The sequence below is a fragment of the Nonomuraea sp. MTCD27 genome (assembly GCF_041950495.1).
GTDB lineage: Bacteria > Actinomycetota > Actinomycetes > Streptosporangiales > Streptosporangiaceae > Nonomuraea.
Genome location: NZ_JBGNUW010000024.1, coordinates 1 through 55,899, shown reverse-complemented (window position 1 = coordinate 55,899; position 55,899 = coordinate 1). Strand labels below are relative to the sequence as shown.

At 72.1% G+C, this 55,899-nt stretch carries 52 protein-coding genes and 1 riboswitch (1 of these 53 only partly in view); of the genes, 31 read left to right on the top strand and 21 right to left on the bottom strand.

From position 1 onward, the window contains the following. On the bottom strand, positions 1-555 hold the 5' portion of the coding sequence (locus tag ACBJ59_RS49265; protein WP_375116949.1) for a DUF2993 domain-containing protein. Its footprint begins 111 nt before the window's first position; only the first 555 of its 666 coding nucleotides appear in the window; it begins with the start codon at positions 553-555; its stop codon lies off the left edge, out of view. 96 nt (positions 556-651) lie between these two features. Next, positions 652-903 (bottom strand): MoaD/ThiS family protein, encoded by a 252-nt coding sequence (locus tag ACBJ59_RS49260; protein ID WP_375116948.1) that lies wholly within the window; start codon positions 901-903, stop codon positions 652-654. A gap of 175 nt (positions 904-1,078) precedes the next feature. Here ACBJ59_RS49260 and ACBJ59_RS49255 point away from each other — a divergent pair, with 175 nt between their 5' ends. The 3 genes from ACBJ59_RS49255 (at position 1,079) to ACBJ59_RS49245 (ending at position 5,794) form a co-directional block, all read left to right on the top strand. Next, positions 1,079-1,771 (top strand): response regulator transcription factor, encoded by a 693-nt coding sequence (locus ACBJ59_RS49255; protein ID WP_357891132.1) that lies wholly within the window; start codon positions 1,079-1,081, stop codon positions 1,769-1,771. 108 nt (positions 1,772-1,879) lie between these two features. Continuing rightward, positions 1,880-5,326: a tetratricopeptide repeat protein gene (locus tag ACBJ59_RS49250; RefSeq protein WP_375116947.1), complete on the top strand. Its 3,447-nt coding sequence runs from the start codon at positions 1,880-1,882 to the stop codon at positions 5,324-5,326. Between the two features lie 192 nt (positions 5,327-5,518). Next, positions 5,519-5,794, top strand: a complete 276-nt coding sequence (locus ACBJ59_RS49245) for a hypothetical protein (protein ID WP_375116946.1) — start codon at positions 5,519-5,521, stop codon at positions 5,792-5,794. 95 nt (positions 5,795-5,889) lie between these two features. On the opposite strand, the gene ACBJ59_RS49240 is transcribed toward ACBJ59_RS49245, so the two are convergent. Both ACBJ59_RS49240 and ACBJ59_RS49235 read right to left on the bottom strand, forming a co-directional pair. Further along, positions 5,890-6,555, bottom strand: coding sequence for a hypothetical protein (locus ACBJ59_RS49240; RefSeq protein WP_375116945.1), 666 nt, complete (start codon positions 6,553-6,555; stop codon positions 5,890-5,892). Between the two features lie 61 nt (positions 6,556-6,616). Beyond that, positions 6,617-7,171, bottom strand: a complete 555-nt coding sequence (locus ACBJ59_RS49235; protein WP_375116944.1) for a TetR/AcrR family transcriptional regulator — start codon at positions 7,169-7,171, stop codon at positions 6,617-6,619. 106 nt (positions 7,172-7,277) lie between these two features. Between ACBJ59_RS49235 and ACBJ59_RS49230 the strand changes: the two genes are divergently transcribed. Then, positions 7,278-8,276 (top strand): aldo/keto reductase, encoded by a 999-nt coding sequence (locus ACBJ59_RS49230; protein WP_375116943.1) that lies wholly within the window; start codon positions 7,278-7,280, stop codon positions 8,274-8,276. Between the two features lie 24 nt (positions 8,277-8,300). On the opposite strand, the gene ACBJ59_RS49225 is transcribed toward ACBJ59_RS49230, so the two are convergent. Together ACBJ59_RS49225 and ACBJ59_RS49220 are read right to left on the bottom strand one after the other, a co-directional pair. Beyond that, entirely contained in the window at positions 8,301-8,816 is a 516-nt protein-coding gene (locus tag ACBJ59_RS49225) for an SET domain-containing protein (RefSeq protein WP_375116942.1), read from the bottom strand. A gap of 18 nt (positions 8,817-8,834) precedes the next feature. Next, the gene (locus ACBJ59_RS49220; RefSeq protein WP_375116941.1) at positions 8,835-10,028 is read right to left on the bottom strand and encodes an aromatic acid exporter family protein; all 1,194 of its coding nucleotides are present in this window, start codon (positions 10,026-10,028) and stop codon (positions 8,835-8,837) included. An 83-nt stretch (positions 10,029-10,111) separates the two neighbouring features. Between ACBJ59_RS49220 and ACBJ59_RS49215 the strand changes: the two genes are divergently transcribed. Next, positions 10,112-10,720, top strand: a complete 609-nt coding sequence (locus tag ACBJ59_RS49215; RefSeq protein ID WP_375116940.1) for a dienelactone hydrolase family protein — start codon at positions 10,112-10,114, stop codon at positions 10,718-10,720. After that, complete coding sequence (locus ACBJ59_RS49210; RefSeq protein WP_375116939.1) at positions 10,717-11,085, top strand: VOC family protein; 369 nt, start codon at positions 10,717-10,719, stop codon at positions 11,083-11,085. Before ACBJ59_RS49215 ends, ACBJ59_RS49210 begins: the two co-directional genes overlap by 4 nt. Before the next feature lie 5 nt (positions 11,086-11,090). On the opposite strand, the gene ACBJ59_RS49205 is transcribed toward ACBJ59_RS49210, so the two are convergent. From ACBJ59_RS49205 to ACBJ59_RS49195, 3 genes are read right to left on the bottom strand one after another with little or no spacing between them, the layout of a single operon-like run. Then, positions 11,091-11,945 (bottom strand): PHP domain-containing protein, encoded by an 855-nt coding sequence (locus ACBJ59_RS49205; RefSeq protein ID WP_375116938.1) that lies wholly within the window; start codon positions 11,943-11,945, stop codon positions 11,091-11,093. Positions 11,946-11,955: 10 nt separating this feature from the next. Next, on the bottom strand, positions 11,956-12,651 hold the full coding sequence (locus ACBJ59_RS49200; protein ID WP_364119898.1) for a zf-HC2 domain-containing protein: 696 nt from the start codon (positions 12,649-12,651) through the stop codon (positions 11,956-11,958). Positions 12,652-12,685: 34 nt separating this feature from the next. After that, entirely contained in the window at positions 12,686-13,210 is a 525-nt protein-coding gene (locus tag ACBJ59_RS49195) for a sigma-70 family RNA polymerase sigma factor (protein WP_375116937.1), read from the bottom strand. Between the two features lie 173 nt (positions 13,211-13,383). Between ACBJ59_RS49195 and ACBJ59_RS49190 the strand changes: the two genes are divergently transcribed. The 3 genes from ACBJ59_RS49190 to ACBJ59_RS49180 all read left to right on the top strand — a co-directional run bounded on the left by ACBJ59_RS49190 (position 13,384) and on the right by ACBJ59_RS49180 (position 18,864). Then, positions 13,384-17,571: an FtsK/SpoIIIE domain-containing protein gene (locus ACBJ59_RS49190; RefSeq protein ID WP_375116936.1), complete on the top strand. Its 4,188-nt coding sequence runs from the start codon at positions 13,384-13,386 to the stop codon at positions 17,569-17,571. A gap of 40 nt (positions 17,572-17,611) precedes the next feature. Further along, positions 17,612-18,673: a ThiF family adenylyltransferase gene (locus tag ACBJ59_RS49185; RefSeq protein ID WP_375116935.1), complete on the top strand. Its 1,062-nt coding sequence runs from the start codon at positions 17,612-17,614 to the stop codon at positions 18,671-18,673. Between the two features lie 65 nt (positions 18,674-18,738). Beyond that, positions 18,739-18,864 carry a hypothetical protein gene (locus ACBJ59_RS49180; protein WP_375116934.1) on the top strand — a complete coding sequence of 42 codons (126 nt, stop codon included), beginning with the start codon at positions 18,739-18,741 and terminating at the stop codon, positions 18,862-18,864. On the opposite strand, the gene ACBJ59_RS49175 is transcribed toward ACBJ59_RS49180, so the two are convergent. Next, positions 18,856-19,467 (bottom strand): hypothetical protein, encoded by a 612-nt coding sequence (locus tag ACBJ59_RS49175; RefSeq protein ID WP_375116933.1) that lies wholly within the window; start codon positions 19,465-19,467, stop codon positions 18,856-18,858. The two genes, ACBJ59_RS49180 and ACBJ59_RS49175, sit on opposite strands and share 9 nt — an antisense overlap. A gap of 241 nt (positions 19,468-19,708) precedes the next feature. Between ACBJ59_RS49175 and ACBJ59_RS49170 the strand changes: the two genes are divergently transcribed. From ACBJ59_RS49170 to ACBJ59_RS49140, 7 genes are all read left to right on the top strand, one after another. Further along, positions 19,709-20,329 (top strand): dihydrofolate reductase family protein, encoded by a 621-nt coding sequence (locus tag ACBJ59_RS49170; protein WP_375116932.1) that lies wholly within the window; start codon positions 19,709-19,711, stop codon positions 20,327-20,329. Between the two features lie 237 nt (positions 20,330-20,566). Beyond that, positions 20,567-21,808 (top strand): hypothetical protein, encoded by a 1,242-nt coding sequence (locus ACBJ59_RS49165; RefSeq protein WP_375116931.1) that lies wholly within the window; start codon positions 20,567-20,569, stop codon positions 21,806-21,808. After that, complete coding sequence (locus ACBJ59_RS49160) at positions 21,801-22,097, top strand: hypothetical protein (RefSeq protein ID WP_375116930.1); 297 nt, start codon at positions 21,801-21,803, stop codon at positions 22,095-22,097. The genes ACBJ59_RS49165 and ACBJ59_RS49160 overlap by 8 nt, the downstream gene beginning before the upstream one ends. Further along, positions 22,094-22,234, top strand: coding sequence for a hypothetical protein (locus tag ACBJ59_RS49155; RefSeq protein ID WP_375116929.1), 141 nt, complete (start codon positions 22,094-22,096; stop codon positions 22,232-22,234). The genes ACBJ59_RS49160 and ACBJ59_RS49155 overlap by 4 nt, the downstream gene beginning before the upstream one ends. After that, positions 22,227-22,823 (top strand): hypothetical protein, encoded by a 597-nt coding sequence (locus ACBJ59_RS49150; protein ID WP_375116928.1) that lies wholly within the window; start codon positions 22,227-22,229, stop codon positions 22,821-22,823. Before ACBJ59_RS49155 ends, ACBJ59_RS49150 begins: the two co-directional genes overlap by 8 nt. 7 nt (positions 22,824-22,830) lie before the next feature. Further along, on the top strand, positions 22,831-23,133 hold the full coding sequence (locus ACBJ59_RS49145; protein ID WP_375116927.1) for a WXG100 family type VII secretion target: 303 nt from the start codon (positions 22,831-22,833) through the stop codon (positions 23,131-23,133). A gap of 67 nt (positions 23,134-23,200) precedes the next feature. After that, complete coding sequence (locus ACBJ59_RS49140; protein ID WP_375116926.1) at positions 23,201-26,332, top strand: RHS repeat-associated core domain-containing protein; 3,132 nt, start codon at positions 23,201-23,203, stop codon at positions 26,330-26,332. Between the two features lie 51 nt (positions 26,333-26,383). On the opposite strand, the gene ACBJ59_RS49135 is transcribed toward ACBJ59_RS49140, so the two are convergent. Next, a complete protein-coding gene (locus ACBJ59_RS49135) occupies positions 26,384-27,886 on the bottom strand; it encodes a M28 family metallopeptidase (RefSeq protein ID WP_375116925.1) in 1,503 nt (500 codons plus the stop codon). 119 nt (positions 27,887-28,005) lie between these two features. Then, on the bottom strand, positions 28,006-28,953 hold the full coding sequence (locus tag ACBJ59_RS49130; RefSeq protein WP_375116924.1) for a DNA polymerase domain-containing protein: 948 nt from the start codon (positions 28,951-28,953) through the stop codon (positions 28,006-28,008). Positions 28,954-29,013: 60 nt separating this feature from the next. On the opposite strand from ACBJ59_RS49130, the gene ACBJ59_RS49125 reads away from it, so the two are divergent. From ACBJ59_RS49125 to ACBJ59_RS49115, 3 genes are all read left to right on the top strand, one after another. After that, complete coding sequence (locus ACBJ59_RS49125) at positions 29,014-29,655, top strand: histidine phosphatase family protein (RefSeq protein WP_375116923.1); 642 nt, start codon at positions 29,014-29,016, stop codon at positions 29,653-29,655. 16 nt (positions 29,656-29,671) lie between these two features. Then, positions 29,672-29,767, top strand: a riboswitch (TPP riboswitch). Then, a complete protein-coding gene (thiD, locus tag ACBJ59_RS49120; RefSeq protein ID WP_375116922.1) occupies positions 29,761-30,564 on the top strand; it encodes a bifunctional hydroxymethylpyrimidine kinase/phosphomethylpyrimidine kinase in 804 nt (267 codons plus the stop codon). It overlaps the preceding riboswitch by 7 nt. 94 nt (positions 30,565-30,658) lie before the next feature. Next, positions 30,659-31,327: a TenA family protein gene (locus tag ACBJ59_RS49115; RefSeq protein ID WP_375116921.1), complete on the top strand. Its 669-nt coding sequence runs from the start codon at positions 30,659-30,661 to the stop codon at positions 31,325-31,327. A gap of 3 nt (positions 31,328-31,330) precedes the next feature. Here ACBJ59_RS49115 and ACBJ59_RS49110 read toward each other — a convergent pair whose 3' ends face one another. The 3 genes from ACBJ59_RS49110 to ACBJ59_RS49100 form a co-directional block, all read right to left on the bottom strand. Continuing rightward, positions 31,331-33,445, bottom strand: coding sequence for a carbon starvation CstA family protein (locus ACBJ59_RS49110; RefSeq protein ID WP_375116920.1), 2,115 nt, complete (start codon positions 33,443-33,445; stop codon positions 31,331-31,333). Positions 33,446-33,448: 3 nt separating this feature from the next. After that, positions 33,449-33,790 carry a hypothetical protein gene (locus ACBJ59_RS49105; RefSeq protein WP_364119947.1) on the bottom strand — a complete coding sequence of 114 codons (342 nt, stop codon included), beginning with the start codon at positions 33,788-33,790 and terminating at the stop codon, positions 33,449-33,451. Positions 33,791-33,914: 124 nt separating this feature from the next. Beyond that, on the bottom strand, positions 33,915-37,634 hold the full coding sequence (locus ACBJ59_RS49100) for a S8 family serine peptidase (RefSeq protein ID WP_375116919.1): 3,720 nt from the start codon (positions 37,632-37,634) through the stop codon (positions 33,915-33,917). Positions 37,635-37,867: 233 nt separating this feature from the next. On the opposite strand from ACBJ59_RS49100, the gene ACBJ59_RS49095 reads away from it, so the two are divergent. After that, positions 37,868-40,855, top strand: a complete 2,988-nt coding sequence (locus ACBJ59_RS49095) for an AAA family ATPase (protein WP_375116918.1) — start codon at positions 37,868-37,870, stop codon at positions 40,853-40,855. 10 nt (positions 40,856-40,865) lie between these two features. Here the strand turns inward: ACBJ59_RS49095 and ACBJ59_RS49090 are convergent, their stop codons facing one another. Together ACBJ59_RS49090 and ACBJ59_RS49085 are read right to left on the bottom strand one after the other, a co-directional pair. After that, complete coding sequence (locus ACBJ59_RS49090) at positions 40,866-41,510, bottom strand: response regulator (protein WP_375116917.1); 645 nt, start codon at positions 41,508-41,510, stop codon at positions 40,866-40,868. Then, positions 41,507-42,628, bottom strand: coding sequence for a sensor histidine kinase (locus ACBJ59_RS49085; RefSeq protein WP_375116916.1), 1,122 nt, complete (start codon positions 42,626-42,628; stop codon positions 41,507-41,509). Before ACBJ59_RS49085 ends, ACBJ59_RS49090 begins: the two co-directional genes overlap by 4 nt. Before the next feature lie 99 nt (positions 42,629-42,727). On the opposite strand from ACBJ59_RS49085, the gene ACBJ59_RS49080 reads away from it, so the two are divergent. The 4 genes from ACBJ59_RS49080 to ACBJ59_RS49065 all read left to right on the top strand — a co-directional run bounded on the left by ACBJ59_RS49080 (position 42,728) and on the right by ACBJ59_RS49065 (position 46,310). Beyond that, the gene (locus ACBJ59_RS49080; RefSeq protein ID WP_375116915.1) at positions 42,728-43,036 is read left to right on the top strand and encodes a hypothetical protein; all 309 of its coding nucleotides are present in this window, start codon (positions 42,728-42,730) and stop codon (positions 43,034-43,036) included. Between the two features lie 104 nt (positions 43,037-43,140). Beyond that, positions 43,141-45,159 (top strand): GxGYxYP domain-containing protein, encoded by a 2,019-nt coding sequence (locus tag ACBJ59_RS49075; protein ID WP_375116914.1) that lies wholly within the window; start codon positions 43,141-43,143, stop codon positions 45,157-45,159. 37 nt (positions 45,160-45,196) lie between these two features. Next, the gene (locus ACBJ59_RS49070; protein ID WP_375116913.1) at positions 45,197-45,460 is read left to right on the top strand and encodes a hypothetical protein; all 264 of its coding nucleotides are present in this window, start codon (positions 45,197-45,199) and stop codon (positions 45,458-45,460) included. A gap of 130 nt (positions 45,461-45,590) precedes the next feature. Beyond that, the gene (locus tag ACBJ59_RS49065) at positions 45,591-46,310 is read left to right on the top strand and encodes a hypothetical protein (protein ID WP_375116912.1); all 720 of its coding nucleotides are present in this window, start codon (positions 45,591-45,593) and stop codon (positions 46,308-46,310) included. Here the strand turns inward: ACBJ59_RS49065 and ACBJ59_RS49060 are convergent. Next, positions 46,295-46,642, bottom strand: coding sequence for a hypothetical protein (locus ACBJ59_RS49060; RefSeq protein ID WP_375116911.1), 348 nt, complete (start codon positions 46,640-46,642; stop codon positions 46,295-46,297). The two genes, ACBJ59_RS49065 and ACBJ59_RS49060, sit on opposite strands and share 16 nt — an antisense overlap. Before the next feature lie 28 nt (positions 46,643-46,670). On the opposite strand from ACBJ59_RS49060, the gene ACBJ59_RS49055 reads away from it, so the two are divergent. The 5 genes from ACBJ59_RS49055 to ACBJ59_RS49035 all read left to right on the top strand — a co-directional run bounded on the left by ACBJ59_RS49055 (position 46,671) and on the right by ACBJ59_RS49035 (position 50,262). Next, a complete protein-coding gene (locus ACBJ59_RS49055) occupies positions 46,671-47,708 on the top strand; it encodes a DUF2332 domain-containing protein (protein WP_375116910.1) in 1,038 nt (345 codons plus the stop codon). Between the two features lie 53 nt (positions 47,709-47,761). Continuing rightward, positions 47,762-48,388, top strand: a complete 627-nt coding sequence (locus ACBJ59_RS49050) for a LysE family translocator (RefSeq protein WP_375116909.1) — start codon at positions 47,762-47,764, stop codon at positions 48,386-48,388. A gap of 401 nt (positions 48,389-48,789) precedes the next feature. Beyond that, positions 48,790-48,927 carry a hypothetical protein gene (locus tag ACBJ59_RS49045; RefSeq protein ID WP_375116908.1) on the top strand — a complete coding sequence of 46 codons (138 nt, stop codon included), beginning with the start codon at positions 48,790-48,792 and terminating at the stop codon, positions 48,925-48,927. 476 nt (positions 48,928-49,403) lie between these two features. After that, positions 49,404-49,724, top strand: a complete 321-nt coding sequence (locus tag ACBJ59_RS49040; RefSeq protein WP_375116907.1) for a hypothetical protein — start codon at positions 49,404-49,406, stop codon at positions 49,722-49,724. Positions 49,725-49,857: 133 nt separating this feature from the next. Beyond that, positions 49,858-50,262, top strand: a complete 405-nt coding sequence (locus tag ACBJ59_RS49035) for a hypothetical protein (RefSeq protein ID WP_375116906.1) — start codon at positions 49,858-49,860, stop codon at positions 50,260-50,262. 404 nt (positions 50,263-50,666) lie between these two features. On the opposite strand, the gene ACBJ59_RS49030 is transcribed toward ACBJ59_RS49035, so the two are convergent. Both ACBJ59_RS49030 and ACBJ59_RS49025 read right to left on the bottom strand, forming a co-directional pair. Next, positions 50,667-52,139, bottom strand: a complete 1,473-nt coding sequence (locus tag ACBJ59_RS49030; RefSeq protein ID WP_375116905.1) for a PLP-dependent aminotransferase family protein — start codon at positions 52,137-52,139, stop codon at positions 50,667-50,669. A 209-nt stretch (positions 52,140-52,348) separates the two neighbouring features. Next, positions 52,349-52,804 (bottom strand): GNAT family N-acetyltransferase, encoded by a 456-nt coding sequence (locus ACBJ59_RS49025; RefSeq protein WP_375116904.1) that lies wholly within the window; start codon positions 52,802-52,804, stop codon positions 52,349-52,351. A 170-nt stretch (positions 52,805-52,974) separates the two neighbouring features. Between ACBJ59_RS49025 and ACBJ59_RS49020 the strand changes: the two genes are divergently transcribed. After that, the gene (locus ACBJ59_RS49020) at positions 52,975-53,244 is read left to right on the top strand and encodes a nucleotidyltransferase domain-containing protein (protein ID WP_375116903.1); all 270 of its coding nucleotides are present in this window, start codon (positions 52,975-52,977) and stop codon (positions 53,242-53,244) included. 611 nt (positions 53,245-53,855) lie between these two features. Here ACBJ59_RS49020 and ACBJ59_RS49015 read toward each other — a convergent pair. Next, entirely contained in the window at positions 53,856-54,566 is a 711-nt protein-coding gene (locus ACBJ59_RS49015) for a hypothetical protein (protein ID WP_375116902.1), read from the bottom strand. Between the two features lie 270 nt (positions 54,567-54,836). Here ACBJ59_RS49015 and ACBJ59_RS49010 point away from each other — a divergent pair, with 270 nt between their 5' ends. Further along, complete coding sequence (locus ACBJ59_RS49010) at positions 54,837-55,322, top strand: hypothetical protein (protein WP_375116901.1); 486 nt, start codon at positions 54,837-54,839, stop codon at positions 55,320-55,322. Positions 55,323-55,899 lie beyond the last annotated feature (577 nt).

Genomic DNA, 55,899 nt, shown 5'->3' with positions numbered 1-55,899 from the left:
GGTGTAGGAGACGAGGCGCGCGAACTGGTCGGGCACGCCCTGGATCTTCTCCGCCTGGATCCTGATGCCCCCGTCGGCGATCACGACCCGCATCTCGGCGTTGAACTTCACCTTGTTCACCCCCATCATCACCTCGCCCGACGCCGTGAGCCGCTGCCCGTTGCCGCCGATCTTCACCCCGCGCGGGGCGTATTTGTCGATGGTCGCCCTGGTGAGGGTGCCGCTGATGGCCACGCGACCCGCCCGGATGTTGGCTCTGTTCTGGATGATGTCGGCCAGGGGGGCCGTGACGTCGTAGGCGGCGCCCCGCAGGTTCCGCACCGGCACGTCGCCGTAGGTGAACGTGCCGAGATTGAACCGTACCTCCGGATAGCGGCCCGAGAGGGCCTGCGTGAGAAATGGGATGCCCTCAATTGTCACGGTCGGTGTGCCGGAGAGATCGGAGGCCGCCGCGATCCTGTTCGCCAGATCCCGTTCGACCCCGGCCGCCGCGACCCGATCGACGGCGACAAGGAGAACGATGAGCACGATCAGGAAAATGATCAGCTTGCGCATGGGGCTCCCTGTCTTGAGCGGGGGTCAAGAGCCTACCGACTGGCCTGTCTCATTCCCCCGCGATCCGCCCGCTCACCCGGTGGCGCCGCCGGCCGCTCAGCCACCCGCGAACGGCGGCAGCACCTCCACGGTCGCGCCGTCGCCGAGGATCACCTCGTCATGAGCGCGCTTCCCGACCGGGGAACCGTCCACGAGGAACGAACAGCGGAGCATCACTCGCGCCAGATCTGCACGATTTTGTGTGATTTTCGTCATTAGTTCACCAAGAGTGACCGCTTCGAACGGTTCCTCCGCGACACCCGCCGCCTCCTTGGCCGCCGCCCAATAACGTATCTTTCCTGTGGCCATGCCTGCCTCACAATCGGTTTCCGCTCTATTGTGCGGCGCCCTTAACAAGCTTGTTCCAGGAGACGCGCTGTTCACCTGGTGGACGCGCAATGGACGCGACTAACTCGTGGGATATCCTCCCTACAGGACCTGGGCGACGTAGCCCCCGGGTCCTTGCGTGTTTGAGGAGGCCGTAATGAGCAACCTGCTCCTGCTGACCAACGCCCTCGAGCCGTCCGCCGAGGTGCTGCCGGCGCTGGGGTTGCTGCTCCACTCGGTCCGCGTCGCTCCCGCTGAGGCGTCCGCTCTCATCGACACCCCACCCGCCGACGCGGTCATCGTCGACGCGCGCAAGGAGCTCGTGCAGGCCAAGAGCCTCTGCCGGCTGATCCGCACCACCGGCATCGACTGCCCTCTCCTGGTCATCGTGACCGAGGGCGGGCTGGCCGCCATGACCGCGGAGTGGGGCGTGGACGACGTGCTGCTCGACAGCGCCGGACCGGCCGAGGTGGAGGCGCGGCTGCGCATGGCCACCGGCCGCATCTCGCAGGCCGCGACCGAGGACGTGCCCGACGAGATCCGCAGCGGCGACCTCTCGATCGACGAGGCCACCTACACCGCGCGGCTGCGCGGCCGGGTGCTCGACCTGACGTTCAAGGAGTTCGAGCTGCTCAAATACCTCGCCCAGCACCCCGGCCGGGTGTTCACCCGCGCCCAGCTGCTGCAGGAGGTCTGGGGCTACGACTACTTCGGCGGCACCAGGACGGTCGACGTACACGTGCGGCGGCTGCGCGCCAAGCTCGGCACCGAGTACGAGTCCCTGATCGGGACCGTCCGCAACGTCGGCTACCGCTTCGTCCCCGACCGCACCGACACCGCCAACGTCTGATTGACAGCCGGTTCCCGCTGCGCTCCACTGATGTGACAGGTCGTCGTACGGGCTGAAGCACGCCTGTCATGTCGAGGACACCGCCGTCCCAGATTGGTGGTGTTCGGGGTGGGTCTGTTCAGGTCGCTGGTGGACGAGGGCGCCCGTCCGCGTGTTTACCGCCGTAACGAGGTGATTTGCTCGCCATTGCGGCCGGCCAACCGCGTTTACGTCATCGACTACGGCTACGCCCGCGAATACGGCCCCAGCGGCGAGCGCGAGACCGTGCACGACCTTCGGGGCGACGGCGACCTCGTCGGCGAGCTGGCCTTCTGGAGCCCCGCCGACCGCGTCAAGGTGGACGCGCTGACCGAGGTACGCCTCTGGCCCATCGACCTGCGGCGGCTGCGCGAGCACGCCTCCGGCAGCACCGCCGTGGGGAACGCGCTGATCCAGGAGATGTTCGCCAGGAACATGGCCGCCCGCAGGCACGAGGCCCTGGCCCGCGCCCCCGTCGCCGCCCGGCTGGCCGTGTGGCTGCTGCACCTGGACGAGCGGTACGGGCTGGCCTCAGAGTCGGCGCCCCCGCTGTCCATGGAGACCCTGGCCGATCTCGTGGGCAGCTCCCCCGACGTGGTGCAGCGCCAGCTCGGGGAGTGGGTGCGGCGGAGGTGGCTGGTCCGGCCCGGCTACCGGCGGCTGCGGATCGCCGACCCGTCCGCGCTGCGGGCCGCCGCCGGGAGCTGGGAGCACCTGTCGGCGCCCTGGGAGGGGCGGGTGACGCCGTTCCTGACCCGGCCCGGCGGCCCCGCCGAGCCGCTGCCGGCGATCGAGGTGCCGAAGCCGCGCCAGCTGCCCGCCGCGGTGCCCGACTTCACCGGGCGCCAGCAGAGCCTGGACCTGCTCACCGCCTGGCTCGATCGGCCCCGGCGGACGAACACCATGGTCGTGCAGGGCCTTCCCGGCGTGGGCAAGACCGCGCTCGTCACGCACTGGGCGCACGTGCACGCCGACCGGTTCCCCGACGGGCAGATCGTCATCGACCTGCGGGGGCAGTCTCCGAGCCTGCCGCCGATGAACCCCGCCGAGGCGCTCGGGCAGATCCTGCGCTCGCTCGGCGTCGGCGAGCACATGCCGGCCGCCGACGAGGCCGAGCTGATGCTGCTCTACCGCAGCCGGATCGCCGGGCGCCGGCTGCTGCTCATCCTCGACAACGCCGCCGACCCCGCGCAGGTGCGAGCGCTGCTGCCGGGCAGCAAGGACTGCGTGGTGCTGGTGACCAGCAGGACGCGGATGGCGCCGCTGCGCGCCACCGGGCACGCCGACCTGATGGACCTGCCGGTGCTCGATCCGGGCAACGCGGTGGCGCTGCTGGTGGGGGTGCTCGGGGAGGACTCGCCGCGGGCCGCCGACCGGGACGCGCTGGCCGAGCTGGCGCGGGTGTGCTCGTACCATCCGTTCGCGCTGCGGATCTCGGCGGCCAAGCTGGCCGAGAACCCCGGGCTCAGCGTGCAGACGCGGGTGCAGGAGCTGCGCCGGCCCGACCGGCTGCTGGTGGGCGATCCCGAGGAGGCGTTCAGGTCGGCGCTGGACCTGGCGTACGAGTCGCTGAACCCGGCGCAGCGGCGGGCGTTCCGGCACGTCGGGCTGCTGCCGGGGCGGGACTTCACGCCGCAGGTGCTGGCCGCGGCGCTCGGCGTGCCGGTGAGCGAGGCGGTGATCGCGGTGGAGGGGCTGCACCGGGCGTACCTGGTGGAGCCGCTGCCCGGGCCGCGCTATCGGGTGCACGACCTGGTCAAGCGGCTGGCCAGGGAGCTGGGCCGGCACGCCGAGGCGGGCGTGCGGGAGGCCAGGGCGCGCCTGCTCGACCACTACCTGGCGATGGCGACCGACCCCGGCACGCCGCGCGAGTGGTTCGAGGCCGAGCGGCGCTCGCTGGTCTCGGCCGTGCGCCTGGCCGAGGAGAGCGGCGCGCAGGGGATGGCCTGGCGGCTGGCGGAGGCCGTGTTCGAGCCGTTCCGGCGGCTGCGGTACTACGAGAACAACCTGGAGGTCCAGCAGGGCGGCCTGACCTCGGCGATGCAGGTGAGCAACCGGCGGGCCATCGCGCAGATGCGCAGCAACCTGGGCTCGATCCACCGGGACATCGGGCCCTCGACGCTGGCGGCCCGGTTCATCGGGGAGGCGCTGGCCGACTTCGCCTCGCTCGGCGACGGCGTGGGGCAGGCACGCGCGCTCAACGACCTGGCCGAGGTGCACGGGATCGCGGGCAACAGCGAGGACGCGCTGCGGTACGCCGGTGAGGCGCTCGACCTCTACAAGGGGATCGGCGACCTGGCCGGGGTGGCCAGCTGCCTGCACACGCTCGCGCGGCTGCACCTGTCCCAGGAGCGGTACGAGCTGGCCCTGCAGCACGCCGGGCAGGCCCTCGACGTGCGCGAGGAGCTCGGCGACCGGCGCGGCACCGCCCAGAGCCTGATCATCCTCGCCCGCGTCCAGCAGAACCTGGGCGAGCCGAACGCGGCCCTGTCGGAGGGGCTGGAGGCGCTGTCGATCTGCCACGAGCTGGGCGACGAGCACGCCGAGGCCGAGACGCTGCTGTGCCTGGCCGAGATCTACGACCTGCTGCGGCTGCAGCACGACGCGCAGCGCGACGCGGAACGGGCGCTGGCCGGGTACACGGCGACCGGCGACCAGTACGGCTGCGGCCGGGCCCTGTGCGCGCTCGGCCGCATCGCGCGCAACGGCTCCCGGTACGACGAGGCGCTGGCCTACTACGAGCAGGCCCTGGCCGTACAGGTCGAGCTCCACCACGAGCAGGGCAAGGCCGAGACCCTGGGCGACATCGGGCTGGTGCACTGGCGGCTGTCGGACTACCTGCGGGCCGACGACTACCTGAACCAGGCGCTGACCATCAGCCGGGTGATCCGCGACGAGCCGGTCGAGGCCCGCATGCTCAACCGGCTGGCGCGGGTGCGGCGGCGGCAGGGACTGCCGCAGGTCGCCTTCGTGTACGCGCTCGAAGCCCTGGACATCGTGCAGGGCATGGGGAACCGGCGGGCCGAGGCCGACGTGCAGGAGACGCTGACGTACACGTACCTGTCGCTCGGCCGGCACAAGTCCGCGCTGCGGGCGGCCAGGGCGGCGCTGGCGATCAGGGAGGAGCTGCGCGACAACCGGGCCAGCGCGCTGCTGTCGATGGCGCAGGCGCTGCACCCGGCGGGGCGGGCGGCCGAGGCCCTGGAGCTGGCCAGGCAGGCGGTCGAGCTGCAGAACGAGAGCGGCACCAGGGACCGCTGGGCGGCGGCGCTCACCACCCTGGCCATGGTGCTGCTGGACCTGGACCGGGCGGACGAGGCGCTGGTGTACGCGCGGCAGGCCAGGGACGTGCACCTGGAGTGCGGGACGCGGCGGGACCTCGGGTGCGCGCTGCGGGCGCTCGGGCTGATCTCGGCCAGGCTCGGGCGGCGGGGGGCGGCGGTGGCGTATCTCCGGGACGCGGTGCGGACGCTCGAAGAAGTCGGCGATGTTTTCGAGGCCCAGCAAGTGTCGGAGGAACTCCGGGATTTCACGTGAATCGCCGATAAAAGTCGTGAAATCTCGGTATTGAGGTCGCAGATCTTTTCTGGATTGCCCCGTTAGCTGGTGACACCAGCTACTCCAATCGGAGGTGATCCGGATGCTCAAGAATCATCTGCGTCGAGACCTGCAGTGGTTGAAGCGACAGGCGCGCAAGGACAGGCGGATCACCGTCGCGCTGCTCGCCTGATGGCAGCCTGGGCCCGCCAGCTCTCCCCGGGTGAGGGGCCGGCCGGGTCCCCGGTGCTGCTGGGGCTGTCGTTCGCGCTGCTCATGGGGTCGGGGACGGCCTGGCTGCTGTCGGCGTACTTCGTCAGCAGGAGCCTCCGGGTGCGGCGGGAGCCGGCGGAGGAGCTGCGCTGGATCTCCCGGATCAGCAGGGGCAAGGAGTGGGCGGTCTGCTCGCTCAGCGCCTACGTGGCCTGGCACCTGCTGCAGTTCGTCACGGCGCTCATGCTGGGCTGACCGGGAGCGACCGCGTGGGGGGCCGCTCCCGGTCCACGAGGCCGGCGGCGGGGCGTCGCCTCAGGACTGGGGCCGGGGTGGCGCCCCGCCGTCTCTCACCCGGGCAGGCGGGTCCGTTCGAGGGACTCGACGCGGATGCCGGTACCGGTGTGCACGAACTGGACGATCTCCGCCGTGGGGAGCTCGGGCACGCCGAAGTCGGCGTCCGCGTGGGCGTCGCACCACGCGACGATCTCCCGCGGGTTCGCGAGCGGGCGGGCGAAGTGGACCAGGCTGACGTACCAGCGGTCGCGTACGCGGCCGTGCTCCAGGTCCCGGATGCCGCGCGACTCCATCGCGTGGGCGAAGCGCTTGCGCATCGTGACCAGGGCGTCGTCCTCCGTCCGGGCGCCCACCAGGACGCCGCCCTGATGGGGGCTCACGCCGGACAGGCGCAACCTGACCGGGGGCAGTCCCTCGGCCGCCTCGGCCAGGGCGGCGGCGTACGCGCGGCGGAGCGGGTCGTCCTCGGGGATGCGGGCGCGGTAGGGCTCCAGGGACCGGAGGGTGACGTGCAGGGTCCGGCCGCCGTGCACCCAGTGGCCGAGGGCCGGGACGGTCGCGGCCAGCTCCGTCATGCGGTCGACGACCTCGCCCTCGGGGCGGAGCACGGCCGCGGCCCCCCAGCGCCTGGCGCCCTCCACCATGGGGTCGTCATGGGTGGCTGCACCCTCCAGAAGGGCTGCCCGGCCTCTCGCTCGGAACTCGGCAAAATCGGACATTCGAGCAGTATGCCAGGATCATGTCCGCGCGACGGCCCCTCGATCCGCAGGTGGGCCGGGGTCAGGGGCGCAGGCCGTGGCGGACGATGGTGAGCATGCGGGCTCTGGCGGACGGGTCGGGGGCGTGGCGTTCGCGGTCGATGCAGCCCGTCAGCAAGGCCTTCACGTCGGCGATGTCGGCGTCCTCGCGGATCGTGCCCGCCCGCTGCGCTCCCTCCAGGAGGGCCTGCCACGCCCCCATGACGTCGTAGCGGCTCTCCGCCGCCACCGCCTCGAAGTCGAACCCGGCCCCGGCCAGCGCGTCCACCAGGCCCTTGTTGGCGGCGCCGGCCCCGACCATGGCGGCGAAGAAGGCGAAGAACGCCTCCTCGGGCCTCTCGCGCTCGGCCAGGTCCGTCGCCTGCCGTACGAGCTCCTCCATCCGGCCGAGCAGGATCGCCTGGAACAGCGACTCCTTGGTCGGGAAGTGGCGGCTGACGGTCCCCGTGCCGACGCCGGCGCGGCGGGCGATCTCGTGGACGGGCACCGACAGCCCCTCCGCGGCGAAGGTCTCGGCCGCCACCTCCAGGACGCGCGCCCTGTTGCGCTGGGCGTCGGCGCGCAATGGCCTGCTCATCCGGGTATCGCTCCAAGCTCCGTAGACAAACGGGATGGACGTCCCGTATATTCGAGCTAACCGGGACGGCCATCCCGATTCTATCCCTCCTGACTTAGGACACGCCATGCGTATGGTCAAACTCGGCGGGGGCCTGGAGGTCTCCGCGCTCGGCCTGGGGTGCATGGGGTTGAGTGAGTTCCTCGGCCCGACCGACAGGGACGAGTCGCTCGGCACGCTCAGGAAGGCCGCCGAGATCGGCATGACCTTCCTCGACACCTCCGACTACTACGGGATCGACTTCGCCAACGAGCGGCTGATCGGCGACTTCCTGGCCGGGTGGAAGCGGGACGAGGTGGTGGTCGCCACCAAGTTCGCGGCCGTCCGGGCTCCGGGGACCGGGGAGCTCGTCGGCGTACGGGCCGATCCCGCGTACGTACGCACCGCCTGCGAGGCGAGCCTGCGCCGCCTCGGCGTCGACCGCATCGACCTCTACTACCTGCACCACCCCGACCACGTCACCCCCGTCGAGGACACGGTCGGCGCGATGGCCGAGCTGGTGCGCGACGGGCTGGTCGGGCACCTGGGCCTGTCCAACGTCACCGCGGAGCAGCTGCGCGCCGGGCACCGGGTGCATCCGATCGCCGCCGTGCAGAACGAGTGGTCGCTGTTCAGCCGGGACGAGGAGGAGTCGGTCGTGCCGGTCTGCGCGGAGCTGGGCATCGGCTTCGTGGCGTACGCGCCGCTCAGCCGCGGCTTCCTGACCGGCCGCCACACCTCCACGGAGGGGCTGGCCGAGGACGACATGCGGCGCGGCCTGCCCAGGTTCGACGCCGCGAACGCGCCGCACAACGCCGCCCTGCTGGCCCCGGTACGGGAGATCGCCGAGGCCCGCCGGGTGACGATGGCGCAGGTCGCGCTGGCCTGGCTGATCCACCGGCAGCGGGCGCACAGCATCCCGGTCGTGCCGATCCCGGGCACGCGCAGCCAGGCGCGGCTGCTGGAGAACGCCGGCTCGCTGGAGATCGAGCTCGCGGAGGAGGAGCTGGCCGCGCTCGGCCCCATCGCGGCGCGGGTCGCGGGCGACCGGATGCCCCCGCCTCCCGAACTCGGTCACGACGCGTGAACCGCCCCCGCCTCCCGAACTCGGTCAGGGTGCGTGGATCAGGGCGAGCAGGGCCGGGATCCAGTGCTCGCCGTAGCGGTCGCGCAGCTCGGGGCGGCGCCAGTCCTCGCCCGTGACCCGGCCCCGGCAGAGCGCGGTGCCGCAGCGGCAGTCCAGGGTGAAGCCGGGCTCGGCGGTGCTGGTGGCGTAGTCGTTCGTCACCTCTTCATCCGGGTGCAGGTCGCGGCGGGCGGCCAGGGTGTAGGGGCCGGTCCACCACAGGTTCGGGTCGCAGCTGTGGTTGCTCTTGCCGATCGGCCGGCCCGGGGGAAGGACCAGGTGGCGGTCGGCGGCCACGGTGATGGTGTCGACGTATGGCCGGCCGGGGGCGGCGAACAGCTCCGCCAGGCGCTCCCCGGTCACCAGGCGGCCGCCCAGCCGGGCGACGACGGCGCCGGCCGGGATGGGCGCGGTCGCGAACAGGCCCTCACCCTCGATGGGCGAGGGGCGTACCTCCAGGTGCGGGTGCAGCCGGCAGTCCGGCTCGGGTTCCTCCAGCATGAGGCCAGCATCTCCCGATCAGTCGCGCCCGGGGAAGGCCGCTCTGTGCGGGCCGGTGTCCGGGTCGAACTCGTGGCGGATCCGCGCGCAGTCGTCGAGCAGCGATCCCTGCAACAGGCTCAGCTCGGCCTGCCGGGTCTGCCGGAACTCCATCACCAGCCGGCGCTGCTGGTTCTCCCCCTCGTCCAGCGCCGCGCACAGGTCCTCCAGGTCCTCCCGCCGGCCCCCGCCGACCTGGAGCATCCCGAAGTCGCGGAACGCGCGCCCCAGCGCCGCCAGCTCGTCCGCGAGGGGTCGCGGCAGGTCGGCGCCGCGCTCGCCGGGCAGGCCGCGTACGCCGGAGACGAGGTCCAGCAGCCCCCTGGCCAGGCTCCTGAGCTGGTGGCAGGCGTGGTCGAGGCAGGTGGCGGCCTCGGCCACCTGGCGCAGGCGGCGGTCGTAGCGGCGGCGGCGCGGCGACAGCCGTACCGACTCCGCCGCCTGGTCGGCCGCCGACTCCGTGTCCTCCAGCCGCTGCGACAGGCTCCTGGCGCGCTCCAGCCAGTCGCGGGCCATGTCCTGGGTCCAGCGCCCCTTCAGCCCGCGGGACATCTCCTCGGCGAGGTCGGCCAGCTCGGCGGACAGGCCGCACAGCTCCTTGCCGGCCTTATCCACGAAGCGGGGCGGCAGGACCAGGAGGTTCGCCGCGATCCCGATGCCAGCGCCCAGGAGCACGTCCGAGAGGCGCTCGAAGCCGTACGTGCTGCCCAGCGCGAACACCAGCAGCGCCGTGATCGGGATCTGCACGTTCTGGGCGGGCAGGTTCAGCAGCCGGGTCAGGACCAGCCCGGCCACCACGAGCACGGCCAGCGTCACCGCGTTGGCGCCGATCAGCCAGATCAGCACCGTGGCCGCCCCCACGCCCACGACCACGGCCAGGATCTGCTGGGCCCCGCGCACCAGCGTGCTGTACGCGGTCGCCGACACCGTCAGCAGCACGCCGACCGGCACGAGCACCGGCAGGTCCACCTTGAGCACGTACGCCGCCAGCCACCACCCCAGCGCGCACGCCCCCGTCACCTTGACCGTCTGGGCCAGCGCCTCCCGCTCCATGCGCAGCCAGCGCCCGACCCCCATGCTCCGCACCATGGCGAGCGCCGACGCCCCGCCCGACACGATGCGTTCGAGCGGGGAGCCGGCCGCCGCGCGCCCGCGTCCCGTTTCGGTCTCCATACCGGATGAGCTGCCCTTTTGCGCGGCTGATAGAGCTGCCCGCAACCGGGTAGCGGCAGGCTGCAGCGAGGGGAGTATGTCTGATGTCCGGCGATCTGATCGTTCCTGACGCCGCTCTCGGCGTGGTGGTGTTCGTGCACGGCAGCGGCAGCAGCCGGCACAGTCCGCGTAACCGCTACGTGGCCGGCGCGCTCAACGAGGCGGGGCTGGGGACGCTGCTGTTCGACCTGCTCACGCCCGAGGAGGAGGCCGACAGGGCGAACGTCTTCGACATCGGGCTGCTGGCCGGGCGGCTGCTGGAGCGTACCTCCTGGGTGCGGGAGCAGCCGGAGGCGGCGGGCCTGCCGATCGGCTACTTCGGCGCCAGCACCGGCGCGGCGGCGGCCCTGTGGGCGGCGGCCGAGCCGGACAACGAGATCGCCGCGATCGTCTCGCGCGGCGGCCGGCCCGACCTGGCCGGGCCCCGGCTCGCGGCGGTGCGCGCGCCGACCCTGCTCATCGTGGGCGGCCGGGACCCGGTGGTGGTGGAGCTGAACGAGGAGGCCCAGCGGCACCTGCGCGCGGACGGGAGGCTCACCGTGGTGCCCGGCGCCACCCACCTGTTCGAGGAGCCGGGCGCTCTTGAGGCGGTAGCCGACCATGCCGGAGACTGGTTCACGACGCACTTCGCCGGCCCCAGGGGGCACCTGTGAGATGGTCCACCGTCTGCCTGGAAGCGGCGGACGGGCCCGCGCTGGCCGCCTTCTACCGCGAGTTGCTCGGCTGGACGGTCAAGGCCGAGGAGCCCGGCTGGGTGCTGCTCGCGCCGCCGGACGGCGGGCCGGGGCTGTCGTTCCAGAGCGAACCCGGCTACGTCCGGCCCACCTGGCCGGCCCGGCCCGGCAGGCAGCAGCTGATGATGCACCTCGACATCGAGGTGGACGACCTGGACGGGTGCAGCGCCCGGGCCGTGGAGCTGGGCGCCACCGTGGCGGACTACCAGCCGCAGGATGACGTCCGCGTGCATCTCGACCCCGCCGGGCACCCGTTCTGCCTCTGGGTGAACACCTCTCTCTGAAGCGGTCAGCGGCCTCGTGCGGTGATGGGTTCGGCGCCGGTGGCCTCGGCCGTCAGGCGTTCGTAGACCTCGGCCGCCGTCGTCTCGCAGCCCAGCCGGTGGCCGGTCAGCTCGCCGTGGTCGTCGCTGGATCCCGTCACGGCCAGCCCGAGGTCGCGGGCCAGGGCGCGGACGTGCTCCCGGGCGGCCGCGTCGTGGTCGAGGTGGTCGGCCTCCAGGCCGAAGAGCCCGGCGGCCGCCAGCTCCGCGATCCACTCGTCGGGGACGACCTGGCCGCGCCCGGCCGCCTTCGGGTGGGCCAGCACCGGCACCCCGCCGGCCGCCCGGACCAGGCGTACGGCCCGGTCGGGGGCCAGGGCGTAGCGGGAGACGTACGCGCGCCCGCCCGCCCCGATCCACTCCGGCGTGAACGCCAGCGCGGGCTCGGCGATCGCGCCGGCGGCGACCATGGCCCGGGCGATGTGCGGTCGCCCGACGGGACCGCCCGCGGCCAGCTCGGACACCTGCTCCCAGGAGACCGGCACGCCCAGCTCGGTGAGGCGCTCGACGGTCACCCGGGCGCGGACCACCCGGGCCTCCCTGATGCGGGCGCACTCGGCCGCCAGCTCCGGCTCCGCCGGGTCGAACAGGTAGGCCAGCAGGTGGATGCTCCGGCCGCCGCGCCGGCAGGACAGCTCCATGCCCGGCACGAAGGTCAGCCCGGCCGGCAGCGCCTCGACGGCCTCGGCGTGCCCGGCGACGGTGTCGTGGTCGGTCAGCGCGAGCACGTCGAGCCCCCGCTCGCGGGCCCGGCGCACCACGTCGGCCGGGGGCTGCGTGCCGTCGGAGGCGCTGCTGTGGCTGTGCAGGTCTATGCGCATCGTGTTCGTCCTAGACCGCCACGGTGGCCAGGGTCCTGCCGTCGAAGGTCTGGATCGTGAAGTGGTTCAGCTCGGACTCGGAGAGGCTGGTGCCGCCATGCAGGACGAGGGGGTCGGGAGCGCCGGGCACGCCGTACCCCTTGTCCGGGACGCCCCAGCTCGCCACGACCTCCGAGCGGCCGTCGTCGCCCACGGCCATGAGGCGGCACTGCAGCGGCCCCTTCACGCCCTTGAGCTCCAGCGCCACGTGGGTGCCCCAGCCCTTGTCCTCCAGGCCGACGACCCCGGACACGCCGGTGGCGGGGTCGGTGGCGGAGTAGGTGCGGCCGGTCATGAGCAGGTCGCGGGCCGGGCCGTGGATGCTGTCGGGATCGGGGCCGCCGGTCATGGAGCTGACGCCGAGATAGACGCCGGCCGCCACCACGAGGCACGCGGCGGCGGTCATGAAGGCGCGGTGGAAGCGGCGCCGCCGCCGCTCGGTGGCGGCACGGCGGACCAGGAGGGACTCGACCTGCGGATCCGGTGGTTGGGGCAGGAGGTCGTCGGGGTGCACGCTCTTGATCAGCTCGCCCATCGCGGCGAACGAGCCCACCTCGGCGGCGCAGCTCCCGCAGCCGTCGAGATGGCGCTCGAAAGCGGCCCGCTCGTCCTCCCCGAGCAGGCCGAGCGCGTAAGCGGCCACGTCCTCGTGGTGTACCTCGGTCATGGCGTCACCCCCCTGTCATCGTGACGCACCTCGATCACGGCAACGTCACCCCCCTTTCCTCCAGCGCGACCCGTAACGCGCGCATGGCGTAGTACACGCGGGACTTCACCGTGCCCACCGGCACGCCGATCGTCTCCGCCGCCTGCTGGATCGTGCGATCCAGCAGGAACGTCTCCGTGAGCACCTGGCGGTGCGCGGGTGAGAGCGACAACATCGCGTCGGTGACGACGATCTCCCTGAGCAGCTGCTCGTCCTCGGCCGCCACGGCCTGGAGGCGTTCGGGGATCTCCTCGACCGTGTCGAGGGGGCGCGAGCCGGAGCGGCGGCGGTTGTCGATCACGACGCGGCGCGCGACGGTGGCCAGCCAGGGCATCAGCGAGCCGGACTCGGTCCGGAGGTCGTGGAGGTTGCGCCAGGCGCGTACGAGGGTCTCCTGGACGACGTCCTCGGCCCAGCGGCGATCGCCGCCCGTCAACCGGATGGCGAAGGCCATCAGGGGGGCGCCGTATTCGCGGTAGAGGGCACGGACCATGGCCTCGTCGGTTACGCGGTGATTCACAAGGGGGCGGGCTCCTCGAGCTGCGGATATCACGAAATATCACGCTCGGTACGCTGATAATGAGAATAGTCACTCTAGCCACGCCCGCGCGCCCGAGTCAGGTAGTTTGCCCGTCTCGCCATATAGCTAGATTTATTGGCTGAATCATGCTTCTCTCCCCTGGAGAGGGGATTATGATCATTCGGTTGACGATCCGCGACCCGGCGGCGTCCACCGCCGTCGACGTCGAGGTGACGGCGGAGCCGGAGACGCCGATCGGGTCGCTGCTGCGGTCGCTGCCCTTCCCCGTCAAGGGCCGGCCGTGTTACGTCGGAAGCGGCAAGCTCGATCCCGAGGCGACCGTGGCGGAGAGCCCGCTGGTGCCGGGGGCCACGATCAGCGTGGGCGAGCCCGAGCGTACGCAGCCCTGGCGGCCCCTGGCCGCGGCGGGCGCGATCCGGGTGTTCGCGGGCCCCGACGCGGGCCGGGTGGTCTGGCTGAGCCCCGGCAGCCACGTGATCGGCCGCGAATGGACCGACATCAGCCTGCTGCGGGACCAGCGGGTCTCCAGGCGGCACGCCCGGCTGGACGTGTCGTGGACCGGCGAGGCGACGGTGGTCGATCTCGGCTCGCGCAACGGCACGCTGGTGGACGAGACGGTCGCGCGGGTGCCGGTGGCGCTGCGGCCGGAGGGCGTGCTCCAGGTGGGCGACGACCGGATGCGCTGGGCGCCGCTGCCGCCCGCCAGGCTCAGGACCAGGCGCAGCAGGGACGGGCGCATCGACTTCGACCGGGCGTTCTCCCCGGCCCCCGCCGTCCCGGCCGCCCGGATCACCATGCCGCGCGACGAGGTGCCGCAGCGCAATATCGCGGTGGCGCTGCTTTCGTCACTGCTGCCGCTGCCCATTTCCATCGCGATGGCGATCCTGTTGAAAAGCGCGTATTTTCTCCTGTTCGGAATTCTGACGCCGATCACCTTCTTCGCCACGCAGTGGGTGGAAGGGCGGCAGCGCAGGAAGAAAGAGCGCGAGTTCGAGCAGCGCAAGCGGGAGACGGTCGAGCGGATACGGCGGCACGTCGTGCACGAGCAGTGGTTGCGGCACGTCGTCGCCCCCGACGAGGTGGACCTGACGTTCGCGGCCACGCACGAGGGGCCGGGGCTGTGGCCGCGCAACGCCGACTCCCCCGACGGGCTGACGCTGCGCGTGGGGGTGGCCGACGAGCCGGCCACGATCACGTTCGACGGCGAGCCGTGGCCGGAGTTCGTCCAGCCGGTGCTGCGCGGCGTGCCGGTCACCGTGGACCTGCGCGAGATCGGCGTGCTGGGAGTGATCGGCCCGCCGGACCCGGTGGACGCGCTGCTGCGCTGGCTGCTGGTCCAGCTCGGCACGCTGCGCGCGCCGGACGAGCTGCGCCTGGTCGTGATCACCGCGTCCGGCGGCGAGCACCTGGCCTGGGCGCGCTGGCTGCCGCACCTGAACGTGGACGCCCCCGTCCCCTGCCTGGTCGGCAACACGCCGCAGACCAGGACGGAGCGGATCGAGGAGCTCAAGGACCTGGTCACCGAGCGGCTCAAGCACCGCGACCGCCGCTTCGGCGAGGACGTGGTCGTGGTCCTCGACGGGGCCCGCGCGTTACGCGACATCCCGGGCATGAAGGAGGTGCTCAGGGAGGGTCCCTCGGTCGGCGTGTACGTGATCTGCGCCGACCAGCGCAGCCTGAACGAGTGCCGGGGCGTCTGCGAGCTGGACGGCGCCGGCATGCTGCTCACCCGGGGCCGCCAGGGGCTGCCGGTGCCGGTGCAGCCGGAGAGCCTCGGGGAGCAGGCCGCCGAGCGCATCGCCCGCGCCGTGGCGCCGATGCGCGACCGGCTCACGCTGGCCAGGGCGGAGAGCGTGATCCCGGCCTCCGTACGCCTGCTGGACGCGCTGGGCCTGGAAGCGCCGGGCGCGGAGGCCGTGCTGGCGCTGTGGGCCGCCGACCCGGGGCCGACCACGCGGGTGTGCGTCGGGGCCGACGGCTCCGGCCCGGTCACGGTGGACCTCGCGGCGGACGGGCCGCACACGATGCTGGGCGGGGCCACGGGGGCGGGCAAGAGCATCCTGCTGCAGACCCTGGTCACCTCGCTCCTGCTGGCCAACCGGCCCGACGAGCTGAACCTGGTGCTGGTCGACTTCAAGGGCGGCAGCGCGTTCCTGCCGTTCGAGCACTGCCCGCACGTCGTGGGGCTGATCCGCTCGACCGGCGACACGGCGGCGGACGTGTTCGACGAGAGCGCGGCGCGGCGCGTGCTGGCCTCCGTACGGGCGGAGGTGCGGCGCCGGGAGGCGATCCTGGCCCGGTACGGCGGCGAGATCGACGTCTACTGGAACGCCGGCGGCCGGCTGCCCCGGCTGGTCATGGTGTTCGACGAGTTCGCCCGCGTCCTTGAGGTCTCCCCCGACTTCCTGCGCGAGCTGGTGAACGTGGCGGCCAAGGGGCGCTCGCTGGGCATGCACCTGGTGCTGGCCACGCAGTCGCTGCAGGGCAAGCTGTCGCCCGAGCTGAAGAACAACATCTCCCTGCGCATCACGCTGCGGCAGAACGAGCCCTCCGACAGCACCGAGGTGCTCGGCGTGCCCGACGCGGCCACGATCCCGTCGCGGCTGCGCGGCCGGGGCATGATCATGCGGGTGGGCGGCGAGCAGCGCACGCCCCAGCTCTTCCAGACCGGTTACCTGGGCGACCCGCCGCCCACGGGCACGGCCCCGGCCTCGGCCCGGCCGGCGCCCTGGCCGGCGCTCGGCCTGCCGCGGCCCGAGGTGAGGGGCGCGCGGCGGGCCAGCCGTACCGACCAGGACCTGGCCATCGCGGCGGTGCTGGCGGCGGCACGCGGGCTCCCCGTCGAGCCGCCGTTCCGTCCCCTGCTGCCGCCGCTGCCCGCGGAGCTGCCGCTGGACGAGGTGGCGGGGGCGGGCGGGGTGCCGTTCGGGCTGGTGGACGATCCGGCCGGCCAGGCCCAGCCCGCGATGGCGCTGGACCTGGGCGGGACCGAGCGGCTCATGGTGGCCGGGGGGCCGCAGTCGGGGCGGACCACGTTCTGCCGGACGCTGATCTCCAGCCTGGCGGCGCGCTGCTCGCCGTCCCAGGTGTGGCTGTACGTGGTGGAGAACCAGCCGGGCGGGCTGTCCGCGTACGCGGATCTGCCGCACTGCGGGGCCGTCGCCTCCGGCGCGGAGCCCGACCGGATCAGGCGGATCGTGACGTGGCTGGCGGACGAGGTGGAACGGCGGCGGCTGGCGCGGCTGTCGCCCGGCGGGCCCGGCGCGCCGGTCGTCGTGTTCGTGATCGACGGGTGGGAGTACTTCGAGGACCGCGGCAACCCCGACTTCTTCGAGACGCCGCTGCTGGTCACCCTGCGCGGGATCGTGGCCGGCGGGCCTCCCGTCGGCATCCACACGGTGGCCGTCGGCGGGCACGACATGTTGCGGGGGAAGACGCCGGACCTGTTCTCGCGGCGGTTGTTCCTGCCGTTCCCCCGGGAGGAGACGCGGCGGTCGTACCTGTCGTCGGGGATGGTGTCGCCGCCCGTCCTGCCCGGCCGGGCGATCGAGGCGGCCGGTGGGCTGCACGTGCAGATCTGCCTGCCGCCCGAGCGGATACCGGCGCCTCCCGTCCCGGCGCGGCACAGCCGCGAGCCGGCGGGGCGGGCACGCGCCTTCCCGCCGCTGCCGGGGAGCGTCCCGCTGAGCCGGCTGGAAGGCCCGGCCATCGGGGTCGGCGGGCCGGAGGTCGCGCCCGTCGAGCTGGACCTGTTCGAGCTGGGCCCGCACCTGGTGCTGGTGTCGGGGCCCGGCGGGTCGGGGCGCAGCAACGCGGCGCTGGTCATGGCGACCGTGCTGCTGCGCGCGGGGGTGAGCGTGCTGGCCGTCGGGCCGCTCCGCTCGCCGCTGGTGCGCTCACTGCCCGGGGCGCGGACGCTGGTGGGCACCTCGTTCGCCGACGCCGACCTGCGGGAGGCGGTCGCGGCCTTCGGGGACGGCCGGTACGCGGTGGTGGTGGACGACTTCGACCAGGTGACGATCACCCCCAGGGAGCAGGGCTTCGACACGCTGCCCACGCTGCTGCAGGACATCATCGCGCCCTCGGAGCTGGGCCGGCGCGCCCTGGTGCTGGCCGGGGACGCGACGCCGCTGCTGGAGGGGCACCGGCGGTCGCTGGCCGGGGAGGTCACGGAGGTGCTGCGGACGGGGACCCGGCTCCTCCTGACACCGGCGAACCGGGTGACCGCGCGGGAGCACGGGATGAGCCTGGAGCCCGACCAGTTCTTCGCCGGCCCCGCCGGTCGGGCGTACCTGGCCACCGCCCGCCGCCTGGAGCTGGTCCAGCTCGCGGCGCTATGAGATCTTGACCTCCGACCTGCGGATGATGACCATCGGGTGCATGCGTCTCCCCCGGGTCAAGCCCGAGCACGCCCCGCAGCGGCTCAGCGACGGCACCATCCGTCTCGGCGGAGTCATGTACGGACTGGCCTCGGAGATCAGCGATGCCGACGGCTGGGCCTGGTCCGCGCTGGCGCTCATGGACGGCACCCGCGCACCCGCCGAGATCGCCGCCCGCCTCCGCGCCGCGCACGCCGCCCTGACCCTGGAGGACGCCGACGACATCGTCGCGACGCTGCTCTCCTCCGGCCACGTGGAGGAGGCCGCGCCCGGCCCCTGCGAGGAGCTGAGCGAGCGGGAGAAGGAGCGCTACAGCCGCAGCAGGGAGTATTTCCGCTGGGTCGACCTCACCCCGCGGGACCACGGCTGGGAGCCGCAGCTCCGGCTCAAGGCCGCCCGGGTGCTGGTGGCCGGCCTGGGCGGGACCGGCAGCCACGCGGCCTGGTCGCTGGCGGCCGCCGGGGTGGGCCGGCTGCACCTGGTGGATCCGGACGTCGTGGAGCTGTCGAACCTCAACCGGCAGATCCTCTACACCGAGGCCGACCTCGGCCGGCCCAAGGCGGAGGCGGCGCTCGACCGGCTGCGCCCGGTGAACTCCGACATCGAGATCACCGCCGAGGAGGCCACGATCGACGGCCCCGAGCGGCTCGCCCGCCTGCTGCACGGCTTCGACGTGCTGGCGCTGTGCGCCGACCGGCCGCGCGAGCCGGCCGGCATCCGGACCTGGGCCAGCCGCGTCTGCGCGAGGGCCGGGATCCCGTGGGTGAGCGGCGGGTACGACGGGCCGCTCGTCAGCGTCGGCGTCTTCGGCCCCGGCGGCCCGTGCTTCGAGTGCGTACGCGCCGGCATCCCGCCGCAGCCCGGCGCCGGCTACGGCTGGCCCGGCGTGACCGGCGCGTCGGCCGGGCTGTCCGGGCAGTTGGTCGCGCACGATGTCCTGGCCCTGCTGACCGGGCTGTCGGCCACGCCGCCCGGCTATTTCCACGGGCTCGCGTTACTCGACCCCGACGCGCATGTATATGCCCGCCATCCCTCCAGGGACGAATGTGATTTCTGTTATTGATGAGGTCCGGAAAGGAACCGTAATATCCGGTTTACCGTTTCCAACTTCGCTCGGTAAGGAGTGCCATGAGCAACACCCCTGCCCCGGAACCTCAGCAGGAACGGAAGTCCCCGAAGAAGATCACCGTCCGGCGCCTGGACAAGATCGAGACCGGCGGCGTGCTCCAGCCCAGCCAGGGCACCTCAAACTGAAGGGCTGAGTTCCGAGCGCAGGGCGGCCAGGACCGCGTCGGGCTGGTCGGCGAAGAAACGGATCGAGGTGATCTCGGCGCGGCGGCCGAGCGGGCGGATCGCGGTGACCGGCTCGGCCAGCTCGATCGTCACGTTGGTCTGCGAGGAGACCGCCATGGTGAGCCGGCCGTCCTTGACCGCGACCATGCTCGCCTCGTTGTAGGTCCGGCCGGCGCGTACGGCGGTGATGAGCTCGCGGGGCACCCGCAGGTCGAAGTAGGCGGCGTACCGGAGGCGCAGCTCGCCGGGGGTGATCACATGGGGACGGGTGACGCAGGCGGCGGCGAGCATGACCCCGAACAGCAGGCCGTACACGTCGGCGACGAGCACCGTCCAGCGGATCCACGCGGGGACGTCGAAGGCGACCAGGAGCAGGTCCACCACCACCGTCTCGACCGCCATCGCGAACAACATCAGCGACAGCATGAACGTCTGCTCCTTGGTGTACGTCACGACGGTCGCGCCCGGGGGCACCCCGTGCCTGCGGCGGGCGATCCACATCCCGATCGCGGCCAGGCCCTTGAGCTCGAACCCCACGATCCGTAGCGCGGCTGCGACCATCACGTTCCTCTCTCTCGGCTGCTCACCACCGATTAGAAACGTTGACGTCGCGTCAAGGTCAAGCCCCCGGCTCCCTCTCGATCGCCTGCCATGCCCGCGAAATGTCCGGTCGCTGCCCTGTTCAGGGCGTATTTCGGTGGCCGAGAATCTGTAGCCCCTGGGCGCCGCGGCCGATGAGTAATTCCGCTGTGCCGGGTCTACAGCAGGTGACCAGTTCGAGCCGAAATTACAGAAGGTCGAAGCAATGACGGAACAAATGGGCAGGGTGGTCTGCGACATCACGATCTCGGCCGACGGGTACGTGGCCGGGCTCAACCAGACCGAGGAGCACCCGTTCGGCGAGGACGGCGGCGACGGCTGGGGCGACAAGCTGCACGCCTGGATGTTCGACGATCCCGACGAGAACCGGGCCGAGGTCGAGCAGGTCGCCGCCGCCGACGCGGTCATCATGGGGCGCAACATGTTCGGCCCGGTGCGCGGCGAGTGGGATCGGCAGTGGAACGGCTGGTGGGGCGACAATCCGCCGTTCCACGCCCCGGTCTTCGTGCTCACCCACCACGCGCGCGACCCGCAGCCGATGGGCGGTGGCACCACGTACCACTTCGTCACCGACGGAATCGAGTCGGCGCTGGCACAGGCACGCGCGGCGGCCGGTAACGGCGATGTCGTGATCCTGGGCGGCGCGATCACCATCAACCAGTACCTCGCCGCCGGCCTGATCGACGAGTTGCGGCTGCACGTCGTGCCGCTCACGCTCGGCGCCGGCGCGCGGCTGTTCGAGGGTGTCCCGCCGCTGAAGCTCGAGCAGGTGAAGGCGCGAGCCGCGACCTCGGTCACGCACGTGACCTACCGCGTGCTGGCCTGAGCCGGGGATGTCGCACACGACCGCCGCGGGGTTCGCCGCCCCGCGGCAGTCGTCCCCGGACTTTCTCCGGCCCTCTTTCAGGGTTTTCGTGAATGGGATTGAACCCCTCGCGGGGCGGCGGCGTACAACCTGACGGAAAACGGCAGGAGCCGATGGCCGGAGAAATGCCGGCCTCACCTGTGCGAAAGCGAATCATCGGCCTGCCTTCTGCGCTGACCGGCTGCCACGGGGATGGCGATGGAATTTCAGGGATGGAGCGACGGTCTGGCCCTGCGGCCGCGCGATTACCTGGGAAAGGGCGAATCGCTCGCCGCTGTCGTCAGGGCGGCGGGCCCGTACACAGGAGAGGCGCTCTACCTGCTCGCGCTCGGCACCGCCGCGACCATGGCCAGGCTGCACCTGGGCGGGATCGCGGGGCTGCGGCTCAGCCCGGGCAACGTCATGATCGGGCCGCTCGGCCAGGCGTTCTTCGCGCCGGGGCCGCGTGACAGCGAGTTCCCCGCTCACGACGTCAAGGACTGGGCCGACGTGGTCGTCTTCGCGGCGACCGGGCACGAGGCGGGCGCGGGCGGGGAGCCCGACCTCGACCGGCTGCTGCCCGCGCTGCGCGCGGTGATCGACGAGTGCCGCCGGCCGGACCCGGCCGTGCGCCCGTCGGCCGTCGACCTGGTCCGCATCCTGCTCGGCCACTCCGGCGCGGCCCGCGGCGCCACGGTGCACGAGCTGCTGCTGGAGGCCGAGAGGCGGACCCGGCCGTACGAGCCGCCGTACGAGGACGTCCCCGCGCCCACGCCCTTCTGGCGCAGGCCGGCGTACCTGGCCGGCCTCGCCGTCGGGGTGCTGGTCGTCGCGGTGGCGGCCGGGATGGTGACCGTGATCTCCGGCCAGGCCCGGCGGGCTCCGGTGGACACGAGCGACGTGTTGAGCGTCATCGGCCGCCGGACGGCCACGTTCCAGCAGGAGATCCGACCGGCGCGGGGCGAACCGGAGCGCTCCGAGGGCCGCCTCAGCTTCGACCGGAACGCCGCCACGTCCTACGACATGAAGCTGACCTGCGGGAACACTCCACGCCCGGCTGTCGTGTCCCTCGTCGGGAACAGCGGCGTGGCCGACGGCGTGCCGTTCGACGCCGAGCGGCCGCCCTTCGAGCCGTGCGCCCTCCAGCGGGCGGGGACCGTGCGCCACTTCAGCTCCCCGCACGGGATCAAGGCCCTGATCGACGCGGCCGAGCCGGACGTGACCAGGACCGGCCGCACGATCACCGGGTCGGCCCTGGCCCACCGGATCAGGGGTGACGAGAGCGCCTACGCCGCCGCGGAAGGGCCGATCGAGTTCACCCTGCAGATGGACGAGCAGGGCCTGCCGGCCCGGCTCGAGCTGAGCATGGACAGCCGGGTCGGCGGCCCGCGAACCGTCGAGACCGTCTACCGGGACTGGCGCGCGTTCGAGGCCATCGAGGGAGGGGCGCCGAATGGCTGAGGAATTCACCGCCGACCGCCAGGAGGCCGCGAAGGTGTCGGGCGACCTCAAGGCCATCCGCGCGGCACTGGGCGGCGGCATGGCGGGCGCGCTCGACGCGAACACCGGCTCGGAGAAGGTCGACGACGCCGTACGGAGGTTCTTCGCGGAGTCCTCCGACAACCGCGCGCGGATGGACCAGCTCCTGGAACGCGCGGCCGGCCTGCTCGACGCCCTCGTCGAGGGCACCGGCACGCTCGACGGCCAGCTGGCCGGCTCGCTCTCGACCACCTCGGGAGGCACCCGATGAAGGCACTCGGGCTCGGCGTGCTCACCGGGATCCTGGTCGCGACGATCGTGGCGTCCCTCGTGTTCGCGCTGACGGACCGGACGTCGCCGGCGACCACCACGCGCACCGCCTACACGGAGGAGCTCTCCGATGGCTGACCTGCCCTTCGGGTTCACCGTACGGGTGCCCGAATCCTGGTACGAGTTCGACGTCTGGCGCGCGGGCCGCACCGGCGACCTGGCCCGCCTGGTGGACGCCCGCGTGGCGGCCGAGCCCGCGCTCGCCCCGCACCGCTCGCTGCTGATCAAGGTGCTGCGCGAGGTCGCCGACCTGGCGGCGCGGCACGGGGCGGTGTTCGGCGCGGCGATGACCGACCACGTGGACGACGTGGGCACCGTCCTGGCCACGCTCATGGCCCTGCACACCCGGGGCCGGGCGGACCCGGAGGACAACACCGTCGAGGCGATCGCCGCGGGCGTCGGCACCATCCCGCCCCAGCCCGGCACGCCGGCCTGGCGCGACGTCGAGATCGTGGAGCTGGACGCGGGCCGCGCCGTACGCGTGACCGGCGTCGAGTCCGGCGAGCTCGAATCGGTGGTGATGCAGACCCTCATCCCGGTGCCCGGCGGGCACGGCGTGCTGGACCTGGTGCTCGCCAGCCCGCACCTGATCCTGGCCGAGCCGATGCTCGACCTGTTCGACGCGATCAGCGCCACCCTGGCCTGGTCCGGCCCCCAAGGAGAGTGAACCCGTCATGGCAGGTGGGACCCATCACCTGAGTTTCCCCCAGGTGGAGAACAGCGCGACCCGGCTGAACAAGGAGAAGGAGGACATCGAGAGCCGACTGACCCAGCTCAAGTCGATGATCGACCAGCTCGTGAGCAGCGACTTCGTCACGGAGCGGGCCTCGGGCAAGTTCCAGCAGGACTACGACCAGTGGAACAACGGCGCCAGGCAGGTCATGCAGGGCCTGGACGGCATGAGCCAGTTCCTCAAGACCGCGATCGCCAAGCACCGTGAGCTGGACGCCTCGCTCAGCGGTGGCGCGGGGGCGTGAGACCGTGCCGGGCGGATGGGAAGCCCTCGGACCGTCGAAGGCCGAGGCGGCACGTGCCCATACGGCGGTGAGCACAGCGGCGAACACTGCGGCAGGCACTGCGGCGGGCACAGCAGCGAGCACAGCAGCGAGCACTGCGGCGAGCACGGCCTGGCAGCGCGGCCGCCGGTTCTTCGGCCGCGAGCCGGTGCACTTCCCGACCGGCGTCGTCCTGCTGGCCCAGACCGACGTCGAGCTGCCCGGCGTGCTGCCCCTCCGGCTGGGCCGCGTCCACCTGTCCAGCCATCGCACCGGGCGCTGGTTCGGCCGGTCCTGGGCCTCCACCCTGGACCAGCGCCTGGAGGTGGACGCCGACGGGCTGTGGCTGGCCACCGAGACCGGCGCCCTGCTCGCCTTCCCCCACCCGGAGGCGGGCCACGCGGCGTACCCGGAGGCCGGCCCCCGGCTGGCCCTGCGCGCCGCCGGGCCCGGGTACGCGGTCACCGACCCGCTCACCGGCCGCACCACCCACTTCGCCGCGACCACCGAGCCGGGCGTGCTGCCGATCGCGGCGATCACCGACCGCAACGGCAACCGCGTCGACGTCCGCTACACCGACGGCCTGCCCGCCGAGGTGACCCACTCCGGCGGCTACCGGCTCGACATCGAGACCCACCACGGCCGCGTGGTGGAGGTCCGGCTGCGCGGCGCGGGCCAGCGGCTCGTCTCCTACGCCTACGACGAGGACGGCGACCTGACCGGGGTGACCAACTCCTCCGGCCTGCCGCTGCGCTTCACCTACGACGAGGACGGCCGGCTGACCCGCTGGCACGACCGGATCGGCACCTGGTACGCCTACACGTACGACCTGGAGGGCCGCTGCGTCTACGGCACGGGCGCGGCGGGCGTGTTCAACACCGAGCTCTCCTACGGCGACGGCGTCACCCGGGCCCGCGACTCCCTCGGGCACCTCACGACCTACCACTACAACGAGCTGCTCCAGGTGACCAGTGAGACCGACCCGCTCGGCCACACCACCCGCTACCGCTGGGACCGCCACGACCGGCTGCTCGCGCGTACCGACCCGCTGGGCCGTACGACCCGCTACGCCTACGACGACGCCGGCGCCCTGCTGTCGATCACCAGGCCCGACGGCGCCACCCGCCGCTACACCCGCGACGCCCGGCACCTGCCGGTCGCCGTCACCGACTACGACGGCACCACCACGTCCCTGAGCCGCGACGAGCGCGGCAACCTCGTCGCCGGCCCGGGCGGCACCCGCGCCTACGACGACCGGGGGCACCTGATCGCGATCACCAACGCCCTCGGCCACACCCGCACGATCGAATCGGATCCCGCCGGGCTGCCCGTCGCGGTCACCGACCCGCTGGGGGCCACCACGCGCTTCGAGCGCGACGCCTTCGGCCGCGTCACGGCCGTCACCGACCCGCTGGGCCACACCACCCGCTTCACCTGGACGGTCGAGGGGCTGCTCGCCACCCGCAGCACGCCCGGCGGCGCCACCGAAAGCCGGCGCTACGACGCGGAGAACAACCTGGTCGAGCACGTCGACGCCATGGGCGAGTCCACGCGCGTCGAGATCGGCCCCTTCGGCGCGCCCGCCGCCCGCACGACGCCGGACGGCGCCCGCCTCGAGTTCGGCCACGACAGCGAGCTCCGCCTCGCCACGGTCACCAACCCCCAGGGCCTGACCTGGCACTACGCCTACGACCCCGCGGGCAACCTCACCGAGGAGACCGACTTCAACCGCCGCCTCCTGACCTACGTCTACAACCCCGCGGGCAAGCTCACGGCGCGCGTCAACGGCGCCGGGCAGTGCACCAGCTACGTCTACGACGTCCTGGACCGGCTCATCGGCCGGCGGGCGGGCGACCGGCTCACCACGTTCCGCCATGACGCGCTGGGCCGCCTGACCCACGCGGCGAACCCGGACGCCGACCTCACCATCGCCCGCGACGCCCACGGCCGCGTCGTCGCCGAGACCTGCAACGGCCGCACCGTGACCTCCGAGTACGACGCCCTGGGCCGCAGGGTGCTGCGCCGCACCCCGTCAGGGGCCGAGACCACCTGGACGTACGACGCCCGGGACCTCCCCCTGACCCTCCGGACGGCCGGCCACACCCTCCGCTTCACCCACGACCCGGCAAGACGCGAAATATCCCGTGATTTCGGCACCGACGTCTCCCTGACCCACGTCTGGGACGACGACTCCCACCTCCAGGCCCAGACCCTGGCCAGGGGCCCGGCCCACCGGGTGGTCCAGCGCCGCACGTACGGCTACCGCAGGGACGGCCGGCTCACCGAGATCGACGACCTGCTCGGCGGCCGCCGCCGCTTCGACCTGGACCCGGTCGGCCGGGTCACCGCCGTCCACGGGACGGGCTGGTCGGAGCGCTACACCTACAACGTCTCGGGCCAGATCACCGACGCCCACTGGCCCGAGCCGGCGGACGCCCGGGGCCCGCGCGCGTACACCGGCACCATGGTCCGCCAGGCGGGCCGCACCCGCTACGAGTACGACCGCCAGGGCCGCACGATCCTGCGCCAGCGCGGGGTCCTGTCGTCCGAACCCCGCACCTGGCACTACACCTGGGACGCCGACGACCGGCTGACCGCCGTCACCGCCCCGGACGGGACCCGCTGGCGCTACCTCTACGACCCGCTGGGCCGGCGCATCGCCAAGGAACGCGCCGACGGCGCGCAGCGCACGGACTTCGCGTGGGACGGCCTCACCCTCGCCGAGCAGGCGTGCGAGGACCGCGTGACGGCCTGGGACTGGGCGCCCGGTTCCTTCCGCCCGCTGGGCCAGACCGAGCGCACGGCCATCCCCCAGGAGGGCACCGACGAGCGGTTCTACGCCATCGCCACGGACCTGATCGGCACCCCGGCCGAGCTGGTGGACGCCGAGGGGAACGTCGCCTGGCGGCTCCGGCAGACGCTCTGGGGCGCCTCCCCGGGCGCGATCACGTCGGGGACCGACTGCCCGCTGCGCTTCCCCGGCCAGTACGAGGACGCCGAATCGGGCCTGCACTACAACTTCCTGCGCCACTACGACCCGGAGGCCGGCCGCTACGCGACCGCCGACCCCATCGGGCTGAGGGGCGGGTGGGACCCGCACGCGTACGTGGTCAACGCCACGACCTGGTCCGACCCGCTCGGCTCCACGCCCTCCCCGCTGGAGCCGCCCGAGTTCCGGTGATGACGCCGTGGCCGGGTGGAACGACCTCCCACCCGGCCGGGCGTCACAAGGTCATTCAGCCGCCTCCGCCGACAGGGCGGCCGCCGCCTGCGGCGCCTGCCGGGGCGGGATGGCGCGCAGGTTGAAGGCGAACCGGGCCACCGAGTCGGCGATCGCGTCCGCGTCCACGTCGAGCGCCGTGGCGTTGACGTTGGCGATCGTGTCGCACGCCTGGTGGTAGCAGACGTCGTACGCCACCCCGGCCGTGCCGCCGAACAGCGCCGCCTCCTCGGCGGTCTTGATGCCTTCCGCGCCGGTGAAGATGCCGCCGGCCGGGATGCCGACCGCGATGAAGGGCCCGTAGTCGGAGCGCCCGTCGAAGTCGGTGCCGACGGTGGGCAGGTCACGCGAGTCGTAGTAGGCCGCGAGCTGCTGCTCGATCTGGGCCGATCCGGGCGGGCCGGCCGGCGAGCCGACGCTGTCCGAGTCGTCCCCGTCGTACAGCTTGTAGGCGTAGTTCGGCGAGGCGACCATGTCGAAGTTCAGGTACACCCTGATCCGGTCGCGCTGCGCCTCCGACAGGGATTCCACGTACTGGTCCGAGCCGAGCAGGCCGATCTCCTCGGCGGCCCAGAAGGCGAAGCGGACCTTGTTCTTGACCGGGTAGAGCGCCATCTCCTCGGCGACCTCCAGGATCGCCGCCGTGCCGGAGCCGTTGTCGTTGATGCCGGGCCCGGCGGGCACGCTGTCGAGGTGGGCGCCGACCATGACGACGTTGCGCGGGTCACCGAAGCGGGACTCGGCGATGACGTTGTCGTTGGTGCCGAGCACGAGGTTGGAGTCGACCTTGAGCCGGACGGTCGCCCCGGCGGTGGTGGCCAGCTCGTTGCCCACGGCGAAGCTGGCGAACACCATCGGCACGCCGGCCCGCCACTCGCCGATGTCCAGCGGGAACGCGTCGGTCCGCCCCGGCTGGCCCTCGTTGAACACGATGATCCCGGAGGCCCCGGCGAAGCCCGCGTTGCGGATCTTCTGGGCGAAGGCGCAGGTGCCGCGCTGGATGAGAGCGATCCGGCCGGCCACGAAGCCGGCGAAGTCCGACGCCTCGCAGCCGCTGGTCGAGCTGGGCGCCGGGGTCGGCGGCAGGGTCACGTCCACGGCCTGGACCTGCGCGGTCACGTCGCCCGCCGGGGAGGGCTGGAAGGTGAAGAAGTCCTGGTTGGGCACGAACGACTTCGAGGTCGGCGCGGTGAGGTCGAGCACCGGCGGGGAGTTCTCGGACCAGCTCTCGACGAAGTTGATCGGCTGGAGCGTGACCTTGTACCCGGCCTTGCGCAGCTTGCCCGCCACGTAGTCGACCGAGGCGTCGTAGCCGGGCGTGCCGGCGGCGCGGTTGCCGCCGTTGGCGGTGCCGATGGCCTGCAGGGCGTCGAGGTGCTTCTTGGCGTTGGCCCCCTTGACCTGCTTGACAAGGAGCTTGGCGAACACGTCGTCGAGCCCGCCCGCGTTGACCGGCGCGGCCAACGTCAGCGGTAAGGAGAGTGCGGCGATCAGAACGATGAGCATTCTTCGCATAGGGGTTCCCCCAGGAACAGACCGGAGATCGCGGCGATTTCCCCCGAGCCGCCGCCACCGGAACGTAACCCGGCCAGGAACCCCTGAGAAGACCCACTAATGCGGCAAATTCCGGACATTTACTCCGCGCGGCGGGCGCGGGCACGCCGCTTGCCCTCGTGCATCGCCTGTACGCGGGCGACCGGGATCGTGTGCCCCTCGGCGATGAGGTCGTCCGGCAGCCGCTGCGGCGCGGGCATGTGCTCGGCCCACGGATCACCCTCGGCCAGCAGCCCGGGCGCGGTGCGCATGGTGAAGTCGGCCGGCGCCACGCGGTCGAGGTCGGCCCAGGCCACGGGGAAGGAGACGGGCACGCCCGGCCGGATGCGGGGGCTGTAGGCGGCCGCCACCGTGGCGCCGCCCGCGCGCGTGGAGTCGAGGAAGACCTTGCCCGCGCGGTCCTCGCGGATGAACGCCGTGGTGGCCAGCGCCGGGTCCACCCGCTCGGCGCGGGCGGCCAGGGCCCGGGTGGCCGCCGCCAGGTCGTCCGGCGCCGTGCCCTCGGCCACGGGCACGAACACGTGCACGCCCTTCGCCCCGCTGGTCTTCACCGCCCCGCTCAGCCCGGCGTCGTCGAGGGCCTGGCGGACGAGGAAGGCGCCGCGCACGGCCAGCGAGAAGGAGTCGTCGTGCTCCGGCGGGTCGAGGTCGAGGATCATGTGGGTGGGGTGGTCGCCGACGAACAGCGCCGGGTGGTATTCCACCGCCCGCTGGTTCGCGAACCACAGCAGCGTCCTGCGGTCGTCGCACAGCGCGTACGTCACCTGCCGGCGCGACGCGTCCGCCCACATGGACACCGAGCGCACCCAGTCGGGGGCGTATTTGGGCAGGTTCTTCTGCACGAACGGCTCCTGGCCCGGGCGCACGCGGATGACCGAGAGCGCGCGGTCGCGCAGGACCGGGAGGATGCGGTCGCGGACCGCGTCGAGGTAGTCGACCAGGTCGCGCTTGGTGGCGCCGGCACCGTCGAACAACGGCTGGTCGAGGTTGGTCAGGGCGACCCCGTCGCGCGTCTCATCAGCGGCCACCCGCCCTACGATGCCGACACTCGAACGTGTGGTCAACATTCGCGGGCCACAATGATCCCCATGACGCGTCTCCTCTACCTCACCCGGCACGGCGAGGCCACCCCGGACGAGAGCGGCCTGACGGACGCCGGCCGCCGCCAGGCCGCGCTGCTCGGCGAGCGGCTCCGCGGCGTCCCGCTGGCCGCCGTCCACCACGGGCCGCTCCCCCGGGCCGCCGAGACCGCCCGCCTGATCGGCGAGCACCTCCCCGGCGTCCCGCTGCGCGTGTCGGAGGCCGCCGGCGACTACGTGCCGTACCTGCCGGCCAGGGAGGAGCTGCCCCCCGAGTACGCCGACCACTTCCTCGGCTTCCTCGCCCGGTTCCCCGGGGCGGAGCCGAAGCTGGCCCGCGAGGCCCTCGACCTGTTCACCGGCCCAGTGGGCGGAACGGCGGACACGACGGTGGACGAGACGGTGGACGAGACGGTGGACGAGACCCGCCACGAGCTCGTGGTCACGCACAACTTCCTGATCGGCTGGCTGGTCCGCGCCGCCCAGGACGCCCCCGAGTGGCGCTGGCTCGGGCTCAACCACGCCAACGCCGCCCTGACCGCCATCCGCTACGCCCCCGGCCGGCCGCCCTCGCTGCTCTTCTTCAACGACATGGGTCACCTTCCCGTGGAGCTGCGCTGGACCGGCTTCCCCCCGGAGCTGCGCGGCTGAGCGCCTGTTACAGTGGGCCACTGACGCGGGGTGCCCGGAGACCCGGGCTGAGATCACACCCGTCGAACCTGATCTAGTTCGCACTAGCGAAGGGACGTCATCTCGGTGAGCGACGCACCCAGAGTCCTGTCCATCGCGGGCACCGACCCCAGCGGCGGCGCCGGCATCCAGGGCGATCTGAAGACCTTCTCCGCGCTCGGCGCCTACGGCATGACGGTCGTCACGGCGCTGGTCGCGCAGACCACCACGGGCGTGACCGGCATCCACGAGGTGCCGGCCGAGTTCGTCGCCGCCCAGCTCGACACGCTGCTGACCGACGTGCCGGCGGACGCCGTGAAGATCGGCATGCTGGGCACCGCGCCGCTGATCAAGGCGGTGGCGGCGGCACTGGACACGTACCGGCCGCCTTTCGTCGTGCTCGACCCCGTGATGGTGGCCAAGAGCGGCGACCGGCTGCTGCCGGCCGACGCCGTGGCCGAGCTGCGCGAGACGCTGCTGCCCCGCGCCGACCTGATCACGCCCAACCTGCCCGAGGCGGCGGACCTGCTCGGCGAGGAGCCGGCCCGCGGCCTGTCCGAGATGCACGGGCAGGCGCGGCGGCTGCGCGCGCTGGGCGCCCGGCAGGTGCTGCTCAAGGGCGGCCACCTGGACGGCGACACCTGCGTGGACGTGCTGGCCACGCCCGAGGGCGTGATCGAGCTGGCCGCGCCCCGCGTGGACACCCGCAACACCCACGGCACCGGCTGCACGCTGTCCTCGGCCATCGCGGCGCTGCGCCCCCGCCACGACGACTGGCCGGGCGCGGTGCGGGCGGCGAAGACCTACCTGACGGAGGCGCTGCGCGCGGCCGACACGCTCGGCGTCGGGCACGGCCACGGCCCCGTCCACCACTTCCACGCCATCTGGTGAGCACGCTCCCGAAGACTGCGCTCTCCGAAGACTGCGCCCCAAACCTGCGCCCCCCAGATTGCCGCCCCCAGATTGCCGTTCCCAAGGAGACGCGATGTTCTGCGATGACATCTGGCAGCGCACGGCCGAGCTGATGCGCGCCATCCACGAGCACCCCTTCCTCGTCGCGCTCGGCGACGGCACCCTCGACCCCGACCGGTTCGGCTTCTACATCGTGCAGGACGCCCGCTACCTGGAGGCGTTCTCCAAGGCGCTGGCCACGGCGTCCGTGCGGGCGACCGACCCCGCCGACGCGGCGTTCTGGGCCCAGAGCGCGCACACCGCGCTGGCCGCCGAGCGCATGCTGCACGCCGGCTACGCCGAGGAGCTCGGCGCCGACGCCAAGGGCCTGGCGACGTCGCCGACGTGCCTGGCGTACGCGTCGTTCCTGCAGGCCACGGCGCTCACCGCGCCCTACCCGGTGATCGCGGCGGCGGTGCTGCCGTGCTTCTGGATCTACCAGGACGTCGGTACGGCGCTGCTGAAGTACGCCACCCCGGAGCACCCGTACGTCAAGTGGATCTCCACCTACGCGGACCCGGCCTTCGCGGCCTCCGTCGAGCAGGCCAAGGGCATCGCCGACCGGCTCGCCGCCGCCGCCGACCCGGCCACCCGCGAGGCCATGGGAGAGGCCTACGGCCGGGCGGCGGCGTACGAGTGGATGTTCTGGGACAGCGCCTGGCGGCGCGAGACCTGGCCGACGGAGCGGTGGCTCGCGCCCTGACGATCACGGCGCCTTGGCCATCATCTCCTTCTCCTCGCGGGTGGCGATGAGCCCGGCCGGGGCGAGGATCTTGGACTCCTCGAACGGCGCCTCCGTGTCCGGCAGCGGCTCCCGCGTCCTGATCGCCTTGATCCACACGCGCGCCGCGTCGAGGATCACCACGATGATCAGGATGGCGAACAGCGCCGCCAGGACGCCGTCGACGGTGGAGTTGATCACGATCTGCTGCATCGCGCCGGTCGTCTTGGCGGGCGCGAGGAGCTGTCCCTGGTCGAGCGCCGTCTGATAGCGGTCACGCTGGGCGAAGAAGCCGAGCGTGGGGTCGGTCGAGAACACCTTCTGGTAGCTGGCGGTCAGCGTGACCGCCACGTCCCAGGCCAGGGGCACCCCCGTCACCCAGGCCCACTTGAGCCGGCCGCTCTTGATCAGCAGGGTCGTGGCCACGGTGAGCGCGACGGCCGCCAGGAGCTGGTTGGCGATGCCGAACAGCGGGAAGAGCTGGTTGATGCCGCCGAGCGGGTCGTTGACGCCCTGGTAGAGGAAATATCCCCAGGCCGCCACGACCACGGCGCTGGAGGCGACCAGCCCCGGCCACCAGCTCACCCGCGCGATCGGCTTCCACAGGTTGCCCAGCGTGTCCTGGAGCATGAACCGCCCCACCCGCGTCCCGGCGTCGACGGTGGTGAGGATGAACAGCGCCTCGAACATGATCGCGAAGTGGTACCAGAACGCCTGCAGCCCCGCTCCCCCGAGGAACCCGGAGAAGATCTGCGAGATGCCCACCGCCAGCGTGGGCGCGCCGCCCGTCCGGGCGATCAGCGTCTCCTCCTGCACGGCCGCCGCGGCCGCCTGCAACTCCTCGGGCGTGATGACGAAGCCCATGTTGGTGACCGCCTCGGCGGCGGTCTGCACGGTGGCCCCGACGACGCCCGCCGGGGAGTTCATCGCGAAGTAGAGCCCGGGGGTCAGCACGCAGGCCGCCGTGATGGCCATGATGGCCACGAACGACTCCATGAGCATGGAGCCGTAGCCGATCATCCGGACCTGGGTCTCCTTCTGGATCATCTTCGGCGTGGTGCCCGACGAGATCAGCGAGTGGAACCCCGACAGCGCCCCGCAGGCGATGATGATGAACACGAACGGGAACAGCGACCCGGCGAACACCGGCCCCTTGCCGTTGAACGCGAAGTCGGTGAACGCGGTGGTCTGCAGCGGAGGCGCGGTGACGGCGATGCCGATGGCGATCAGCACGATGGTGCCGATCTTCATGAAGGTGGAGAGGTAGTCGCGCGGCGCGAGCAGCATCCAGACGGGCAGCACGGCGGCGACGAACCCGTACGCGATCAGCCACAGCGCCAGCGCCGACGGGCTCAGCGTGAAGAACGGCGCCCAGCTCGAGTCCTGCACCCACCCGCCGGCCACGATCGCCAGGATCAGCAGCGCGACCCCGATCACCGTGGTCTCGACGACCTGGCCCGGCCGGATCACCCGCAGGTAGAAGCCCATGAACAGGGCGATCGGGATGGTCATGGCGATGGAGAAGACGCCCCACGGCGACTGCGCCAGGGCGTTGACCACGACCAGCGCCAGCACGGCCAGCAGGATGATCATGATGGCGAAGACCGCGATGAGCGCCGCCGCCCCGCCGAACGGCCCGATCTCGTCGCGGGCCATCTGCCCGAGGCTGCGGCCGTTGCGGCGCATGGAGAAGAACAGGATCACCATGTCCTGCACGGCCCCGGCGAAGATCACTCCCGCGATGATCCAGATGGTGCCGGGCAGGTAGCCCATCTGTGCCGCCAGCACCGGACCGACCAGCGGGCCGGCCCCGGCGATGGCGGCGAAGTGGTGACCGAACAGGATCCGCCGGTCGGTCGGCTGGTAGTCGATGCCGTTGTCGAGCCGCTCGGCCGGGGTGGCCCTGCGGTCGTCGGCGCGCAGCACCTTGCGCACGATGAAGCGGGCATAGAACCGGTAGGCGATGGCGTACGAGCCGAGCGCGGCGCACAGGAGCCACACCGCGTTGACGTTCTCGCCCCTGGACAGGGCGAGCACCCCCCACCCCACGGCGCCGACGATGGCCACCGCCGTCCAGATGATGATGGAACGCAGCTTCACCGGTTACCTCCCATATATCGGGCCATATATAGGGCGCCCCAGGCAGCAGCGCAGTCCGGCGTCCGGCGGCAGATCGGTGGTGAAGCGCCGCCAGCGCCACAGCGGGCGGCAGTCGATCGTGACGGGAAGCTCGGCGAGATGCACCCAGGCGGTCGGATGGGCGTACACCAGATCGGTCGCTCCGAGGCGGCGGGCGCGACGGGGCAGGCGGGACCGGCGCAGCGGCCTTACCGAGAACTCCCCCGCGTCCGCGCAGCACAGGCCGGTCACATGCCAGTCGAAGAAGATCACTTCTTCGTCGCGCAGTGCTTCACGAGCGGCAGGCGTGAGCGTGATACGGGACATCTGTGGCTCCTGAAACCCAGGTAGCTCAGAAATTAACCCCGGCCTTACCCAAAGGTTTCCTTTCCAAAACGCGGGCGCCCCCGGTCCACCGGGACCGGGGGCGCCGCGTTTCGTCAACGGACGGTCAGGGCTGCTTCCACGGCTCGAAGTAGGCCACCGTGGCGAAGTCGACCTCCAGCGCGTCGGGCGGGGCGCCGCCGGTCGCGCTGGATCCGGTCACGAAGATCCGGACCCCGGCCTCGCCGCTCGTGTCGAGGGCGAGCGCGTGCGCGTTGTCGCCGGCTCCGACCGCGCCGTCGTAGCGGCCGGTCCAGATCGGCTCGCCGGTCGCGGCGTCGTACGCGATGGTCACGTAGTCCGTGCCCTTCGCCGCGTCGTCCGCGCTCTGCCCGGCGATGACCACCTTGCCGCCGTCCGGCGTCACCTTGACGCTCCAGGCGTAGTCCTCGCCCTTGGCCTGCCCGTCATGGCGCTGCACCCAGGACCGCTGCCCGGTGGCCGGGTCGTAGGCGATCGTGGTGAAGTCCGACCCCGTGCCCTCGCCCTCGGTGTTGCCGGTGACGTAGAGCTTGCCGCCGCCGGGCGCGAGCGTCATGTCGTGCGGGACGTCGCTCTTGTGCGCCGGGCCGTCGTAGCGGTCGGCCCACGTCTCCTTCCCCGTGGCGGTGTCGTACGCGATGGTCATCAGGTCGCTCTGCGTGTCCGGCGTGTTGCTGTTGCCGCTGAGGAAGACCGTCTTCCCGTCGCCGGCGACCACCATGGCCGAGGGGATGTCGATCCCGTTCTCCGGCCCGTTGTGCCGGGCCGTCCACAGCTGGGCGCCGGTGGCGGCGTCGTAGGCGACCGTGCCCCAGTCGGACAGGCCGGTGCCGGCCTCACCCTGGCTCTGGCCGCTGACGAAGAGCCTGGTCCCGTCCGGGGTCACCTTGATCACCCGGGCGTCGTCGGTGCCCGAGCCAGGACCGTCGTAGTGGGCCAGCCACTTCTGCTTCCCGTCGGCGGTGTCGTAGGCGACCGTGAAGTAGGACTCGTCGCCCGCCTCGGCCCGCGTGGTCATGCCGGTGACGTACGCCGTCCTGCCGTCCGGCGAGAGAGCCAGCGCGTTGCCGAACTCCGTGCCCGCGCCGGGGCCGGTGTGGCGGGCCGCCCAGAGCTGCTCGCCCGTGGCGGCGTCGTAGACGAGCGTGACGGCGTCGTTGCCGGTCTCCTTGCCGGCGCTGATGCCGACCACGAAGACCTTGCTCCCGTCGGGGCTCACCTCCAGGCCGTGCGGCTCGTCGAAGTCGCCCGCCGGGCCGGCGTAGGTCTTGCTCCACAGCTCGGCACCGGTGGCCGCGTCGTAGGCGACGGTGGCGATGCTCGGGGTGAGCAGGCCGGGGCTGGACCCGTAGCTCGCGCCGGTCACGTAGACGCGCTTGCCGCCGGGGTCGGTGACGATGAACTCGGCGGAGTCGTTCCCGCCCGTGACGCCGTACGTGGCCGCCCACTTCTCGGGCACCGGCCGCACGAGGACGGGGACGCGTACGGCGTGCCGGCGCTCCTTCCAGGTGAGCTGCCCGCCCACGTACGCGTTCATCGGGGCCGTGGTCCGGGTGAACGTCACCGTGAACGACCTGGTCTGCCCCGCCTTCAGGGTGAGCCGGCTCGGGGAGACCTTGGCGGTGACCCCGTCCAGGCCGGTGACGGAGGCGGTGTACGTCGCGGTCGAGCGGCCGACGTTGGTCACCTTGCGGGTGACGGTCTGCGTGCCCGGCAGCCTGCCGATCGCGATCGACGGCACGTTCAGGTCACTCGCGTCGAACGAGTAGCCCTTCCCGGACAGGTCGTCGCAGGCCTTGGGCTCGACGGCCTTGGTCGTGCCGCAGAGGAAGGCCAGCCAGTCCTTGATGCCGCTGTCGTAGACCAGGCCGGGGTCGGCGGCGCCGTTCGGGGTGACGTGGCCGGCGCCCTGGCCGAAGATCACCGTCGGGTCGGTGGAGGGGCCGTCCTTGACGTCGGAGCCGGTGGTCATCAGCGCGGACTTGATCGCCATCGGCGACCAGCGCGGGTTCAGGTCCTTCAGCAGCGCGGCGAGCCCGGCGACGTGCGGGGCGGCCATGGAGGTGCCGCTGGAGACGTTGAACTCCAGCCCGTTCGCGCCCGGAGGCGCGTAGGCGGCCAGGATGTCCTGGCCGGGGGCGGTCAGGTCGGGCTTGAGCAGGTCGCCGCCGCCGGCGCTGAGCGGGCCCCGGGAGGAGAAGGCGGCGACGTACGGAGCGGGGGCGTCGCTGGTGATCTTCGCCTGCTCGACCGTCGCCGTCGCGCCGTCCGTGGCGGCGTAGTCCTTGACCGCCTGCCGGTCCTTGTCGGACAGGTGCACGGTGGGGATGGTGTGCAGGTCGGAGTTGAGCGAGTTGTCGTCGGTGTTGGTGAGGATCACGCCCGCACCGCCGGCCTCGGCGACCGCGACGCTCTTGTTGACCCGCGGCGTCACGCCACGGTCGCAGATCACGATCTTGCCCTTGACCTTGGCCGGGTCGAGCACCGCCGTGCCGCCGTTGTCCCTGGCGGCCCAGCACTGCGCCACGCGCGTGGCGTCGGCGCCGGGCAGCCCCGCCGCCGCGGCGTCGATGAGCGGCGCCGGGCCCGCCTTCGTGGCGGCCAGCGAGGCGCCGGTGTACGCGGCCCCGTTGCCGAGCGTCACCGAGCCCTGCGTGCCGCGGTTGTGCGTGCCGGCCGCGACCGTGGTCACCCAGGGGGACGGGTGCGCCACGGTGCTCGCGGCCGGGCCGCTGTTGCCGCCTGCGGCGGCGACGAAGACGCCCGCCTCCGCGGCGGCCAGGAAGGCCACCTCGGCCGGGTCGAGGAAGTCGGTGCTGGTGCCCGAGACCGAGTAGTTGATCACGTCCACGCCGTCGGCCACCGCCTGGTCGATGGCGGCGACCAGGTCGGAGTAGTAGCCGTTGGCCGTGGCGGCGTCCTGGGTGGACCACAGCGCCTTGTACGCGGCGATCCTGGCCCGCGGCGCGATGCCGCTGATCTTGCCGAACGCCGCGGCCGGGCCGGTCACGGCCACGTCATGGTTGCCGGCCGCCGTGGAGGCTGTGTGCGTGCCGTGCCCGTTGTAGTCGCGCGGCGAGGCGAACTCCCACGGGAGCTGCTCCTTGAGCGCCGCGTCGCCGCCCCAGCCGGCGTCGAAGTGCCTGGCCGCGACGATCTTGCCGTTGCACAGCGCCGCGTCCCAGGACTCGTCCGGGCTGCCGGTCGTGCAGGTGCCGTTGAACCCGCGCACCGGCTCATACGCCTTGCCGCTCGCGTCCGGGTTGGCGAAGCTCTGGCTGCTTGCCCAGATACCGCTGTCGATCACGCCGATGACCAGGCCGTCGCCGGCGCCCTTGCCCTTCCTGCCGCCGGTGGGGCCGCCGAGCTGGTCCCACAGGCCGCCGCGGGCGTCCAGGCCCAGGAACGACGGCGTCGAGGAGGTGGCCACCGAGACCTTCCGATCCTCGGTCACGGTCAGGACGTCGGGTAACGCCCGCAGCTGCGCCGCCTGGGAGGCGGTCATGCGGGCGGCGAAACCGCCGTAGGAGTAGACGTACTCGTAGAGCTTCCTGCCGCCGACCTTCTTCAGCGCGGCGTCGTGCCGGCCCTTCAGGTGGTCGACGTACTCGGTCACCTCGGCGGAGCGAGGCTCGATCTTCTCGCCCTCGGCGGGCTTGGTCTTGGACAGGCCGGCCACGTCGCCCTCGTACGTCGCGACGGGGTCGGCGGCCATCCGCACGATGTAGGTCTTCTGCTCCTCCGAGCCCGCCATCGCGGGGGCCGAACCGGGCCAGGCGAGCCCGGCCATCGTCAGCGCGGTCACTGCCGCGGTCGTCGCCAATCGTCTGGGAAATCCAGGGGATGTGGACAGATGCATCGTCGCCCCTTCATGCGTCACCGCGCGTCACGCGGACGATCGCCGACGCTATTGAGGGGCGGGTGGCGGAGGCATCCGTACCGTATACGGATTTTTGGGCGGCACTTAACGGGAGTTGAAGATCCGGTAGCCTGTTTGCGCTGGTATATCGCCATTAGCGCAGGTAGGGGGTTGGCCGCATGCCCCTGGGACCGGCCCCCTCGGGCTCGCTGTCCGACGTGCTCATCGGCCGCCGGTCCGAGCTGGCGCTCCTGCGCTCGGTCATCGCCTCCCCGCCCTCGCTCGCCCTGGTCGAGGGCGAGGCGGGCATCGGCAAGAGCCGCCTGGTCGCCGAGCTGTTCGCGGCGCCCGACCTGGCCGGGACGCGCCGGCTCGTGGGGCAGTGCGAGCAGCTCCAGGAGCCGCTGCCGCTGTCACCCCTGCTCGACGCCTTCCGCCTGGCCGGGGACGAGCTGGCCCGCTCCCGGCCGCCCAACCCCGTGGTGGGGGCGCTGGCGCCGCTGCTGCCGGAGATCGCCGAGCACCTGCCCCCGCCGCTGCCCCCGCTGCCCGACCAGCGGGCGGAGCGGCACCGGGTGTTCCGGGCGGCGGTCGCCCTGCTGGAGCACCTGAGCCCGCTGGTGCTCGTGCTGGAGGACGTGCACTGGGCCGACGGCGGCACCCACGACTTCCTCGCCTTCCTCGCCGCCCACCTGCCGCGCGACGTGACGGTGATCCTCACCATACGCACCGAGGCCGGCCTGCTCCCCATCCGCGAGGCGTTCGCCCGGTCTCCCTCGGGCCCCGCGCGCACGGTCGGCCTGACCCCGCTGAACCTGCCGGAGGTGGAGGCGCTCGCGGGGAGCATCCTCAAGGCCGGGCTCCCCCGCACGTTCACCGAGCCCCTCTACGAGAAGACCGGCGGCATCCCCTTCGTCGTGGAGGAGGTGCTCCGCACGCTGCTGGAGCGGCTGCCCGCGAACGAGATCCCCGCCCGCCCCGACGTGCTGGCCGGTCTGGCCGTGCCGACCGTGCTGCGGGACGTGGTGCTGCAGCGCCTGTCCACGCTCGACGCCGCGGCGCAGGAGATCCTCGGGGCCGCGGCCGTCATCGGCATGACCCCCGACGACCGGGTCCTGGCCGAGGTCAGCGACCGCAGCCCGCCCGAGGTGGCCAGGGCGCTGGCCCGGGCGCAGGCGGTCGGGCTGCTGCACGAGGAGGACGGCCGCTGCCGGTTCCGGCACGCGCTGGCGCGGCAGATCGTGTACGAGTCCGTGGCCGTGTCCGGGCGGCGCTGGCTGCACCTCAGGACCGCCCGGGCCCTGGAGTCCGGCGCCGGGCCCCGGCCGGTCGCCCGGCTCGCTCACCACTTCCGGCATGCCGGGCGGACCGCGGACTTCGTGGGCAACGCCGAGGCCGCCGCCGACACGGCCCTCTCCCACGGCAACGACGCCACCGCGGCCCGGTTCCTGCTCCAGGCACTGGAGATCGGCGAGCCGTCCGGCGCGGCCGCCGCCGTGTCCGGGCCGACCGGCTCGCCTTCCGGGCAGGCCGGTGAGCTGTCCAGCGAGGTACGCGTGCGGCTGGCCGTCAAGCTCGGCCGGGTGGCGGTGGACGGGCTGGCGCACGCGGAGGCCGTACCGATACTCGAGCGCCTGCTGGCCACCGAGCCGCTGCCCGCCCACCTGCGCGGCGAGCTGCGCTTCGCGCTCGGCCGCCTGCTGCGCCAGCACGGCGAGGCGCGCGCCGGCTACCTCCAGATCGAGCGCGCCGTCGACGACCTCGGCGACCGGCCCGACCTCCTGGGCCGCGCGCTGGCCGTGCTGGCCGCGCCCGAGACCGTCGTGGACCGGCACGTCGGCGAGCACGCCGCGCGCTGCGACCAGGCGGACGCGGCCGCCCGCCGCAGCGGCGACCCCGACGTCGCCATCTCCGTACGCATCGCGCGCGCCTCCCTCCTGCTGGAGCAGGGCGACCCGGCGAGCTGGCGGCTCATCGACGACCTGCTGGCCGACGACCGGCTGCGCGCCACGCCCAGGGAGCACGCCCGCGCCTGCCTCAACTGGGCCCAGGGCGCCCTGCACATCGGCCGGCTCGACCGCGCCACAGCACTGCTGGCCGAGGGCCGCCGCGTGGCCGGCCAGGCCGAGTACCTGCGGGTGACGGAGGTCGTCGCCCTGGTGACGGCCGCCGTGGACCACGCGGCCGGGCGGTGGGACGGGATCGAGGCCCGCCTGCGGAGCCTGGGCGGGGCGGCGGCCACGTTCGCCGCCGCGTCCCTGGACTCGCGCCTGCTGCTCGGGGCCCTGCTGGCCGCCACCGGCCCGGCCGACCAGGCCACGGAGTGCCTGCGCGAGGTGATCGCGATCGCGGAGCGGGTGGGCGCGGTGTGGCCGCTCATCCCGGCGCGGATGACGCTCTCGCGGCTGCTGCTGACCCTGGACGACGCCGCGGGCGCCGCCGAACAGGCCACCGCCGCCCTCGCCCTGGCCCGTGCCAAGGGCAACTGGGTGTGGGGCGCCGAGAGCGTCCTGTGCCTGGTGGACGCCCTGGACGCGCTGGATTCCCTGGACGCAATGGATGGCGGCGGGGCGGTGCGAGGGCTGGGCGCGGGGGCGGCGGCGGGGCTGGTGGAGGAGCTGCGGGCCGGGATCGAGGGGGCCGACGCGCCGATCGCGCAGGCCGCCCTGCTGACCGCCCAGGCCGTCCTGGCGCGCGCGGCGGAGCCCGAACGCGCCGACCGGCTGCTCGACCAGGCCCGTGCGGTGCTCCGAGCGGCCGGACTGCGTTACGAGGAGGCCCTGACCTGCGAGCGCCTGGGCCGGTGGCGCTGCGAGCGCGACACACCCGATGACGGGGTGGACGGGGGCGGGGTGCTGCTGGAGGCGGCGTTGCGTGCGTACGGGGCGATGGGGGCGGATCGCGACATCGCTCGGGTCTCCCGGGTCATGCGGCAGAACGGCGTGCCCATCCCGTACCCCTGGCGGGGCGGCCGCCCGTCCCACGGGCAGACGCTGTCGTCGCGGGAGCGCGAGGTGGCGCTGCTGGCGGCGGCGGGGAAGACGAACCAGGAGATCGCGGACGCGCTGTTCCTGTCCAGGCGCACGGTGGAGAGCCACGTCGCGAACGTGCTGCGCAAGCTCGGCCTGCCGTCCCGCAAGGAACTGCGGACCTACCCGGGAGGCTAGCCCCGGGGCGTCAGCCCACCAGGCGCCGCTCCCAGGCCCAGGCGGCGACCTCGACCCGGTTCCGCATGCCGAGCTTGGCCTGTACGGCGGACACGTGCCCCTTGACGGTGCTCAGCGAGATGCACAGCTCGGCGGCGATCTCCTGGTTGGTGGACCCCCGGGCGACGGCTCGGACGACCTCCTTCTCGCGTTCCGACAGCATCTGGACGGCCCGGCGGGCGGGCTCGGTCCTCGTGAGGTGGCGCAGCAGGCGCAGGGTGATCTGCGGCGAGATCAGCGCGTCGCCGGCGTGCGCGGCCCGTACCGCCTCGACGAGCAGGTCGGGGCCGGCGTCCTTCAGCACGAAGCCGGCCGCGCCGCCGCGGATCGCGCCGTGGACGTACTCGTCGAGGTCGAAGGTGGTGACCACGATCACCCGCAGGGGGTCGCGGATGCCTGGACCGGCCAGGGCTGCGGTGACCTCGATGCCGTCGAGTCCGGGCATCTGGACGTCCACCAGGCACACGTCGGGGCGCAGCCGGCGGGCCAGGGCGACCGCCGCGGCACCGTCCGCGGCCTCGGCGACCACGCGGATGTCGGGCTGGTCCTCGAGGATGAGGCGCAGGCAGTCCCGGATCATCGGCTGGTCGTCGGCCAGCAGGACCGTGATGCTCACGACCGCCCACCGGGTCCGGGCGGGAGGGGCAGCGTGGCGAGGACGGACCAGCCGCCCCCGGGACGCGGGCCCGCCGCCAGCGTGCCGCCGAGGGCCTCGACCCGCTCGCGCATCCCCACCAGGCCATAGCCGCCGCCCCGGTGCGGGCGGGCCGGCGGGGGCGGGGCGTCGTCCGCCACCTCGACCGCCAGCGCGCCGCCGCGCTGCGCGACGCTGACGGTCACCGAGCCGGCGTGCGGGGCGTGCCGCGAGACGTTGGTCAGGGACTCCTGGACGACCCGGTAGACGGTCCCGGACACCTGGGACGGCCACACCGGCTCCCCGTCTGGCAGCCGCAGGGACACCGGGGGCCCGTGGAAGCGGCCGACCAGCTCCCCGAGCCGCTCGGCCGGCCCGAAGGCGGCGGATGCGCCGCCGCCGGGTTCGCGCAGCAGGCCGACGACGCGCCGGGTCGCGGCCAGCGCGTCCGAGCCGGCCAGCTCGATGTCCGCGAGCGAGCCCGCCACCCTCTCGGGGGCCTTGCGGGCGACCAGCCGGGCGGCCTGGGCCTGGAGCACGACGCAGGTGACGTGGTGCGCGACGACGTCGTGCAGCTCCCGGGCCAGCTCCAGGCGTTCGTTGCGGCGTACGCGCTCGGCGGCGTCCCTGCGGCGATCCTCGAGCACCCGCTGCCACACCCCCGTCACGAGGGCGGCGATCCAGGCCACGCCGGCCAGCACGGTCGCGGAGGCGTGCGTGCTCATGGCGAGCGGGCTGCCCAGGACGACCGCGAGCCCGCCGGCCGCGACGCCGGCGGCCTGCGGCACCGGCAGCACCCTGGCGGCCGAGCCGATCAGCACGGAGAGCCCGAAGGTCATGCCGGGCCCGGGCTCGGCGGGCAGTCCGGCGAACCGGGCGACCAGGATGGCGACCCCCGCGACCGCCAGGCCGGCGACCGCCGTCCACAGCCGGTGGCGGCGGCGTACGAGGGCGAGCAGGCACACCACCGCGCCCGCCGCGCAGTCGAACAGCCAGTAGCCGCCGCCCCAGCTGTCCGCGATCTGGTAGGCCCAGAAGGCGAGCACCACCGCGAACGCGACGCCGAGCCCGGCGTCCGCCCACCGCTCCAGCTCCCGCACAATGCACAGGTTAGGAGCCGGGGCTCAGGCGGCGTACCGGCCGAAAGTACGGTTCCGCCGCCCGTTCGCGGCCGGGGCGGGTTCCCTAGGCTGGGCACCATGGCACACGAGCAACGGGAAGTCCACGTCGAAGTCCAGATGATCATGTCGATCGCCGATGTCGAGGCGCTGACGAACGCGGCCGTCGAGCTGATCGAGAGGGAGGGCGTCTGGCACGTCGGCCCCGACGCGACGCCCGCGCAGAAGCAGGAGGAGATCGACCGGATCAAAGCGGACCCGGCCCACGCGGTGAGCAACCTGGTCGCGTTCATGAGCCTCGACGACCAGGTCGCCAGGGCGGTCCCGGGCCTGCGGCCCGACCGGGCGAGCGTGGCGGCCAGGGTCGGCGACGCCGGCGAGTTCGACTGAGTCGCCGGCGCTCTAACACCATGGACAACATTCCGTCACGTTGTTACGTTCGCTGATGACAACGCTGTCAGTCCTGGTCTCCCCATGAGGAGCAGTGAACGCCGATGGTGTCTCGACGTAGTTTCCTCTGGGCGAACGGCGTGGTCCTCGCGGCCGGCGGGCTCGGGCTCACCCTGCCCACCTCCCCCGCCGCCGCCTCCGCCACCCGCGCCGCCGTCCCCCTCCTGCCCGGCTTCGGCCGCCCCACCCGCCTGGACTTCGCCGACATCAGCACCCTGCACGGAAACGACCAGCTACTCCTGACCACCCTCCAGGGAGTCGTCAACCGCCGCCGCCCGCGCCTCTACTTCAACTACAGCGCCGAGGACCACGACGTCCGCTGGTTGTCGAGCACCGGCGCCGCCGTCACCCGCCACGACCGCCCCCTCGACCTGATCGCCCGCCACCGCGGCGAGGTCCGCGGCGCGATCCTGCACGACCCGGCCGTCCCGGACTCGGTGAACGTCGCCACCACCCTGGCCGGGCTGGAGAACGCCGTCGCCGCCACCGCCGAGCAGGCCGCCGAGCACGGCCTCAGGGTCATCACCGACCTCCGCGGCCGCTTCGACCCGGACGACGTGCTCGCCACCTACCGCTGGCAGCTCGACACCCTGTTCCCCCGCTGCAACCACGCCCTGCTCGGCGGCCTGCCGCCCACCAGGACGGTGCGGGTGGAGGGCGTCCAGTGGCGCGAGGTCGCCAGGGAGACCGAGCGGGTGCGGGACTCCTCCAACCGGGAGGTGCGCACGTTCGACCTCAGCCCGGAGCTGTCCGGGCAGGACGGCGTCTACCTGCGCTTCCAGGACTCCCTGGGCGACGACGGCTGGGGCGCCTCGGTCGGCTCGGTCGTGGTCAGGGCCGACGGCACGCAGATCGCCTCCTTCACCCCCGGTACGGACGCCGAGACCCCGTACCTCTTCGACGGCCTCAACTCCGCCATCGGCGGGGACTCCAACCGCTTCGCCGACGGCGGCAACTACTTCGTCTACCGCTTCACCGCCCCCGCCGGCGCCCGGCAGCTCCTCGTCGAGGTGGACCTGTGGAACCAGTTCCTGGTCACCGCCACCACCACCGCCCCCACCCGGGTCGAGCCCTTCCCCTACTTCCGCGACTACACGGTGGCGACGCGCGCCATGGTCTTCTGGCTGCCGCCCAGCGGCCCCACCGGCGAGCTGCTGGACGAGATCTTCGGCAAGGTGGCGCCGACCACGCCGTACGCGGGCTGGTTCGCCAACGACGTGGCCGGGGAGTGGGGCGGCGTGGACCGGGCCTCGCAACACGCCGTCGAGGTCGTGCCCGCCGACTACTACATGAACGCCACCGTGCACGCGGGCGTCGCCGCCAAGGTCTCCGACCGCGTACGCCCGAGGCCGCCGGCAACCCTGCGCAACCGGGTCTACCTCACGCTCACCGTCGGCGAGGGCGACAACATCCAGTACTGCCAGCGCCGGATGCGGCAGATCTGGGACGACCCCGCGCGCGGGCGCGTGCCCGTCAACTGGACGGTCAGCCCGCTGCTGGCCGAGATCGGGCCGGCGCTGCTGGCGTACTACCAGCGCACCGCCACCGGCAACGACCTGCTGATCGCCGGACCCTCCGGCGCGGGCTACACCTACCCCGGCTCCTGGCCGGTGGCCGACCTGGACGCCTACACCGAGCTCACCGGCCGTTTCCTGCGCCGTACGGGGATGGACCTGGTCTACGCCTACAACCATCGCAACCCCGAAGGCGACGGCTGGGTGGCCTTCGACGAGCGGATCGTGGCCTCGTACCGGAAGAACACCCCGCTGCGCGGCATCATCCAGTCGTGGGAGACCGGTGACCTGCAGCTCCACCTGGCCGGCCGGCCCGTCATCGGGAACTTCTCGCCGCAGGGCAGAGCGCAGGAGTACCGGGACACGCTGGTGCAGCGCATCGAGGGGTGGGACGGCGGGCGGCCGCTGTTCATCGCCGGCGCGGTCAACGCCTGGAACTGGACGCCGAGCGACATCGCCGAGCTCAGTGACCTGCTCTCCGACCCGTTCGAGATCGTCCGCGGCGACGTCTTCTTCCACCTGCTGAACGATCATCTCGACGACGGCTGATCTTCCGGACCTGCCCTCCCGGACGTACACTGCGGGCATGAGCCGCTGGAGCGCCGCGTTGCTGTGCGCCTTGGCCGCAGCGACCCTGGCCGGATGCGCCGAAGACGACGAGATCTACGTCTCCAACTTCAGCGACTCCCACGGCCGGGCCTGCACGTTCGTCTACACCGCCCGGGAGGGCGAGGGCTGGAACGACAGCCGGGACGTGGACGTCAGCCAGCTCGACTGCGAATACCCGCCGGCGGGCCGCAGCCCCGGCCCGCCCGTCACCAGCCATCTCGACGCCCGGCCGGCCAAGTGACAACAAGTAGGGGTCACCGGTCGCGTTCTGACTTCACGGCATGACCGGACAGGCACCAGACTGTTGCCGCGGCCATCGCCCTGTTCTTCGTCGAAACGCGAACCGTGGCTCTTCGGCGGAGCGCCCCGCGATGGCCGTCACCATGTCCTCGGGCCGTGCGCGCCGCCGGTCGGCCCTCGCCCTCGCCCTCGCCCTGGCCACAGCGGCCCTCACCGCCCTACTCGGCTGCTCGCCCGACCCGCCTGCCATCACCTCCCCCTCGGCCCCGCAGATCGTGAAACTGCGGGCGGCGGCCAGGGATTCGCTCACCGACCGGCTCGACCGGGCGGCCCGCACCGCCGGCGTGCGGCGGGAGCTGCCCCGGAGCGGCCTCGACCGGTGCAGGAAGGGCAACGACGACGCCAAGAACGACGAGAACTTCACCGCGAAGTGCACGCTCACCCTGAACCGCGCCTACCTCTGGAACGGAAACGTGGACGCCCTCCTCGACCGCTTCGACAGCTGCCCCGCCGAGGTCGCCGACGTCCGGGGCTACTGGAAGGAGTTCGGCGGCAAGTTGCGCTCCCGGGGCGACTCGCACCCCTACGACCCCGGCGACCTCCCGGAGCTCGCCTGCGACGGCGTGACGATGGCGTTCGCGAGCTCCCGCAGCGAGGCCCGTCTGGACACCATGCCCGGCTCGCAGGTGTGGGATCCGGACGGGGGAATGTACAACCCGTACCACTGGGCGCCGGAGGGCGAGCCGTGGCCGGAAGCCTGGAAGCGTACGCGCGGGAAGGGGCGGTTCATGATCGCCATGACGGTGTCCGAGGACTACTGGAAGCTCGAAGAGACCTATTTCCACAGGTAGTCGTGGCGCGGCGCGGCCGGGCCGACGAAGACCTCCCCGTCGCGCACCTGCCATTCGCTCTGCCCGTCCCCCTCCTGGAAGGCGAGGAACAGCCCGCAGACCCGATCACCGTCTTCGTCGGCGGCGGGCAGGGCGGCGATCCGGCGCACCAGGTCGAGCAGGTCGTCGAGGGCGCTCGCGCGCACGGCCCTGGCGTAGCAGGCGGCCTCCAGCCAGCCGCCGTCGGGGAACGTCCAGCCGGCCGGGTCGCCGCCGTCCCGGATGGCGCGCTCCGCCTGTGACCGCTGCCCGTAGAACTCCAGCCAGCCCCGTACGTACACCCATGCGCCCATGACCACATGATGACGATCGGAGACCATCGTGGCGGACACCGCAGAGCAGTACCGGCGATTCGCGGCCATGGAGGCGCGCGGCGCGTCACCGCTCTACGAGCAGCTCGCCCTCGGCGTGGCGGGCGACCGTGACCTGCTCGACCTGCTGTCCGCCCTCCCGCCCGCCAAGCGGCAGCCCAACCTGCTCTTCGCCGCCACCCGGTACGTCAGCGGCACCCCGTCCGGCTACGACGACTTCCGGCTCGCCGTCCTCGCCAACCGCGACACGATCGTCGCGACGATGCTCTCCCGCCGGACGCAGACCAACGAGCCGGCCAGGTGCGCCGCGCTGTACCCCCTGCTCGCCTCGCTCCCGCAGCCGCTGGCACTGATCGAGGTCGGCGCCTCGGCCGGCCTCTGCCTCCTCCCCGACCGCTACGCCTACACCTACTCCTACACCGACCCGCACGGCTACGCCCACACCGACCGGCACGGCCACTCCTACAGCGATCCGCACGGCGACGGCCCGGTCGGGGCCGCGGACAGCCCGTTGCGACTGCAGTGCCAGGTCAAGGGCACCCCGCCCGCCCGGTTCGCCGAGCCCGGCCCGATTACGGTCGCCTGGCGGGCCGGCCTGGACCTCAACCCCCTGGACGTCACCAACCCGGACGACGTCCAGTGGCTGCGCACGCTGGTCTGGCCCGGACAACGCGACCGGCTGCGCCGCCTGAACACGGCCATCGCCCTGGCCCAGTCCGACCCGCCGCGCATCGTGCGGGGCGACCTGACCACCGCTCTCGCCGGCCTGGCCGCCCAGGCCCCTCCCTCCGCCACGCTCGTCGTCTTCCACACCGCGGTCCTCTATTACGTGCCGGAGGCGGACCGGGCCACGTTCGTGGAGCAGGTCGAACGCCTCGACGGCCACTGGATCTCCCAGGAGGGACCGGACGTCCTCCCGGACATCACCGCCCGCCTCCACCAGCCACCCCCGTCCGACACGGTCTCGTACGTGCTGGCGCTGGATCACGAACCGGTCGCCATCTCCGCGATGCACGGGGGCTGGATGGACTGGTCGGCCCGCGGGTGATCGGGGAACGGCAGGGGCGTACCTCCAGTCGGACACCATGTGACAATGGGCACATGCCACTCGACCCCCACCTGCTGGCCCTGTTCACCGTCACCACCGTCATCGCCATGGTCACGCCGGGGCCGGACATGCTGTTCGTGCTGGGTTGCGGGATGCGCGGCGGCCCTCGGGCCGGCCTGCTGGCCACCGCGGGCGTGGCCAGCAGCGAGGCGGTTCATGTCGTGGTGGCCGCCGCGGGACTCGCGGCCCTCTTCGAGGCGGCGCCCATCGCTTTCACGGTGGTACGGATCGTCGGCGCCGCCTACCTGATCTACCTCGGCGTCCAGGCCATTCGCCACCGCAACGACCAGCCGGAGATCGAGATGGGCGGGGGCATGTCGGGCCGTCGCGCGTACCTCAGCGGCTTGATGACCAATCTGCTGAACCCGAAGATGGTGACGTTCACGATCGCTTTCCTGCCCCAGTTCATCAATCCGGCTCTGGGCCAGGTGTGGGTGCAGTTCGCCGTCCTCGGCGCCATTTTGATCGCGCTGGAGTTCGTGGTGGACGGCACGGTCGGGGTGCTCGCCGGCCGTATCGGAAAGTGGCTGCGCCACCGGCGGGCGGTCCGCCGTCGCATCGATGTCGCGACGGGAGGCATCTTCGTCGGGCTCGGCGTGAAGCTGGCCATCGATCGCTGATCGTCCGGCACGCGCGACAGCCGGATGAGACGTTCATGACGAGTCATAGGGTGCTCGCATGACGACAGGTCTCCGGCTGGCGCCCGTCACCCCGTCCAACCTCGAAACGGCCATCGCCGTGAAAGTCCGCCCCGACCAGGAGCGCTTCGTCTCGCCGGTGGTGAAGTCGCTGGCTGAGGCGTATGTCCACCCGAGAATGGCCTGGCCCCGCCTCATTCTGGACGGCGACAGCGCCGTGGGTTTCCTCATGGCCTTCCTCGACCTCGACTGGAACCACCGGGAACCGACTTCCGGTCCGGCCTGTGGCGCCTCAACGTCATTCCGGAGGCGCAGGGCCGCGGGGTCGGCCGCTTCGCCGTCGCGTCGGTCGCCGCCGAGATCAGGCGCCGCGGCGGCACCGGATGTACGTCAGCTGGGAGACGGGCGAGGGCGGTCCGGAGAATTTCTACCTGAAGCTGGGTTTCGAGCTCACCGGGGAGCAGAACAGAGGCCAGACGGTCGGGATGCTGGACCTGACCGCGGACGTCCCCGTACGTTGACCGTTCGAGCAGTTTCCGCGCCACGGGGATTGCCGGCGCAGGCCGGCACCATCCGATGCCATGGCTCTTCCTGCAGCGTTCCCGGCAGGTAACCAGCAGCCCGGCCGAGCGCCTGAGCCGGCTCGCCGCCCAGCTCTCACGACGTCCGCCGGCCCCGGTCAGCGGACAGAACCCGACCCGGCTCAGCCGGATGGTCCCCTTGAGCGTGTAAGAAGCCGGGCGCGTCGATGCCCCCGTCAATGGCGGGCCGGGCGGCGCAGGAACGACCCGAAATCACTATTCGTTGCCCCAGCGAGTGTCCACCCTCACCCCTCCACTCGCACATTCCGCGTGTCCCGTTGCGGGGTGCCTGATCGCTGAGGGGCTCTGACTTTGACGGACTACGAGATCGGCGACCGCCTCACCCCACGTACCGGAGACAATCGTTCCCATCGATCAGCCCGCGACTCCGTCTCTTGAACCTCCCCCTGAAATGGATGCCTGTGCGCCTGTCGAAACTCCTTGCCGGCTGGTTCTGGCGACTCGATACGTTCTTGGGCGGCGATGCCAAACCCGGCCGCGGTCCGCGATTCTCTGCGGCGCATCCCGTGCTCCTCGGGCTGATCGCCGGCCCGGCCTTCGGCGCCTTCATCGGCGTCATCCTGCTGATCAGTGCCGTGGCCGGAGCGAAGAACGTGTTCACGCTGACGTCGTTGTTCCTCTGTCTCGCCCTCACTGCTTTCACCGGGGCGTTCTTCATGGTCATGGGCTACTTCGAACGCCGGCGTCAACGGCACCATGGCCACTACGAAGGTTGAAAGGTCGAGGTGCCTCGGCGCGGCCGCTGTCCCGCACTCCGCTGTCAGCGGTCGTGTCAGGTCGGGGACGGCCCGGTATCAGAACGCTCCGCGATCGTAGAGGCCATACCACCCGGTTCTGAAGGAGCACACCATGACCATCACCCTCACCGACCAGGACAAGCTCACCCTCCGCACCGCCGCCTGGGGCGCCGTCTCCCTCATGTCCGCCGCCGGCGCCGCCGGCTCGGCCCACAAGGTCGCCACCCACGGATCCATCGCCCTGACCTCCGCCACCGGCACCGTCGGACACGTGCTGACCAAGGCACCCAAGGGCATCAAGTACGGCAAGACCGTCGCCTCACTGGCCGACGTCGTCCTCCCCGCCCTCGCCGAGGGCATGAGCCTGCTCAAGCAGCAGGATGCGGCCGAGGCCGACAACTTCCGCGCCACCGTCCTGGTCGCCATCGACGCCTCCGCCCAGGCTCAGAAGGGCGAGCCCGGTCCGGCCCTGGTCGAGATGGCCCGCAAGATCACCCAGGCCCTCGACGCCGCCTGACGCCGGTTCCTGCTCAGGCGTTCGCTCGCCGGAGGCGTTCGGCTGAGGCGTTGGGCGGAGGCGTTCGGCTGAGGCGTTGGGCGGAGGCGTTCGGCTGCTCGCGTCCAGAGCGCCTTGCCCGACACTGCGGCGTACCCGTGGAGTGATCCCCACCTGAGGTCGTGGGCTGCCGGCCACAGGCCGGCCGCCCACGCGACCTGCTGCTCTTCGGCGGTGAACGAGCGGCCCCGAGCGGCCTGGTAGGCGGCCAGGACCATGGCCCGCTGCCGCTGGATCTGCTCGGTCTGACCGAAAGCGGACGGCCGGGCGGTTAGAGCCGGCCGGGACAAGGAGGACGTTCGTCATGGACTTCCTGACCGGCGAGCGCGCCACCGTGACCGATGCGGCGGACGGCATGGGCTTCATCACCGTCCTCGCGGTGCTCGCCCTGGCCCGGCGTCGCGACCTTCCGGCGGGTCGGGCAGGGCGAGGCAGAGGGCTTCCAGCGCGGCGGTGATCGCGTGCTCGGGTGGTGTGCCGTACCCGATGACCAGGCCGTCGCGTGGTGGCATCGCGCTGCCGGGATGCCGGTACGGGCCCAGGCCGTCCACGGCCAGGCCGAGGCGGCGGGCGGCGCGGAGGGTGGCCTGCTCGGTGTCCGGGGGAAGATCGAGTACGGCGTGCAGCCCCGCGGCGATGCCGCTGACCGTGACGTGCGGGGCACGTTCGGCGAGCAGGGCGGTGAGCAGGTCACGACGATGCCGGTAGATCTTGCGCATGCGACGCAACTGGCGGTCGTAGGCGCCGCAGGCGATGAAGTCGGCGAGGGTGAGCTGGTCGGTCACCCCTGACCAGAGCTCGCGCCGGCCCTTGGCGGCGAGGATGTCGTCCACCAGCCGGCCGGGCAGGGCCATCCAGCCGAGCCGGAGCGAGGGGGACAGGCTCTTGCTGGCGGAGCCGAAGTAGACGACGCGGTCGGGATCGAGGCCCTGGACGGCGCCGACCGGTTCGCGGTCGTAGCGGAACTCGCCGTCGTAGTCGTCCTCCAGCAGCAGGCCGCCCGTGGCCCGGGCCCAGTCGATGACCGCGGCGCGGCGTTCGGAGTGGAGGGCGCCTCCGGTGGGGTACTGGTGCGCGGGCGTGAGCAGCACGGCCTGTGCGCCCGTGGCCGGAAGGTCCTCGACGCGCGCGCCGTGGTCGTCCACCATGAGCGGCACGGTCGTCAGCCCCACCTCGGTGAGGATGGAGCGGTGGAAGTCGAGCCCGTACGCCTCGACGGCGACCGGCCCGCGCAGCACCCGGCACACCAGCCGCAGCCCGTGCGCGTAACCCGAGCAGATCACGATGTGGTCCGCCCGGGTGCGCACGCCTCTGGTCCGCGCCAGGTAGTCCGCCAGCGCCTGGCGCAGCTCCGGCCGCCCCCGGGGATCGCCCACGCCGAAGGCGTCGCTGGGCGCGGCGACCAGCGCACGCCGGGCCGAGGCGATCCAGGACGAGCGCGGGAAGGCGGCGGCGTCAGGGGAGCTGGGCATCAGGTCGTGGACGATCCGCGGGCGGGACGGGCGCGCGGGGCCCCACCGCGTACCCGGCTCCACGGGCGCGGCCCGGTGCGCGACCTGCGTGCCCGAACCTTGACGGGAGGTGAGCCAGCCCTCCTCGACCAGCTCGGAGTACGCGGCCGCGACGGTGTTGCGGGCGATTCCCAGGTCGAGGGCGAGGGCGCGATAGGGCGGAAGCCGGGTGCCGGGCGCCAGCCGTCCCGAATCGATCGCCTCGCGCAGCGCCCGCATCAACCGCACGCGGGCGCCGCCACCGCCGGCGAGCTCCAGATGCAGATCGCTGCCGCCGTCCGGGCGGCGTTCGCTCACCGCCACATCCGGCGTCGAAAATTGGCCCACGAAACATCCATGGGAATGCACCATACCGTGGGCCGATCGCGCTCCTAGGGTCATGACCATGACGAACGTTGTCGCCCAGCTCATCGCGCTGATCTTCACGGTGAACGCCTGGAACCGCATGAACGTCACCACGCGAAGGACCCCAGGCACCGAGTGACCCCGGCTCCCGGTCCTCGCCATGACGCTGGACTCGTTGGCGAAGACCTGGTTCACCCAGGCGACGGCGAGGACGGGTGGCGCACCATGAATACGTCCACCTCGTCCTCGGTCTCCACCGTGAACCCGTACCGCTCGTACAGCCGGCGGGCCGGACTGCCCTGCAGCACGTTCAGCCGAATCACGGCGTCCTCGCGGTCGCACCGCTCCAGCAACCCGCTCAGCACGGCGGAGCCGATGCCCCTGCCGTGCAGATCCGGATCCAGGTAGAAGTGCTCCAGCCAGTACGTACGTTCCGCCGGCCGCAACGCCACGCACCCGGCCGACGTGCCGTCCACCTCGATCATCCAGGTGTGCTCCGGTACGAACGCGTCCCGCAGCCGCTGCCGCACCCGGTGCTCGTCGTATCGCCCGAGCCGCTCGAGATCCGGCCTCAGCACCACGGCCCGCAACTCGGCCACCGCCTCAACATCCGCCACCAAAGCCGGACGAAGCTCCCAATCCGCCATGATCGGGATGTTATCCCCTCTGGTTGCCGTCCACTCCGGGAGCTCGACTCATCCGCCGACGCAGCGGTCTCCACCGCCTTCGGCGGGGTTTCCCCTGTTACGGCGCACCCCAGGTTGAAACGGAGCTCGGCTTGTGCGGACGCCACAGAGGGGGTATCAACCATCGCACGATGCGTGATCACTCTTCCCGCGAAGCGGCGACACCGGTGCCGGAGGCCGTCGCATACGTACGCGACCTGTTCCTCGATTTCCGTCCTGCATGGTTTCTGTGCGGCGGCTGGGCCGCCGACGCTTGGCTCGGCAGGCAGACGCGCGATCACTGCGATGTCGACATCGCCGTCTTCCACCCCGACCAGCACGCCATCTTCGAGCACTCGACCTCCCCGCCCACATCCACGTCCCCGAGCTCGGAAGCCCCCTGTCCACCTCGACAACCCTGACGCACACGGCCTTCGAGTTCGAGTTCCTGCTCAACGAGTGCTCCGACCACGACTGGATCCTCAACAGGGAACAGAACATCGCCGTTCCGCTGGAACGTTGCGTCAGGCTGTCCTCATGGGGCCTGCCGACGGCCGCCCCGGAGGTCGTTCTCTTCTTCAAAGGCGGGGGCCATCTCACCGCCGCCGAGGCAGAAGCCGCGAACGACGTACTCCGGCCGCACGATGAGCAGGACCTCTTCGCCCTCGTCCCGACCCTTACCGCAACGCAACGCTCATGGCTCGGGGAGTCGCTCGGCAAGGCACGGCCCGAGCATCCATGGTTGCCCCACCTGGCCGGGGCCTGATAACTCACCTCACCAGAGGTCGAGCAGCGGCACGCGGTGCCCATCCGGGCGTACCACCAGGTGAGGCCGGCCGTCACACTTGGGAATCGCCGCAGCGCCGTCGAGGTCGACCACAGTGACCCCGCCACAGGAGAGCGGCTTGTCATCGCGGACCTTCCCCGAACTCGAGGCCCCGCCGAAGCCTGGCTGGCCGGCCGGCCTGCTGTAGCCGAACAGCAGGGCGCCACTGGCTCGCAACCGGGGCACGTTCCGTGACCTCGCTCCCCCTCACCAGCTCAGCACCTTCGAACGGCCGATGGGGCTCGGCAGCCGCGCACGCAGCACCTGCGTACCCAGCGGAACCAGGGCCACGCAGAGCAGGCCCGCGACCAGCACGTCAGGAATGGAGGCGCCCTTCAGCACCCCCATCCAGGTGCCTCCGGCCAACAGCAGCATCACGGCGCGAGCGGTGCCGAAGAGGCCAGAGCGCCAGGCGGCGACGGCCAGGAGAAGCGAGCCCGCGAACTGGCCGACCGAGGCCCAGACCGGTACGCGCCACGGTCCGTAGGAGATGTCGACATACTCCTTCATGATCGCACTCGTCGCCTGGTCCAGCCCGATGACCTCGGTGAGCTGGAAGGCGGTCTGGTCGGCACCGGCGAAGTACAGGCGGGCGAAGAGCCCGGCGACCAGGAGCCCGGCGCCCCAGAAGGCGAGGCCACCGCCCACGTGTTGGGCCAGGGTGATGAACGCGGGAAAGAGCAGTATCGCTCCCAGCGCGAAGACCGCGTAGGAGAGGGTGAGCAGGGCAGGTTCTGAGGTGTAGGCGAGGAGCTGACCGTAGGCGGCGAAGGGCTGTGCCTCGGCCCATGCGTACTGCTGAGGGCTGAGGGCGGTGACCGTGCTCAGATAACGCAGCAGGAATCCGGCACACATGATCACCGGCCCCAGGACGAGCGTCCCGCCACCGATCCACCGTCCGGGAAAGAGTGTGTTCACGGAAACGATCCTGGCGAAGGCGACCCAGGCGATTCATCCGTCGATCGTCAACGCATATCCCTGTCGAAAGTAAGGTCAGCACACGCACTCCCAGGTGGCCAAGCACCGGGTTCGCCGTTCGGATCTGCACTTCCCCTCCTCCCGCGCACCGGAGTACGCCGCTCTCTGCGTCGTGCCGAGCCCCGGAGATTTCACGGCGGGACGCCGACTCGTGGCGTGTGACCTGAGAGGACTGACATAGCGCATTCTCATGCTCTTAGGCTGCTCGTCATGGACAACGGTGGAATATTTCTCCGAGTGGTGGACATCACTGCGGTGCTGGACACGGTGCTCACCACCATGCGAGCCGTAGGTGCCGACATCACTTACCGTCTGGGGGGAACGAGCGCAGCTCTTCTCCAGGGTGTTCAACTTCCTGTCGGGGACATCGACCTCCTGGCGGCGCGGCGAGAAGATGTGGATAAGTTCTGTTCCGCGCTCGCCTCGTTTCCCTGCCTTCATACTGCCTCGTGGCTTCCAGAGTCCTCGCAGTATTTCGCCAGATACGAGGTGCACAGGGTCAAGGTGGAGATAAGCACCGTTGAGAGGGAGGTGGACTCTGACGGTATGGAATGCGTTGGTCGCGCCCATGGCAGCACTACGTGTGGTTCGCGTGTGGCTCGCACCAGGTTCCTGCGGTTCGGTTGGAACTACGGTTGGCAACGGAACTCGTACGAGACAGAGCAGACCGTTACGAACCCCTCCTCGACCACATGAGCGCGCAGGGGTGCGATTTCGACCTATTGCATCGGGCTATGAGGAATCGGGGCCTGTCACCGGAACGCCAGCGCGTGGTCTGGGATCGCCTCGGCTACTCTGCTCGCACCCTGTGATAGGTGCCGAAGATTTTTCGGCAACCATGCGACTCAGAACTCGGAACCTGCGGATTATTATGCATGGTCCATCTAAAACGGCTCCGGACGGCCTCGTATCGCAACCCAAACTGCAACCCTGGCGGCCCCTGACAGATACGAACGGGAACGCTCTGACCTTCTGTTCAAGATCCCAAACGATCTTCGCCGACGTTCGGCCTCGTTCGCCGTGCAGCTCGGCGGCGTTCTCGTCGTCCGCGTGCGTTCGCGTGCGTTGCGTCGATTCAAGATCGTCCACCCGCCGAGCCTCGCCAGGCTTCACCTCTTGCCTGCGCACCCCGACCGCTGCCCGATTAGCCTCGGGTATTCACCGCTGAAGCGCTTTGAAGATCGGTAGATGCAAGGAAGGTGCCTCCGACCTGCGATGATCGGATTGCCTAGATCACGAAATCGCAGAGAACGGATGCACCTTCAGGGTGAAC

Excerpts from the sequence above, each read along its gene's own strand:
- ACBJ59_RS49045 (WP_375116908.1), top strand. The coding sequence starts at position 48,790 with ATGTACGTCAGCTGGGAGACGGGCGAGGGCGGTCCGGAGAATTTCTAC.
- ACBJ59_RS49080 (WP_375116915.1), top strand. The coding sequence starts at position 42,728 with ATGGCACACGAGCAACGGGAAGTCCACGTCGAAGTCCAGATGATCATG.
- ACBJ59_RS49035 (WP_375116906.1), top strand. The coding sequence starts at position 49,858 with ATGACCATCACCCTCACCGACCAGGACAAGCTCACCCTCCGCACCGCC.
- ACBJ59_RS49240 (WP_375116945.1), bottom strand. The coding sequence starts at position 6,555 with ATGTCCGATTTTGCCGAGTTCCGAGCGAGAGGCCGGGCAGCCCTTCTG.
- ACBJ59_RS49065 (WP_375116912.1), top strand. The coding sequence starts at position 45,591 with ATGGCCGTCACCATGTCCTCGGGCCGTGCGCGCCGCCGGTCGGCCCTC.
- ACBJ59_RS49245 (WP_375116946.1), top strand. The coding sequence starts at position 5,519 with ATGGCAGCCTGGGCCCGCCAGCTCTCCCCGGGTGAGGGGCCGGCCGGG.
- ACBJ59_RS49105 (WP_364119947.1), bottom strand. The coding sequence starts at position 33,790 with ATGTCCCGTATCACGCTCACGCCTGCCGCTCGTGAAGCACTGCGCGAC.
- ACBJ59_RS49155 (WP_375116929.1), top strand. The coding sequence starts at position 22,094 with ATGAAGGCACTCGGGCTCGGCGTGCTCACCGGGATCCTGGTCGCGACG.
- ACBJ59_RS49070 (WP_375116913.1), top strand. The coding sequence starts at position 45,197 with ATGAGCCGCTGGAGCGCCGCGTTGCTGTGCGCCTTGGCCGCAGCGACC.
- ACBJ59_RS49095 (WP_375116918.1), top strand. The coding sequence starts at position 37,868 with ATGCCCCTGGGACCGGCCCCCTCGGGCTCGCTGTCCGACGTGCTCATC.
- ACBJ59_RS49075 (WP_375116914.1), top strand. The coding sequence starts at position 43,141 with ATGGTGTCTCGACGTAGTTTCCTCTGGGCGAACGGCGTGGTCCTCGCG.
- ACBJ59_RS49180 (WP_375116934.1), top strand. The coding sequence starts at position 18,739 with ATGAGCAACACCCCTGCCCCGGAACCTCAGCAGGAACGGAAGTCCCCG.
- ACBJ59_RS49190 (WP_375116936.1), top strand. The coding sequence starts at position 13,384 with ATGATCATTCGGTTGACGATCCGCGACCCGGCGGCGTCCACCGCCGTC.
- ACBJ59_RS49040 (WP_375116907.1), top strand. The coding sequence starts at position 49,404 with ATGCCTGTGCGCCTGTCGAAACTCCTTGCCGGCTGGTTCTGGCGACTC.
- ACBJ59_RS49060 (WP_375116911.1), bottom strand. The coding sequence starts at position 46,642 with ATGGGCGCATGGGTGTACGTACGGGGCTGGCTGGAGTTCTACGGGCAG.
- ACBJ59_RS49115 (WP_375116921.1), top strand. The coding sequence starts at position 30,659 with ATGTTCTGCGATGACATCTGGCAGCGCACGGCCGAGCTGATGCGCGCC.
- ACBJ59_RS49260 (WP_375116948.1), bottom strand. The coding sequence starts at position 903 with ATGGCCACAGGAAAGATACGTTATTGGGCGGCGGCCAAGGAGGCGGCG.
- ACBJ59_RS49145 (WP_375116927.1), top strand. The coding sequence starts at position 22,831 with ATGGCAGGTGGGACCCATCACCTGAGTTTCCCCCAGGTGGAGAACAGC.
- ACBJ59_RS49230 (WP_375116943.1), top strand. The coding sequence starts at position 7,278 with ATGCGTATGGTCAAACTCGGCGGGGGCCTGGAGGTCTCCGCGCTCGGC.
- ACBJ59_RS49205 (WP_375116938.1), bottom strand. The coding sequence starts at position 11,945 with ATGCGCATAGACCTGCACAGCCACAGCAGCGCCTCCGACGGCACGCAG.
- ACBJ59_RS49165 (WP_375116931.1), top strand. The coding sequence starts at position 20,567 with ATGGAATTTCAGGGATGGAGCGACGGTCTGGCCCTGCGGCCGCGCGAT.
- ACBJ59_RS49225 (WP_375116942.1), bottom strand. The coding sequence starts at position 8,816 with ATGCTGGAGGAACCCGAGCCGGACTGCCGGCTGCACCCGCACCTGGAG.
- ACBJ59_RS49170 (WP_375116932.1), top strand. The coding sequence starts at position 19,709 with ATGACGGAACAAATGGGCAGGGTGGTCTGCGACATCACGATCTCGGCC.
- ACBJ59_RS49025 (WP_375116904.1), bottom strand. The coding sequence starts at position 52,804 with ATGGCGGATTGGGAGCTTCGTCCGGCTTTGGTGGCGGATGTTGAGGCG.
- ACBJ59_RS49200 (WP_364119898.1), bottom strand. The coding sequence starts at position 12,651 with ATGACCGAGGTACACCACGAGGACGTGGCCGCTTACGCGCTCGGCCTG.
- ACBJ59_RS49125 (WP_375116923.1), top strand. The coding sequence starts at position 29,014 with ATGACGCGTCTCCTCTACCTCACCCGGCACGGCGAGGCCACCCCGGAC.
- ACBJ59_RS49220 (WP_375116941.1), bottom strand. The coding sequence starts at position 10,028 with ATGGAGACCGAAACGGGACGCGGGCGCGCGGCGGCCGGCTCCCCGCTC.
- ACBJ59_RS49050 (WP_375116909.1), top strand. The coding sequence starts at position 47,762 with ATGCCACTCGACCCCCACCTGCTGGCCCTGTTCACCGTCACCACCGTC.
- ACBJ59_RS49255 (WP_357891132.1), top strand. The coding sequence starts at position 1,079 with ATGAGCAACCTGCTCCTGCTGACCAACGCCCTCGAGCCGTCCGCCGAG.
- ACBJ59_RS49135 (WP_375116925.1), bottom strand. The coding sequence starts at position 27,886 with ATGCGAAGAATGCTCATCGTTCTGATCGCCGCACTCTCCTTACCGCTG.
- ACBJ59_RS49235 (WP_375116944.1), bottom strand. The coding sequence starts at position 7,171 with ATGAGCAGGCCATTGCGCGCCGACGCCCAGCGCAACAGGGCGCGCGTC.
- ACBJ59_RS49010 (WP_375116901.1), top strand. The coding sequence starts at position 54,837 with ATGGACAACGGTGGAATATTTCTCCGAGTGGTGGACATCACTGCGGTG.
- ACBJ59_RS49160 (WP_375116930.1), top strand. The coding sequence starts at position 21,801 with ATGGCTGAGGAATTCACCGCCGACCGCCAGGAGGCCGCGAAGGTGTCG.
- ACBJ59_RS49020 (WP_375116903.1), top strand. The coding sequence starts at position 52,975 with ATGCGTGATCACTCTTCCCGCGAAGCGGCGACACCGGTGCCGGAGGCC.
- ACBJ59_RS49150 (WP_375116928.1), top strand. The coding sequence starts at position 22,227 with ATGGCTGACCTGCCCTTCGGGTTCACCGTACGGGTGCCCGAATCCTGG.
- ACBJ59_RS49215 (WP_375116940.1), top strand. The coding sequence starts at position 10,112 with ATGTCCGGCGATCTGATCGTTCCTGACGCCGCTCTCGGCGTGGTGGTG.
- ACBJ59_RS49185 (WP_375116935.1), top strand. The coding sequence starts at position 17,612 with ATGCGTCTCCCCCGGGTCAAGCCCGAGCACGCCCCGCAGCGGCTCAGC.